Source organism: Helicobacter marmotae, assembly GCF_003364255.1.
GTDB lineage: Bacteria > Campylobacterota > Campylobacteria > Campylobacterales > Helicobacteraceae > Helicobacter_C > Helicobacter_C marmotae.
Map to the genome: position 1 here is coordinate 1 of NZ_NXLR01000008.1, position 57,671 is coordinate 57,671.

The window sequence follows — 57,671 nt, forward strand, 5'->3', positions numbered from 1 at the left end:
TAGCCCAACCGAAGAATCTCCCTTATCCGCTAAAGACTCTCTAACAGAAATACCAGAAAGGCAGCCAATTTGTCATTCTAAGCGAAGCGAAGAATCTCTAAACGAATCACTAGTCGCCCACAGAGATTCTTCGGTCATTACCACTCCCTCAGAATGACAATAGTGGCAGAGTCGCTAGTAATCCAAAAAACAATTCTTCACCCCCTGCGGCAGTAAAGACATGACAACAAGTCCAACCCACAAAATAAAATTACCTCACAAGGGAAATTAGCTTGTCATTCTGAGGGCGGGCGTAGCCCAACCGAAGAATCTCTCTTATATACTAGAGACTCTACCCCTCTTGTCATTCTGAGCCTCCTTTAGGAGGCGAAGAATCTCTTTTATCTACTAAGGACTCTCTTTCAAAAACACCAAAAAGCACGACTAGTGATTCCTTTAGGAGGCGAAGAATTGCTTTTATATACTAGAGACTCTACCCCTCTTGTCATGTCTTGCGGGCTTTATGCCCGAAGAATCTCTACAAGAATCACTAGTCGCCAAAAGAGATTCTTCGGTCGCTACGCTCTCTCAGAATGACAATAGTGGCAGAGTTTCTAGCAATTCTAACAGCAATTTTTCGCTTGATTCTCAAGCTCAGAATGACAAACTTTGTGTCCTTATAGGGAATAGACTTAACTACCCGCAAGGGAAACCCACACATAATAAACCCTATCGTCTAAAGCCCATGCTCTTTTCTCCATCAAAATTGCCACTTAGCTCTGCCTTGATATGCTTTAAAAAGTCTTCTTTATGAAAAATAGGCTGGGGCTTGGTGGCGACTTTATAGGCGGTGTTTTTAACCACAAGGGCGATTTGCCCTCCGCTTAAGTCATACTCACTCAAAGCCTTTGCTAGCTCCTCTTTAGAATCTTTCCCATACGGGGCGGCTTTAGGGAGGTGTTTCAGCCAGAGGGCTTCTCGCTGAGCAAGGTTTGGGCGTTTAAAGGCGATTTTATACTCAAAGCGCCTTGAAAAGGCACTATCAACATGCTCTAATAAATTTGTCGTAGCGATTAAAATACCTTCAAAACGTTCAATTTGCTCTAAAAAGATATTTTGCATTTGGTTGTGCATTTTATCCACACTGCTAGCACTTTGCCCCCGTGAGCTAAGAAATTGGTCTGCTTCATTTAAGAGGAGGATAGGCTGGGTTTTACTCGCTTGAGAAATGTCTTTATAGCTATCAAATATTTTGCGCACATTTTTTTCAGACTCTCCTACCCATTTAGAGAGAATCTTAGAGCAATCAAAGCTTAATATCTGCTTTTTTAGGCTTTTTGCTAGGGCTAGGGCGGTGATCGTTTTACCCGTGCCCGGAGGTCCATAAAGCAGCACTTTGGCACTTATGCCCCCTCTTTTTTCTCTAATGCCCCATAGTTTTAATAAATGTGCCACATTGGCATTGACTTGTGCGAGGAGATTATCAAGTATTTCTCTGGTGCTATCATCAAGGATAATCTCTTTTAAATCCTGTTTAGGCTCTAAAAGCTCGAAAATATCTTGCTCTTTGAGGAGGGTATCAAGGCTTGTTTTGGGGCGTTTTTTAGAGTGGATAATGCTTTGCAAAATCTGTTCAGGGATAAAAAAATGCCGCGATATACCGCCATAATAGCCCAAACTCTCCTCATAGTCGATTAAGCCCTTTTGCACAAGGGTGGAAGTCTCATCAAGGAGGGGGCGGTTTTTGATTTTGTCATATTCATCATGGCTTATAAGCTCCAAAAGCGCGTTCATATCCCGCAGGCTTTCATCACTGCTGGTGTATTCCTCCTTTAAAAGCGCGAAGAAAATAATTTGCTCTTTTTTATCAAGGTGATTGTCTTTGATGAGTTTTAGCACTCTTAGGTCTTTATGCGTAATCTTAAGACGTGCATTGATACGCTCTTCCATAAGCTTTAGGCGATGATTGGCATGGCTAAGGGATGGGGAATTTAGCTTTTGAGACCATTTAAGGGAGCTTGTTTTATGTAGTAAATCTATGTAAGCAAAGCAGTCTTTTAAATATTCTAAATGGTCTTCATACGCTGTAATCTCTGGTAAATCCGCAAAAAGCGCCCCATCTTCTAGGAGCTTTAAAAAGGCATGGGATAGGCAGATTGTCTCATTGTAGAGTTCAAGCAGGGCTATATCTGTGGGCTTATTTTGCAAAAATGTGCTTTGAGCAAGCCAACCTAGCTCGATGAGATTGCGGATATGATACAAATAATGCAAGTACTGCCCCGCGGGCTTATTAGCTGAATCTGTGAGGGAGAGATTTCTAGCACTCTGTGTGGAGCAAGCCTTAACAAGTAGCTCATGCACGACAAATTCATTCTCCCCAAGTATTAATTGCTTTGCCATATATTGGAGTATTTTGCCCTCTTCTTGCGTGCATTTGAGGAGATTAAAAATCTCATTGTCTAGGAGATTTTGAGATGAGATAAAGTCCAAATAATGCTTCATTTTACTCCTTTTGTTGGGGCTTTTTAGATGTTATGTGGCTGGGGAGTTCATTTGCTATGGGGCTAGGGGTGGGGGCTTTTATGGATAGTGGCTCTAGCTTAATTTTACGCTCGCAGCGCTCTATCGTGCTTAGGCGGTGGGCTATGATAAGCAAAGTTTTGTTCTCAGCTACATGATAGATTTGCTCCATAATGTCAGATTCTGTTTGATTATCAAGCGCAGATGTGGCTTCATCAAGCACTAAAATTTCTGGGTCATCATAAATCGCACGTGCTATGCCTATTCTTTGCTTTTGTCCTCCGCTAAGTAATATCCCGCCCTCTCCCACGCGGGTATGTATGCCCTGATGTTGCTCTAAAAAGTCTAAAATGCACGCCTTTTTGCAAGCAAGCTTGACTTTCTCTTCATCTAGCTCGCTCCCAAAGGCGACATTCTCTGCTACAGAGCCATCAAAGAGATAGATATGTTGAGGGATATAGCCTATCTTTTTACGCCATGAGCGGAGATTGGCATTAGTGATGGGTACATTATCTACAAGTAATTGCCCATTTTGGGGCTTATAAATACCTATGATAATATCTACCAATGTGCTCTTCCCGCTGCCGCTCTCACCGATAAAGGCAACTTGCTCTCCCTTTTTAATCTCTAAGGAGAAATCTTGCAAAATAGGCTTCTCTGGCACGTATGCAAAGTCAATATGCTTTAAAGTGATGGTGTGCTTAAACTCGCAAGGTTCGTTTTCTTCAGCCTCTGTGTGGAATATGAGGTTTTCATATATGCTTTTGAGTGCGGAGCTATAATAAGACATTGTGTTAAAGTTATAGAGGATACGGCTTAGGGCAGGGAGGATTCTATAAAGGGCTAGGGCGTACATAGAGATTATGGGGATTACCGCGCTGGCGTCTTGGTATTTAAAGAGAATATAGCCCACACACGCCACAAGCACGCAAAAGCCTATAGTCTCTAAAACAATGCGCGGTATAGGCAGGAGGGTTTGGGTGATGATAGTCGCATGAGTGCGCTCTTGTGAAATACGCCAAAAGGCACTAAGGACTTCCTTTTGATTCCCTTTAAGCTTGATAAATTTAAAATTCCCAAAAGTTTTAGTGATAATCTCGCCCACTTTGGCATTTAGCTCTACATTCAACTCACCTTTGTCTTTAATCTTTTTAGTTAAGGCTTTAAGGATAAGGGCTACTTGTGCGACTAGGAGGAGAGTAAGGACTAAAGTCATCTTCCAACTTACTATTAATAAAAGCGCATACATAAGGGCTATGGTGAAAAACTCAGCGCTTAACTGCAGGAGATTCTGCAGATAGAATGAGGCATTTTGCGCCTCTGTGATGATATTTGCCCTAAGTTTATCTGTCTTATACGTGGTAAAATCAAGGTAGCTTAGCTCTACATTTTTACAAAATAAGCGATACGCAAAAAAGTGAAATTTAGAGAAAGCAAAGCGCGCTAAGGCGTAGTTATAAAAGCTATTATAAAGTGCCCTAAAGAGATAGAAAAGAATTAAAGCTAAGCTAAAGAGATACATAAATTCTAGCGAACTAGAGAGGTTTAGGGCATTATAGAGCCATTGAGAGCTCCAATGTGAGAATATCATATCCGGATTACTCGCAAAGGTAATAAAAGGCATAATAATACTAATGCCTATAGTCTCAATGCAAGAGAGTAAAATGGTAGCTAAAAATAGCAAGGCTAAGATGACTTTATCTCGCCTTGTAGTGAGAGAACGCAAAATCATAATATCACTTGGACTGCCTGCCATAAAACTCCTTTATTGCCATAATGTTTGGGTGTGGATATTATAACTTGCCTCTGCTTTTTATAGGCTTATTTCTCCTTCCACCATAAATAAGGGTCTATCCCATAAGGCGGGGCGGAATCTGGCATAGCAATATGCCTATAATAGGCTATGCGAAAAGCAGGGAGATTGAAATGTGGTATCACATAAAAGCCCCAGAGGAGCACTCTATCAAGGGCTTTGCCTGTGGCGATTCTCTGCTCTTTACTCGGGGCGTTAATAAGGCGTGTAATAAGTGAATCTACCACTTCATCATGCACACCTGCGAAGTTCTTACTCCCCTTAGTGTTGGCTACTTTTGAGCTCCAGTAGTAGTTTTGCTCATTTCCGGGGAATAAACTCTGCCCTAAAACCTCAATAACCATATCATATTCAAAAGCCCTCACGCGGTTAATGTATTGGGAGTCATCTACTCTTTTAATGCTCGCTTGAATGCCAAGTTTATTGAGATTTTTCACAAAGGGCAGGCATATTCGCTCAAAGCCCTCATAAGAGATAAGTATTTCAAAGCTAAAGGGTACACCTTTAGGCGTATAGAGTATGCCATTATGGATATAAAAGCCCGCACTCTCTAGTAAGTCTCTAGCGTATTTGAGATTTTCTCTTAAATTTTCTCCGCGCACTTTAGCGCCATCTGTGCGCGGGATAGTGTAGATTTCATTAAAGATTCTTGAATCTAGCTTGTTTTTATATGTAAGGAGAATTTCGCGCTCTAAGCCTGTGGGGAGGAGGGAAGAGGCAAAGGGGGAGTTATTAAAAATATGCGTAGTGCGCGCATATTGATTGAAAAATAAGTTTTTATTACTCCATTCAAAGTCAAAAGCCTGCAAGATGGCTTCCCTCACGCGTATATCGCTAAAAAGCTCTTTGCGTGTATTAAAGAAAAACCCCTGTAGGGCGCTAGGCAAGGAGTGTGGGAAAGCTTTTAAAATAATCTTTCCTTCACTTCTTGCCCTCCCCTCATAGTCCTTTGCCCATACCTTTGCTGAGCTCTCTATGCGATAGTCGTATTCCCCCGCCATAAAGGCATTTTGAGCGACTTGCGCGTCTTTGTAGTATTGTATGGTGATTGTATCAAAGTTAAATCGCCCCTTTTGCGTGGGGTGGTCTTTTGCCCAGTAGTTGGGGTTACGTTCATAGGTGATACTCCGCCCTAAATCATAGGATTTAAGCCTATATGCCCCGCTGCCTATGGGCGTATGCAAAGGGTTGTCAAAAAATGTATTTTTCTCTCCTTGCATATAGATATGTTTAGGGAGTACAGGGAGCTGCCCAAGGATAAGGGGAAGCTCTTTATTAGAATCATTTTTAAAAGAAAATTTCACTTCATTAGGGTTTAGCACTTCTACACGCGCTACATCTGCATAATAACGTCTAAACTCAATCTTACCAAGCTGGGATAGGCATTCAAAGCTAAATTTAACATCTTCTGCGCTTATCTTCACTCCATCGCTAAATTTTGCCCTTGGATTGATATGAAAGATAATGTAATCTTTGCCTACTTGCATAGAATCTGCCACTAAGCCATATTCACTAAAAGGCTCATCAAGGCTTTGGTGCGTGAGTGTATCATATATAAGTGTTGAGAGTTCAGCGCCTGCATTGCCCTTTTGTGCAAAAGGATTAAGGCTATCAAACGTCCCTAGTGCGAATCCTCTAAGAGTGCCTCCTTTAGGGGCATTGGCATTAGCATAATCAAAATGCGTGAAAGTTTTAGGGTATTTGGGAGTGCCATCAATACTTAGGGCATAAGCACTCAAAGCCTCCTTAGGGCATAAGAGGCAGAGGGCATAGAGGCAGAGGCTAAAAAGCTTTTGCATATTTAGACTTAAAAGAGCGGGGCAATGCCTGCTATGAAAATAGCTAAAATCACAAAAGGCAGGCAAAATTTAATATACACATACCAAAGGCTTACGGCTTTAGGGGAGAGTGTGTAGTTATTACTTAGCTCCCTTTTTGCTTCATCTTTTAGCACCCAGCCAGCAAAAAGCAAACTCGCTAATGAAGTTAGCACAAAGAGGATATTCCCACTGATAAAATCAAAAATATCAAAAATATTTTTCCCCTGCCATGTGATATGCTCCCAAGGTCCATAAGCAAGGATACAAGGGAGATTCCCACAGATGAAGATAAAGCCTAATGTGTAATTTATCGCTTGTGTGCGTGAGATTTTGCATTTTTCATAAAGGGCAGTGATGATAACCTCATATATGGGCAGGGAGGTGGTAAGCGCAGCGGTAATGAGCAGTAAGAAAAAGATAATTGCAAAGACATTACCAAAATAAATATGTGAAAACACAATAGGGAGTGTCTGAAACACAAGGCTAGGACCCTTGTCTGGCTCTAAGCCGAAGCTAAAAAGCGATGGGAAAATCATAAATCCCGCTAAAAGCGCGATTAGGGTATTAAGCATACCTGTGGCAATGGCAGTTTTTATCATATTTTCTTCTTTTTGTAGATAGGAGCTTAAAGTAATCATCACCCCAAAGCCAAGCGATAGGGCAAAAAACACTTGCCCCAATACATCAATGAAGAGCTTTGGAGTGATTTTACTAAAATCAGGCGTGAGATAGAACTTCACACCCTCCATTGCTCCGGGCAACGTGAGATTACGCACTACCATAATCAACAAACACAGCAAAAGTAAGGGCATAAGGTATTTCATACTCCGCTCAATGCCATCAATCACGCCCTTTTTGAGAATCACCCAATTTAGTGCTACAAAGAGAGTGGTATATATGCCAATATTTAGGGGATTATGCTCGATATGCTCTTCATAGAAGCTAAGGGCGAGCTCTTTACTAATGGGAGAGGCAAGATTAAGCGTGCCATTAAGAATGCTCATAATATAGCTAATGACCCAGCCTCCAAGCACCATATAATATGCCATAATGCCAAATGCCCCAAGTAGGCTAAGATAGCCGATAATCTTATAAAATTTCGGTATGCTTTTACCCTTTATGCTGCCGCTAAAGGCGTCAATAGTGTTTTTATGCGCCCTCCTGCCAATGACATTTTCTACCAAAATCACAGGGATACCCACTAAAATCATAGCGATAATAAACACAAGCACATACGCGCCCCCGCCATTTTCTCCCACAAGGTAGGGGAATCTCCAAGTCGCCCCAAAGCCAATGGTAGCCCCTGCAAGCGTGAGAATGTAGGTTAAAGAAGAGCTCCAAGTCTGCCTTGATGTTTGACGCGATGTTTGAGGTGTTTGCATTATTTATCCTTTTTAGGAGTCCAGAGCACATAAACGAGCTTAATGATAATGCTAAAGATGATACCCTCTAAGATTGCACCAAGCAGAAATGACGCATAAAGCGTATCATTAAGCTCGCCAATGCCTTTACCTAAAGTAGCAGTGGCAATAAGGAATGTAAGAGGCATAGAATCGCTGAGTGCAAAAAGGAGAGTAGATTTAGCACTTTTGAAATATGAGCCAAAGACAATGCTCGCACTCACAAGGCGCAAAGTTAGCATTCCTAGTATCAAATATGAGGCATGCAAGAGGATTTGCGTATCTTTAAAAAGTGCGTTTAAATCAAGCGTAGAGCCCACATGGATAAAGAAAAATGGCACTAAAAAGCCAAAACCGAAGTGATTTAGCTGCTCGGGTAATGCTTGCTTATGCTTAAAAAATGTGCTTAAAATACAACCAGCAAGGAATGCCCCTAGCACAGCCTTAATGTCTAAAATCATCATTAAAAGCACAAAGCTAAAAAGTAAGAAAAATACAAAGCGCAAGTCTTGGGAGTTACTATCATCGCGCGGGAGGAATAAAAAGCGGAGTTTGGGCATCCACCAAAAGAGTACTTTAGCCACTCTAAAGCCACAAATCACAAAGACCAAAAAGAGCACTAAAATAAGCAGCTTCTGCCCTAACTGACTTCCTACACCATGACGTGAAGCTCCATCGATAATAACCAATGCCCCAATGCTCACTAGCTCACCTAAGATTCCAATTTTCAAGGCTAAATCAAGCCATGGCTGCTCCTTGCCATAGTCTTTAATAAGAGCTACAATCATACCTAAACTCATCACAGGAAACGCAGCAATATAGATATATGAAATCCCAAAGCTAAAGACCACGATACAGGTTAGGGCATAAAGTGTGCAAAAATATCCCAAAGCTCTTAGCAAAAAGCTATTGCCAAGTTTAAGAAAAGACTTAATATCTACCTCTAATCCGCATAAAAACATTAAAAATAAAAACCCTACTTCAGCGACAATGCTCACCTCCTCTATATCTTTAATGAAAGTAAAGAAATGCGCACTGAGCGCACCTAAAATCATCTCTACTACGACAATAGGGATACGCGTAAGGCTACTAATAGGAGAGGCAAACAAAATAAGCAAGGCAAAGATACTAAATGCACTTAATGTTTCTATGGGGCTATGCATATGTCTCCTTTATAGGGGTTTTCTGTGCGTATGCGGAGGGCTTTGAGATATGTTAGATTCGCTATATGTGGCGCTTTCCCTTGCAAGGTAATTTTGTCTTGCGGGTTGGATTCATTGTCATTCTGAGGGAGCGTAGGAGGCGAAGAATCTCTGTGGGCGACTAGTGATTCCTTTAGAGATTCTTCGCTTCGCTCAGAATGACAAAGTGGCTGCCTTTCTGGTGATTCTGTTGAAGAGTCTTTAGCGGACAAGAGAGATTCTTCGGTTGGGCTACGCCCGCCCTCAGAATGACAATGGGACTGGGATTGTCTAGCGGCTTTGCGAAGCGATTCTTCATAACGTTCAGAATGACAAACTTGGCTACCCGCAAGGGAAATTATTTTGTCATTCTGAGCCTGTGAAACAGGCGAAGAATCTCTGTGGGTGACTAGTGACTCGTTTAGAGATTCTTCGCTTCGCTCAGAATGACAAAGTGGCTGCCTTTCTGGTGATTCTGTTGAAGAGTCTTTAGCGGACAAGAGAGATTCTTCGGTTGGGCCACGCCCGCCCTCAGAATGACAATGGGACTGGGATTGTCTAGCGGCTTTGCGAAGCGATTCTTCATAACGTTCAGAATGACAAACTTGGCTACCCGCAAGGGAAATTATTTTGTCATTCTGAGCCTGTGAAACAGGCGAAGAATCTCTGTGGGTGACTAGTGACTCGTTTAGAGATTCTTCGGTCGCACCTTGTGCTCCCTCAGAATGACAAAATAACGGAGTCACTGGTGATTCGGGTGGAGTTTCTTCGCAATGCTTGGAATGACGAAATGGCTGCCTTTCTAGTGATTCCTTTAAATTTGCTTTACTTTCCTTAGAGGGCCTGGAATCACAAGGGGAGGATTTAGACGTAGTAGGGTGGGCAGTAGGAGTGTTGGAGTTGGGGGTAGGGGAGTTTGTGTGTGGGCAGGGGGTGAGGCGGAGGGCTTGTAAAATGGCACGAGGGTAGAGCGTATGCTCGCAAGCATGAATTCGCTCTTCAAAAGATTCTAGTGTGTCATGGGGGTATTTGGCTACTTTCTCTTGAGCGATAATCTCCCCGCTATCAAGCTCTTCATTCACCCAATGCACAGACACGCCCCCATAAGGCGAAGGAGAGTAAAAGCTATCTCTAATGCCATGTGCGCCCTTATGTTCTGGCAAAAGAGAGGGGTGGATATTAATGATAGAAAAGCTTTGGGTGAAAGCGGGAGTTAATATCCTCATAAAGCCCGCTAAAAAGATATGTGCGATATTATGTTTGGATAAAATCTCTGCCATTGCACCATCAAATGCAGTGCGTGTGGGGAAGTCGCTTTGAGGGAGGATAAAACAAGGGATTTGAAGCTTTTGTGCGCGTTTAATGCCATAAGCCTTGGGGTTATTAGTGAGTGTAAGGGCGATTTGTAGGGTGATTTGCTCTTTTTTAGGAGTGCAAAATGTGCGATTATGCAAATGCTCTATGAGATTTTGCATATTGCTTCCATTCCCGCTAAAGAGGATAGCACAGGGGAGAATCATTTTAGTTAAAAAACTCGGGGTAGTCTTTTTTGAGAGATTTGATAATCTCTACCATTTCATCTTGCCCATATGGTGCATCATCGGGTAAAAACTCATAGAATTTATCCATTTGCGTGGAGTAAAGCTCTGTAAGTTTAGCGACATGCTCCTTTTTAGCTCCCGCAAAGCGCAGAGCGACACCTAGCATATCAAGTACTTCTAAAGCCATTTCTTCAAGGCTCATCTCCAGGGCGACTTCTTGGTTGATATTCTCTTCTATACTCATGCATGCTCCTTGTGTTTATTGAGGATATATTCAATTTGCATTTTAATATCAATATAGGCAAAACTTTCCTTAAAGCCCTCGATTTTCCCGCCTGAGGCGTTTTTATGCCCGCCACCGCCAAAGAGCTCTCTACTCATCATACTGACATCGCAATTCCCATTTGCGCGTAAAGAGACATTCCCTCTAGGATTAACATCAATATAAAAGTCATATTCGGGGTTGGAACGTAAAAAGAGATTTGCTAAAACGCTAATTCCCCCCATAGAGTAGCTTAAAAAGCCTTTTTTGTCATTATAGACGATGCTGCAGAGCTGCTTTTTTTGACTTAAAAGTTTCACTTGGGCATGCGAGATAATATTATCCATAGTTTGGGTTTGTGGATTACCCCCGAGAATGGACTTTTTAATGCCATAAAGCGCATTATCAAATGCCACTTCCCCGCAAGGGAGCTCTATAAACTCCCTCATAGATTCTATAATGGCAAATTTATATGTCCTATGCTCTTCTTCAAACATAAATCGATTAAGCTCAAAGCTTGCACTAATCGCCCCCATAGCGACTTTACCAAAGTCAAATTTATATCCCTCTTCAATCCAAATATCCACAGAATTAATCATATCGCTTAAATGGCTTAGCCACTCTAAGCGCGTTTTATCAAGCAGGGTATAGTGGGAAGTGAGTGTTTCAAAGGTGATTTTGGAAGCGCAGCGAGTGCTATCAAGGTGATACCATGGGTATTTTTGGGCACATTCTTGCCCGCTGATGTGGTGGTCTAGGAGCAGGAGGTCTATATCATATCCTGTGATTTTTAGCTCTTCTATATGTTTTTGTAGATAATTTGCTTCATGTAGAGTGAGATTTAAGTCTGTAATAAGGATTAGGTATTTTATCGGCACGGCTTTAGGGGCTTTGCCAAATTTTGCATTCAAGAGACTTTTTGGGTCTTCTATAGGGAGATTGGCAATGCTATCAAGTATCGTATTTAAGCGCACAATCACTTCTTTGCCATAATTGGCATTATAAAATGTAATATCAGAGAAAAACTCTTTTGCGATAAATTGAGCACCATATCCGTCTAAATCAGTGTGAGAGAGATGAAAAACTTGCATATATTTCCTTAAAATTCTATATTGAGTGTGCCTACGATTTCAAATCGCACGCGTGGGTCGATTTCTGCATTACTAATAATACTCATTTTAATACCAAATGGCTCTAAAAGCTTCACTAATGGCTTGCGGATTCTATAATCTACGAGCATAATGGGGTTAATGTTTTTTTGTTTGAGCTTCATATCCTCCTCTTCTACAGCTTGCACAAGCTTTTGTACATCATTTGAATGCAGCACAAAGCTTTTGCCTTGGGGCTGTTCTTTAAGCCTATCTATGAGGTATTGCTCGCTTGTGAGGGTGAGGGTAAAAATCTTCAAACTCCCATCTTCGGCTTTAAAAATATCTGTAATGGTACGTGCTAGCCTTGCGCGGACTTGCTCAACGATACTTTGGGTGTCATTTTGCAATATGGGATAGGTATCAGTAATACTCTCTAAAATCGTGGGCAAGTCTTTAATGGGGATACGTTCATGGAGTAATTCACGTAATACATGTAAAATCGTGCTCATAGGGATTTTTTGCGATTCAGCGATAATGACAGGGTAGCTTTGGGCATGTCTATCCATAAGCATTTTCACTTCATCTCGGGTGATAAAGTCTTCAGCATAGGTTTTGATAAGCTCGGTTAAATGCGTGGTGATAATTGTAGATGGGTCTATGATGTTATAGCCTTGGATAATGGCATCTTCTTTGTCTTTAGGGTCTATCCATAAAGCGTCCATACCAAAGGCTGGCTCTTTAGTTTTAATACCTTCAATTTCTTGGGCTACCATACCCGTATCCATAGCAAGAAATTTATCAGGCATAACAGAGCCTTGAGCGATTTTGACACCCTTAAGCAAGATAGCATATTCATTGGGCTGGAGATTGAGATTGTCTTTAATACGAATCTGGGGGACTAAAAACCCATAATCTGAGGCGATATTTTTACGCATAGCTCGGATTCTCTCGAGCAAATCACCATTTTGCTTCACATCTGCTAGGCGGATAAGCCCATAGCCTAAATAAATCTCTAAAGTCTCCACTTTAAGGGCTTCATTAATAATATTTTCTTCTTCTTTTTTGATTTCTTCTTCGCTTTTTTGGACTTTTTGGGCTTTATGATGAGATATATCTAGCTCTTTGTCTTTTGGCTCTGCTTGCGTGGTATCTAGGGGAGTCTTTTTACGAAAGTACTTTTCTATAAATGCAAAAAAGCTCCCCTTATCTTCGCGGTTTGTTAAATAGGCTATAAATAAGAAAAACGCTCCCACAAAGCCTAAAGAGAGAGGGAGCCCGGGCACAAGGGCAAAAAGCATTAAAATAATGCCAACGGTTAAGAGAATCTTCGCATTATTAGTGATTTGTGTAATGATGTCTTGGGCAAAATTATTGCTTGCTTGGGAGCTTTTAGCCGCTCGTGTAGTGATGATACCTGTAGCAGTGGAGACAATAAGGGCGGGGATTTGCCCTACGAGTCCATCGCCAATGGTGAGGATAGTAAATGTCTCTGCACTTTGCTTTACACTCATGCCATGTGTGAAAACCCCTATAAGAAACCCACCTATGATATTTACAATAGTGATGATAATAGAGGCTATCGCATCACCTTTGACAAATTTACTCGCTCCATCCATTGTGCCATAAAAGTCTGCTTCTTGGGCTAGGGCTTCGCGTCTCTTTTGGGCTTCATCTTGCCCTATCAGCCCAGCATTGACATCTGCATCAATTGCCATTTGTTTTCCCGGCATAGCATCAAGTGTGAATCTCGCCCTCACTTCAGTAATACGTGTAGAGCCATTGGTGATAACAATGAGATTAACCACAACAAGAATGGTAAAGACAATAATGCCTATGACATAATTCCCCCCCACGACAAAATGCCCAAATGCGGCTACGATATTACTCACTGCATCTACGCCATTATGCCCCTCGCTTAAAATCATACGCGTAGTAGCGACATTGAGTGCTAAGCGATAGAGCGTTACAAGAAGTAAAATCGTGGGGAAAGTAGAAAAATCGGTTGCTTTATCAACTTGGAGGGCTATAAGGATAATAAGCAAAGAGAGCGCAATAGAAATACTTAGCAAAAAATCAAGTACATTGCTAGGGAGTGGCACGATGATAATACTCATAATGAGCATGATAAAACATACAACAACTATGCCTTTACCTTGAGAGATACTCTTTAAAAATGGCAAGCTTGAGTTGAGAATCTGTGCTGCATTAAGCGCCAAAGTGCTTCCTTTCTATGCTGTGGCTGGTGGCAATGAATGTGCTAAAGTGTGGCATTGTAGCAGGAATTATTAAATTATTGGGCTAGGCTCCTCTTGTGCTCTCTTGGCGAGTATAATTTAATATCTTGGGACGCAAAAAGTGAATTTTTGCGTCCCGCCTAAAGATTGACTTATAGCTAAGCCTTCGGCTTATCTATCAAGTCTTTTTCTAAGGGCTTTAAATTGTCGCCTAAAAGCGCCTGTGCTGGGGGGCATTTCTATTAATTTGATGTCTTGGTTTGCAAAAATAAATTTTGCAAACCGCCTAAAGCCCTGCGGGGGGCACTCTATATTAACTTTTTTACCCTTTTGGGTGGTTTGTGCAACTCAAGCGGTAGCAAAGTTTGTCATTCTGAGCCTGCATAGCAGGCGAAGAATCTCTTTTAGCGACTAGTGATTCCTTTAGAGATTCTTCGGTCAGGCTTTGCCTTCCCTCAGAATGACAAAGTAACGGAGTCGCTAGTAATTCGGGTGGAGTTTTTTTTTCATAATGCTCAGAATGACAAACTTTGCTACCCGCAAGGGAAATTACTTTGTCATTCTGAGCGAAGCGAAGAATCTCCCTTAGCATTACCAAAAAGTGCGTCGAGTGATTCCCACAGAGATACTTCGGTTGGGCTTGCGCCTGCCCGCAAGACATGACAATGGGATAAAATCTACTAGCATTCCAAAAAGCAATGATTCACAGAAAGCCCACAGCAATTTTCGCTACGTGCAAGAGCAAGTAGCAGATTCCCTTATCAATGCTTCACACTTGTGCTTTGAGATAACTTAGGGTTGTGCAATTATGCTATGTGTGTTATAAGAGTGTGCGATTTTAGAGCCTTAAAGGATAGAGTATGAATATGCTTATTTTGTATAACCCCTATTACCAAGCTGATGTGATAGAAGCACATTTAGCAATTTTAAAGCTTGAGAAGAAGGTAGCTTTTGGGAAGATTAAATCAGCTATGCGCCAAGGGGAGATAGGGCAAGATTCTCACCTTGATATACAAAAGATAGCAAAAGAAGTATCCCCCAATAAGCCTTTGCAATTATTTTTGAGCGATTATGCAAATTTATTTGTATGCAAGGTAGTGGCTATTGATAAAACACAAAATGCCAAAGCACCCGAGTATTACCAAGAGAAAGGTCTTTGCGTGGAATGGTGGTTTTGCATTGAAGATATGCGAGAGTTAGTGCGTAATGACTTTACACAAATACGCGATAAATTTTTATCAAATTGGAGGACACCTTATAATGGGAATCGCACTTATGCACTCTATGGTAATAACTACACGTATCCGCTTTTAATAGAGCTAAAGAATGAGAAGTCATATTTTTCTATCCCTGGAGAGAAGCACTATCATAGTGTGTTTAAAAGGGAAGAGCAAATACAAATGCGCAAAGTTTTGCTTGATTATGTCGTGGGGTTGGAATTAGAGAAAGTGATGTGTGTAGATACGATGGATAATCTTGTGAATGCCGAAGTGGAGTTTGCTCATAATAAAAAGAATCCTTTATATGACTGCACGGGGATTGTTATGCTCTATGCTAAAAGCGTAGAGCAAGAGCTTTTAGCGCTTATGCGTCCTTTAGTGCTCCTTTTATGTGGGTATGATAGATCGATACAAGAGCAGTGCTATGGAGGGAATAAGTATATATTAGGAGATTGGCTGCAAGGCAAGAGTACAGCTCCAAGTCTATCTGAATTACACAATGTTTTAAAGCATAGAGATGTGCAAGATGCGCTTGAATTATGGACAAGGCAGATTATGGATAAAAATAGGGGTTTATCCTATCAGCTAAAAAGTAATTTAAAATTTGATATTCCAAACTTTATATCTTTCTTAAAAAAAGCACGTAATCCCATAGCCCATGAGAAAAGGGCAGACATTAAAGATGCACTAGCCTTGCGTAATGAAATCTTAGGCGTGGGGAGGGAGAGTGTGCTTGTATTACTCTTGCGTGCTAAGCTGGCTTTAGAGCAATACAAGGATATATGATTTAAGCTTTTTCTTTATAATGTTTGTTGAATTTATAAAAGCGAGCAAATCATGGCAGAAGAATATAATCCCAAGCATATAGAATCTAAATGGCAAGATTATTGGCAGGAGCATAGGAGTTTTGAGCCCTTAGAGATAGACTCTAAAAAGGAGAAAAAGTATATTTTAAGTATGTTTCCCTACCCGAGTGGGGCGATACATATGGGGCATGTGAGGAATTATTGCATTGGCGATGCGCTTGCTAGGAATTATCGTAAAAATGGCTATAACGTCTTGCACCCTATGGGTTGGGACGCCTTTGGTATGCCGGCTGAAAATGCGGCTATTAAAAACAAAAGCCACCCCAAAACTTGGACATATAGTAATATAGAGGCGATGAAAAGAGAGCTAAATTCCTTAGGACTTAGCTTTTCTAGGGAGAGAGAGTTTGCTACTTGTGATAGCCTTTATACACGTTTTGAACAAGAATTTTTTATCAAAATGTGGGAAAAGGGGCTTATTTATCGTAAGGAAGCTTCTTTGAATTACTGCCCCAATGATAAGACTATCCTTGCTAATGAGCAAGTCATTGAGGGGAAATGCTGGCGATGTGATACCCCTGTGGTGCAAAAACAAATGTTTCAATACTATATTAAAATCACAGATTATGCTGAAGAGTTGCTTGCGTATTTAGACACATTAGAGGGGCATTGGCCCCCGCAAGTGCTGAGTATGCAAAGAAATTGGATTGGTAAATCAAAGGGTTTGAAGTTCTCCTTTGCCTTTAATGCTCCCTCTGTAAAAAAGCTAGGCATATCTGGGCTAGAGGTTTTTACCACACGTCCTGATACCATTTATGGCGTTACATATTGTGCGATTGCCCCAGAGCACCCTGTAGTAGAGGCATTATTAGCCAAAAATGCCCTTAAAGGAGAGCTAAAAGAAGCTATAGAATCGTTGCGTAATACCAATGCAAGAGAGAGAGCGCAAAAAGACAAAATCGGCTTTGATTTAGGTGTGCGCGTGATACACCCGCTCACGGGTGAAGAAATCCCTGTGTGGGTGGCAAATTTTGTGCTTATGGAGTATGGCACGGGGGCGATTATGAGCGTGCCAATGCATGATGAGCGCGATTATGAGTTTGCTAAGGTTTATAATCTCCCTCTTAAATGCGTGCTTACAAGGCAAAAAGATGAGCCTATCCCCACACAAGAGCAAATGTCTCAAGGAGTAATGGAGATAGAAGAGGGGTATTTGGTTAATAGTGAGACTTTTAATGCCCTGAGTTCCACGCAAGCAAAAGAGCAAATCATCGCCCTTTTTGAGCAAAGAGGTATGGGTGAGGGTGTGATTATGTATCGTTTGCGTGATTGGGGGGTTTCAAGGCAGCGATATTGGGGTGCGCCTATCCCTATGGTACATTGCCAATCGTGTGGGATTGTGCCTGAGAATATGGCTAATCTGCCTATTACCTTACCTGAAGATGTGGTGATTAATGGGGAGGGTAATCCGCTTGATAAACACCCCACTTGGAGGCATTGCTCCTGCCCAAAATGCGGTAAGGAAGCATTAAGAGAGAGTGATACTATGGATACCTTTGTGCAATCAAGCTGGTATTTTCTACGCTATAGCACACCACCGAGTATGTGGGAAGATAAGCCTTTTGACACAACGTGTTTGAAATATTGGCTTAATGTAGATGAATACATAGGCGGCATAGAGCATGCGATTTTGCATTTATTGTATGCGCGCTTTTTTACAAAAGTGCTGCGGGATTTAGGCTATGTGCAGATTGATGAGCCTTTTGCTAACTTACTCACTCAAGGTATGGTGCTTAAAAATGGTGCAAAAATGAGTAAAAGTAAGGGGAATATAGTCAATCCCAATGAGATTATTGCGCGCTTTGGGGCAGATAGTGCGCGGCTTTTTGTGCTTTTTGCCGCGCCTCCTATGCGCGAGTTAGAGTGGAATGATAGCGCATTAGAGGGGGCTTATAGGTTTTTAAGGCGATTATGGGATAGGGCGGTGCATATAGAATCTACAGAGACTTTGCCTAAAATTACTCATAAAGATTTAAAGAGTAATGAGCAGTATGCGCGCCAGAAAGTCTATGAGGCATTGCAAAAAAGCCATGATATTTTTAGCAAAAAGCAAGTTGGCTATCCCTTTAATACCCTTATAGCGGCGACTATGGAGGCATTTAATGCCCTAAGTGAGCAGGAAAATACTCAAGTGTGGAGTGAGGGGTATTTTATCCTTTTGCATATTTTAGAGCCTATAGCGCCTCATATTTGCTGGGAGTTAAGCCAGCGGTATTTTAAACTAGCTAATTTTGGGCATATAGAGGTTGATTATAATGCCTTAAAAAAAGAGAGGGTGAAATATGCCATCACGCTTAATGGCAAGAAACGATCAGAAATTGAACTTAGCTTAGAGCTAAGCCAAGAAGAGATTATTAATGAAGCAAAGCAGAGTGTGGAGAAATGGCTTAAAGATGCAACGATACTTAAGGAAATTGTCGTGCCAAATAAGCTTGTGAATTTTGTGGTGAAATGATGAAAAAGCTTTGCTTTTTTGTATTATGTGTGTTTTTCTCTATGGGCTGTGGGTATCAGCCGGTGAGCTATTATGCACAGAGTATTTTTAATGATGGAGTGTATGTGGATATTATAATGAATGCCTCCGTGCCAGAATCGGGAAGTATGGTCAAAGATACGGTCAATAATGCTATTATCAAACGTTTTGCAAGTAGCCTCAAAAGTAAAGATGAGGCGAAGAGCTTTTTAAAAATCAATGTCCAAAGTATCACCCAAACGCCTGTGGCTTATAATCAACAAGGCTTTGTGAGCTATTATCGCACCAATATTGTGCTTGGGATTCATTTTGAGAATATTAATGGAGCGAACTTTGATGTAATAAACTCTGGCTATTATGACTATAGTGCGGACTTTACTTCAACACTTGTGCTTGATCAATATCGTTTAGAATCTATCACTCAAGCTACCAATTCAGCCCTTGATAAATTTATCTCTCAAGTGGCGTATTATGGGGAGTTTTATGATGAAAATAGATGATATTTCTCGCAAAGCACTCCAGCGATTGTATTTTGCTAAGAAGCCTCCTACGCCTAAGGCGTATTTTGATATGTTTTATGAAATGGCTAAGCTTGATGGATGGGAGCAGATAGAAGAGCTAAATTGGCAAATGCAGTGGTTGAATAAATTTGATAAAACTGAACAAGAGCAGCTAAAAAAGGCAAGAAACCCTGATGAGTTTATAGAGATAGCCGCCCTGCTTTTAAGAGAATCAAAGCAAAATTGCTCCATTGAGCATTTGCAGAGTTTAAAGGCACTTATTCGTAAATTGCTAGGGACGATTTCTGATATGTTTTCTATCGGGGCGAAAAATCGCTATGCCTTTTTATTCCGCTTAAGTAGCATTAATCAATTAGAAGATACCCAAAAGCTAGTGAAGTATTGGGAGCAGTTTAGGGCGTCTAAAATGCACATAGAGACACTCAAAAGGCTAACAAATATCATCGCCCACACGTTGCGGGAGCTAGATTCTCAAGGGAAAGTGAGCAAAGAGGCTTTAGAGCTCTCATCTGTGCTAATGATGCACCCTGAAATGCTTGTAGAAAGCCGTATGCTTGATGGCATTGAAAAGCTTTTAGGCATAAAGTCTTCGAGTAAAGCGGAGGCATTGTATGAAGATAAAGAAATGCTACAAAGTGGCTGTGTGGCTGCATTTAAGGTAGTGAATTTAGATTTTTCAAATAAAGAGAGGGTGGATATTAAGGAAGTTAATCCCAAGGCTATGGAGATTCTAAAAAAGCTCTGCCTTAATGGGCTTAAAAATGGCTTTTTAGTAGGGGATTATAAAAATGGCTTTGCGCTTATGTTTAAGGGTATAGATACACAAAGTGCATTAGAGCAAATAAGCCCTATTGCCAAGCAGTTAGAGAAACAGAAGTTTTCCTATCAGGGGAGTACTTTTACCTTTAGCTTTGAATTAAAGGTGTTTGATTTAAAGACATTTACCTCTTTAAAAGATATGAATGAGAAGCTCTCGCATTTATTGAGTGAGGGCACATAAGAGGGGGTATGCGGATGTTAAGCCTTGAAGAAGTGCTTGCAAGCAAGGGCGCAGAATATGCACCATTTGATAGAGGACGTATGGGGAGAATCTATGCCCAAATTGCCCCTGTGTATGGCTTTAATGAATATTTAACCCATACATGCAAGGTGATACATATTATGGGCACAAATGGCAAGGGGAGCACGGGGCGGTTTGTGAGTATGGGATTGGCGCAGAATCACAAAAGTGTGCTTCATTTTAGCTCGCCACATTTACTTAGCTTCAACGAACGTTATTATATAAGTAGGGAAGATTATCAAGGTGATATTCATAGCGCAGAGCTTGAATCGGCTCATCAAAGGCTTTGGAGTATAGAATCTGTCCATGAGGCGAGTTATTTTGAATATGCTACTTTGCTTGCTTTTGTGCTTGCTAGGGATTATGAATATCTTGTGCTTGAGGCAGGGGTTGGGGGAGAGTATGATTCTACTTCTGTGATAGGTGCAAATGTAAGTGTTTATACCCCTATTGGCTTAGATCATCAAGATATGCTTGGGCAGAGTGTGCAAGAGATAGCGCTTACTAAACTTAGGGCGATGAGCGGATATACTTTGATAGCTAAACAAATACATAAAGAAGTCATACCACTTGCTCAAAGCATAGCACAAGAGAGGGGCATAGTGTGTGAAATGATTACAGATATTAGCCAAGATAGCGATTTTAGCGATGATATAGAGGCTTTTAGGGAGTATGTGCTAGCTTATCATCTCCCCTCATTCTTACGTGCTAATCTCTATAGCGCAATGCGCATTCTTCTCTATCTTGGAATGAAATTTGTTTTTCAAGGGCTTGGTGGGCTTTCACTTCGTGGGAGATGTGAGGCTTTAAATGCCCATATCATGCTTGATGTGGGGCATAATATTGACGGAGCTAGGGTATTAAGTGAGCATTTTGGCACAAAAAAGGTCTATCTAGTGTATAATAGCTATTTTCAAAAGGATATGGAGGCTATTTTATATGTGCTTTTGCCAATCATTAAGCAGGTTTTAATTATATCTGTGGAGAATCCTAGAATTTGTCCCAAACAAAGGCTAATAAACATACTTCAAAAGTTGGCAATTCCATATAAAGACTTTGATATAAACCAAATCAAAGCAGATAGAGATTACCTCGTTTTTGGTTCTTTTAGTGTCGTTGAGACATTTTTACAACAATACAAAGGAATAGAGTGCAAGATAAATTAATGATTTCTATTATTGATGATAATGGTTCTAGGCAGTTTAGTGTGCATCGTTTAGTGCAGAAAGTTGCACTTTTTTTAGGAGCGGGTATTGTTGTAGTGGTGATTTTATATTTTGTAATCGCACATTTTTTGATGAATGAGCTTGAAGTGATTTTGGCAAACAATACGCAGGTACGTGAAAACTTTCAAAGTATTTATGAGAAAAATAGCGAATTAGAACGTAATATTGACTACAAAACAAGCGAGCTTTTAAAGGTGAGTAGCAAGATTAATGAGCTTGAAAATATCGTTAATGTCCATAAGCGCAACCATGAAACGCATAATAACCAAAATATTGATCTTGAATCTCTCTCTTCGTTGCAAAAAGATATGATTTTAAAGATTATCCCTAATGGCGACCCTGTGAGTAGTTTTATTAATAAAGTGTTTCCCCATAAGAGTGCTTCGATTTATACACTGAGCCAAGATACGCCCGTGTATGCCACGGCAAATGGTATTATTGATTCTGTGCGGGTAGCGGGGAGTGAAAATCATCTTGTACAGATTCAGCATTCTTATGGATTTACCTCAAATTATGGGCATTTAGGTAAAGTCATAGTCCAAAAGGGGGATTTTGTAACTAAGGGGCAAGTGATAGGCTATAGTGGCTCAAGCGCAAGTTTGTATTATGATTTGCACTTTATTGATTCTGCCTTGCCTGTAGCAAATTACACAGATTGGAATAGTGATAATTTTGCCCAAGTTATTGGCGTAAATAGCGCCATTGATTGGAAAAGTTTAGTGTGGGCGCTTGATGATATTATTCAGCTTAAGAATTATCGTGTAAGCTATCAGAATGATGAATACGTCATGCCTTATTGATATTTAAGAGCACATGGATTCAAACAAATCATCTCGCCTTGTTCTTATGATTACCGACCAGAACGGGTCGCGTTATTTTAATGTTAGCTCTATTTTCAAGCAAGTTAGTCTTTATTTTGTAGTCTTTATTTTGACGCTTATGGCTTTTGGCGTTATATCTATTAAAACTTTCAGTGCAGAGATTCGCAAGATGTCTATACTCAATGAGACGATTGCCAAACGTTATGAAAAAATGCTTGCTAAAAATGAAACACTCAATATCCAAATCGGGCAGAGGATTGAAGAAATGACACGAGTGGATAATCGTGTCGGGGATTTGGAGAGCATTATCGGTGTGCCCTTACATACACCAGAGGAGATGGATAATAACCTTGAGCATCGCATTGATAGTGCCTCACTCACAGGCACGCAGAAAGCTTTTGTGATGAAGTTTGTCCCTAATGGCTACCCTATGGAATCCTATAGTCGCATTTCCGCACCTTATGGCTATAGAGTGCATCCTTTGTTTTTCACTCGGCATTTGCATACGGGAGTGGATTTTGCTACGCCTTTAAATACGCCCGTATATGCGACTGCCGATGGTGTTGTAAATGCGGCTGGCTTTTCAACTGGTGGTTATGGTTATCTTGTTAAAATAGACCATTCACTTGGGTTTATGACTTATTATGCTCATTTGAATAAAATAGTTGTGCAAAAAGGAATGTTTGTGAAACGTGGGCAGCTTATTGCCTATAGTGGCAACACAGGACAAAGCACGGGTCCGCATCTTCATTATGAGATACGATTTTTGGGTAAGGTTATTGACCCCAAAAATTTTATGGAATGGAAGATGAGCAATTTTGATTCAATTTTTGAAAAAGAAAGGAGTGTAGCATGGCAATCTTTGTTAGCGACAATAAACAACTTGATGGAGTGAGTTCATCAGGAGGGGCGACTATCATCGCACAAGGTACGAGAATCAAGGGGGAAATCAACACAGATTGTAGATTACATATTGATGGGGAATTTGAGGGGAATATTCACTCTAAAGATACTGTTATGGTGGGTAAAAGCGGTTTGGTGCATGGTGATGTCAAAGCAGCATCTTTAATTGTAAGCGGGCGCTTTATAGGAAGTGTCACTTCAAATGTGCTTGAGATTAAACCTCAAGGGCGCGTAGAGGGGACGGTTATCACATCTGAATTTGTCATTGAGCGCAAAGGGGTATTTATGGGGGAAAGCAAAACGAAAGAAAAAGCAAGTAAGACAGATATTGCCTCATTGGAATTACCTAAAAAAGACAAATAGTATCGGAGAGAGGTTTGATACAATCTTGTCTGTATAGACTTCTTAAAGCGGGGGATTTCTCTTATGAATTATTACTTGTAGAAGATTCTAAACAAGCCCAAGATGCCTATTGGGTCTTTGATTTTCTTCAAACACATAAGGCTTTTGTCCTCCCTGAGTTACCAGTGCATTTTGGTGATGATTTAAGCTCATTTCGCGAAGAATTTTTGCATACACTCAATGTTTTGCATGCGTTTTATGCTCAAAGTGCGCCTAAGGTGCTTATCTCGCCTATTGCAAGTGTGCTTTATGCACTCCCTAAAGAAAGCATATTGCAAAGCTTTACTTTGAATCTCGGCAAAGATTATGACTTCCTTGCATTAAAAGAGAAAATCATAGAGTATGGCTATGAATGTGTAGAGGTGGTGGAATTAGAGGGGGAAGTGAGCTTTAGAGGGGATATTATTGATATTTTTATCCCCCATAGTGAGAATCCTCATAGAATCGCCTTTTTTGATACACAAGTGGAGAGCATACGATCTTTTGATGTCCATACGCAAATGAGTAATCCCCTAGAGTTAAAAACCTTAGAGTTGCTCCCGGCACTTTTTTCTTTGAGCGCAGAGGAGAGTAGGGAGATACAATCTCAAGTAGAGCAGAGTGATTTTGAAGGCTTTAATAAAGATGTGGCTTCCTTTGGCTTTTGGTTTTTGGGTGATCGGGCGCAGTTTTTACCCCTTGTGTATAAGAGTCTGCTTACTCCTCAAGCACTCAATACTGCCAAAGAGATTTATAGCTTAGATTCGATGTATAAAGCCCTAGAGTGGCAGAGTATAGAATCTTTACCCCTATGCCAAGAGCTTCAAGGGTATAGCGATATACTCTTTAATCCGAGAAATTTGGGTTCGATGATAAAAGCACATGATAAAAAGCATATTATCTTACTTAGCTCCAATGACATTAAGCTCAAAGCCTTTGATGAAGTGGATTTGCAAGGAGTAGAGATAAAACACTCTAGCGCGATTGTCAATCTCATAACCCCAGATGAGCTAATACTCTCACTCAATATCCATACGCCTAAACATAGGGCTAAAAAGCCTACCTTAAAGCTTAATGAGATTTCTCAAGGTGAGTATGTCGTGCATAGCGATTATGGCATTGGGCTTTTTATGGGGCTTAAAAATATACAAATTGCTGGAGTGGAGCGGGATTTTATTGAAATTGCCTATGCGGGTGAAGATAAGCTTTTGCTACCAGTGGAAAATCTCAATATGATTGATAGATATGTGGCAGATTCTACACAGATACCTATACTTGATAGATTGGGTAAGGCGAGCTTTGCAAAATTAAAGCAAAAAGTGAGGGCAAAACTCTTAGAAATAGCCAATGGTATCATCGAGCTTGCTGCTAAACGCAATTTATTAAAGGGCGTGAAAATTGATACACAAGAGCCTAAGCTTATTGCCTTTCAAAATGCCTGTGGTTTCACCCTCACAGATGACCAGCTAAGAAGCATTGAAGAGATTTATGCGGATTTATCTTCAGGCAAGGTTATGGATCGACTATTAAGTGGCGATGTGGGCTTTGGCAAGACAGAAGTAGCCATGAATGCGATATATGCCATCTGCCTTGCTCACTATCAAGCGGCGATGATAGTACCTACGACTTTATTATGCACGCAGCATTATCATGCCCTAAAGGAGCGCTTAGAGCCCTTTGGCGTGCGTGTGGCAAGGTGTGATAGATTCTTAAAGTCTAAAGAGAAGCTTGCTTTATTTGAAGCGCTTAAAAATGGCGCAATAGATGTGGTTGTGGGCACACACGCGCTTTTGGGCGCGGAGTTTAGCAATCTTGGTTTGATTGTAATAGATGAGGAGCATAAATTTGGTGTGAAGCAAAAGGAGCGCATTAAGGCATTATCTGCAAACACTCATCTTTTAAGTATGAGTGCTACGCCCATACCTCGCACGCTCAATATGGCGCTCTCTCAAATTAAGTCTTTAAGCTCTCTGTATACTCCACCACGAGAGCGACTCCCTGTGCGTACTTTTGTGAAAACAGGCAAACCCCAGCTTTTAAAAGAAGTCATTTTGCGGGAGTTAAGACGTGGCGGTGCGGTATTTTATATCCATAACAATATCGCAAGTATTGACAAAAAGGCAAAAGAGCTCCAAGCCCTCCTGCCTCAAATTAAGCTTGCCACTTTACATTCTCAAATTGATAATGCCACAAGCGAGGTGATAATGTGTGATTTTGCGAGCAATACATATAATCTTTTGCTTTGCACAAGCATTATAGAATCTGGCATTCACCTCCCTAATGCTAATACTATTATCGTAGCGGGAGCAGATAGGTTTGGCATAGCAGATTTACATCAATTGCGTGGACGTGTGGGGAGAGGCAATAAAGAGGGATTTTGCTATTTTTTGGTTGATGATATGGAGCATATCACTCCAGAGGCAAAGAAGCGACTTATGGCATTAGAGAAAAACTCCTATCTTGGGAGCGGTGAGAATCTTGCGTATTATGATTTAGAAATACGTGGCGGAGGGAATCTACTAGGTGAGGCACAAAGCGGGCATATTAAAAATATCGGCTATGGGTTGTATTTGCGTATGTTAGAGGAGTGCATACATTATCTTAGTGGCAAGGGCAGTGTAGAGGAGAGTGAGTGTGATATAAAGCTTAATATTAATGCCTATTTGAATCCTGTATTGATTGCAAGTGATAAATTACGCTTAGAGCTCTATCGTAGGCTCTCATTTTGTGCGAGTTTGAGTGAAGTTAATGAGATAGAATCTGAAATTTTTGATAGATTTGGTGCGCTTGATGAGCTAAGCAAAGCATTTTTAGAGCTTATACGCATTAAGGTGCTTGCAAATATGTGCCATTTGAAACAAATATTGCATTATGGGCAGAATATCACACTTGTGTATAGGGATGGGAGTAAAAAAGGTATGGTATCGGCAAGTAAGGATTGGGATGATGTGCTTAAGTGTATTATGGTATTTTTACGCAATGAAGTAAAAAACAAGCAGGAGCAATGAAGTGAGATGTGGCTTTTGTGAGCGGATAAAAAAACTGCGCAAGATTGATGTAGCGCTTATGGTGGGCATTTGTGTGTTTATGTATATTGCTAATCAATTACAGCTTAGGGAGTATCGAGCCCAAAAGGTACAAGAGAGTGCAAAAATCCAGCAAAAAGAAGAAGCAGAGTTGAAGATTTATGAAGATTTGCAACGCAAATGTTATTTCAAGCAAGATAAAAATGCTTGCGATGAGCTAAAAGCATATTAGACGACCAAAGATGAATGCTAAAATTTCAGTGTTATACAAGATATGAAAAAGATTGTTTAAAGAAGTGGCTCCGGATGCAGGATTCGAACCTGCGACCAAGTGGTTAACAGCCACCTACTCTACCGCTGAGCTAATCCGGAATATAAAATGAAAGCAAATAAATAGGCGGAGATTATATAGAAAAACTTTTTTTTTGTCAAGAAATAGGCATTTGTACTGATTGGGGGATACTTCAAAGCAGGGGGAAGAATCGCTTTGGAATTACGAGTAAATGCTGTTATTTTGTCAGCTCTTAGGGGCACGAAGTGGAGGTAAAGAATCTCTACCCAAATCACCATTTATTCTTAAAATTTCTTTGCGCATAAAGCCCATAGCAAGTAGCGGAGGCTAGCACGATTCTATTATACCCCTTTTGCTAGGAGTTTTGCTATTTAGTTGTGTATATGCAATGGCTTATTAGATAAAATTTAGGCGTTATATGCTAATATATATAATCCAAAAAACAGGAGGGAAATATGAAAAAACAATTAATGTTGCTTGCTTTAAGTGTGCTTACTTTAAGCGCACAAGATGAGCTAAAAAGCTGGTTTGAGGGACTAGAATTTAAGGGGTTTGCGTTTGCAAGATATTCTGGCGTAAATGGGGCAGAGGGCTATGGGGATAGATGGCAGTATCGCTTTAAGCTTGATGCAAAAAGTGAGGAAATTAATGGTTGGAATTTGACTGCAGGGGTATATCTTAATCAAGGCTCCAGTGTGCCCAAACTTGGCTCTTCAACACATGGAGATGTGCAAGGGGATCAGGCTTTGTCTTTACATAATGGGAATTTTCCGGATAGATTTTCTATAGCCCAACTCTATGGAAGCAAGAAGTTTAATAGCGATAATGTTAAATTTGCTTTTGACGCGGGGAGAATGAATATCATCTCTACCTTTACTGATAAGAGTACAGATGTGGGTTTGGGGGCTCGCGGAAGCCTTAAGTTTAAGCCTTTAGAGTTGAGTGTTGCATTTTATGATAGCTGGGCTACAAATAACTTTGGCTATGCTTTCAATGCTATGAGCACAAAACCCATTACTGATAGTGCATGGGGGCTTGGGAATAATCTTACTATGCTTAGCCTAGCCACTCCAAAAGATAACAAAATTGCAGATATGCTAAGCTTTAAGGCGAGTGTGGCAAATGTTATAGGGCTTTTTGACTATCTTGGCTTTGTTGAGCTTAAGGCAGATATAGGTAAGTATTATGTTTTGGCTCAAGTAGCAGCAGCGGGGGTCAATTCTACGCCTTTTTATCAACTAAGCAAAGTTAATACGCTTCCATATGGAAATATTGCAACTTGGAGTAATACCAATACTTTCCCAACATACAATGGGCTTACTAATACTGATTTTGCAAAAAATCGAGGGATATATAATATCCAACTAGGTGCGAAGTTTGGGAGTTTGGGAGCAAAGCTAGGGTTTTTAGGGAGCTTTGGTGATGGCTATGGTGTGCTTCTTACTTCTACAGGGGGCATAAGCACTGCTGGTAAAATATGGAGTAATAATATCAATTCTTCAAGCGAGGGCTTTGGCATATTGGGTTCAGGCGGTAGAGATGGCACAAGTATTATCGTAGGCTATGGGGCTATAGATTTTAAGCTCACTGCGCCGCTTAAAATAGGGCTTGATATAAGCTACATTAGTGGAGATAATAACTATGCTTATGTGAATGTATCAAGGGCTCCAAATATGAAAGAAAATGCAAAGGGGATTGATTTTTTTGAAGTCGCTCCTTCACTTACCTACGCGTTAAGTGAGAAACTTAAATTTAATCTCTTCTATGCTCAATGGCTTGGTGATGTAACCTTTGGTAAGACAAGGGCAGAAATTCGCTTTGATTTTTAAGTGTATTAAAGATTCTAAAAATAAGGCTTCACACTTTTAGAGGTGTGTGCTTTATTATCCTAATATTTCTATTGTATTACTTTTAATCGCCTTTTTATTTCTTGCTCGCTTCTTCTGACCCCTTGCAGGGGTGGGTGGGAGAGAGTATTTGCTTTAGTGGATTGTTGGCGTATTCAATAATACGTTGAATGATACCATCAAGATTTAAGACCTCACTTACTGCTCCCATTTCAATGGCTTTTTTAGGCATACCAAATACTACACAATCACTCTCACTTTCTGCTAATGTTTGTGCGCCATTGGTATATAGTTCTTTCAACCCTATACAGCCATCATCTCCCATACCTGTGAGGATAATGCCAAGTGCTGATGCCCCTGCGGCATTGTTAGCACTGCGGAAGAGAATATCGACACTTGGCTTATGGCGAGAGATACGTTTTTCCTCATTAAGGGGATAGGCATAATATGAATCAAGGGCAAAATCAATTGCCATATGCTTATCACCCTCTGCGATATAGACATGATTAGCTTTGAGTGGGACTTTGGAAGTGACTTCACAGATATTAAGCTCTGAAATAGTGTTAAGCCGTTTCACAAAAGATGAGCCAAAGCTTTGAGGGATATGCTGCACCACTGCTATGGGAGGGAATTGCCCTTTAAGGGCGGAGAATATATATGAGAGGGCATTAACCCCACCAGTAGAAGCACCAATAACTATTAGTTTGCTACGAATAACTTTACAAGGATTGCTCTTTAGGGCTACATCGGGATGATATTTTATACTTTCTGTTTTTAACATTATTTATACCTTTAATTTTATATAAGTTTTATTACCAAGTTTGTCAAATTTTGCAGCCATATCATAGAGGATTTCAGAATGCCCTAGATAAAATGTCCCATTAATTTTTAGCGTGTCAATAAGCTTTGATAGAATTTGCTGCTGGTCTTCTGGCTTAAAATAAATAAGGACATTTCGACAAAAGATGATATCAAATTCCTCGCGTCTAAAAGGATAGTGCTTATCAAAGAGATTGAGTTGTTTAAAGGTAACCATTGATTTTACTTCATCTTTGATTTTGAGTTGGTGTATAGAAGAGTGCGTTTGGTTACCTCCAATCTCTTCAAAATATTCATCAATATTACACCAATGCGGGAATTTCTCATATCTAAAATCAATTTTATATACACCCCCTTTTGCTTCAGTTAAGGCATCAGTATCAATATCAGTGGCGATAATGCTCACAGGTATATGGCTATTGCAGAGCTTTTTCATATAGAGCACACTCATAGCGATAGAATATGGCTCTTGCCCCGTAGAGCTTGCAGCACAATAAATTTTTATGGGTTTATCGAGTTTAAAAAGTGCGGGGAGCGAGCGGTTAATCATATCTTCAAAATGAAAAACTTCACGGAAAAAGTTTGTTTTATTGGTGGTAAAGGCATTAATAAAATGCTGTTTTGTTTTCGTGTTATTATCAATACTATAAAGCAACTTGTCCATATCCTGTATGTGCATCTCATCCATAAGATAGCAGATTCTATTCTGCACCATTTGGAGCTTAGATTCATCAAGGTATATGCCACAATATTTATAGAGCTTTTCTTTAATGGTGATGAATTGCTTGTTGTCTAATGTAATCACTGAGTTTTCTTATTTAATCAGTATGGTTTTTGTGCCATTACCACTATAGATGAGAATTCTTTTATTTTTATCTTTTAAGCGTGCAAAAGCATTGTTTAAATCTGCTGGTTTTTTAATGGCGATATTTTCTACTTGCGCGATAATATCCCCCACTTCAAAGCCTGCATTTTTTGCCTTAGAGTTAGGCTCTACCTTTGAGACTACAACGCCATCAATATTACTTGGGATTCTATAACGTTGTCTAAGCACTGGGGTAAGCTCCTCTACGCTTAAACCCTCTAGCATGGAGCTATTGGGGGTATTTGAGCTATTTTGGGTATCATGCGTTTTAGAATCTTTGAGCTCTGCAAGCGTGATTTGTGCTACCCTCTCTTGTTTATCGCGGATAAATTTGACTACAACCTTATCATTAGGAGAGAGCATACCGATGAGGTTTTTTAGCTCTGCGGCACTGGATATTTTTTTACCATTGACATGTGTGATAAGGTCCCACACCATAAGCCCTGATTTTGCAGCGGGAGATTGAGGCTCAAGGCTAATGATTACAGCACCATTTTTATCCCCATAGCTTTCTTTGAGATCTTCACTTACATCTTGAATCCCCACTCCTAAAAAGCCTCTTTTTATACTGCCTTTTTCAATGAGCTCTTTGGCGATTTTTTTAGTCATATCTGATGGTATGGCAAAGCCTATGCCGTGATTCCCCCCTGTACGTGAGAGAATGGCAGTATTAATCCCAATAAGCGCCCCACGAGAATCCACCAAAGCCCCTCCAGAATTGCCCGGATTAATTGAGGCGTCAGTTTGGATAAAGTTTTCATAATCATTAATACCAATGCCGCTTTTATTGAGCGCAGATACAATCCCTTGCGTGATACTCTCCCCCACGCCAAAGGGATTACCTATCGCAAAAACTACATCGCCAATAAGCACTTGAGAGCTATCTGCAAAGCTAATAGGAGAGAGGTTGTTTGCCTCAATTTTAATCACAGCCAAATCGCTGCGAGCATCTGTGCCAATAACCTTGGCGGTATATTCTTTAGAGCTATCTGAGAGTGAAACAAGCACTTTATCCGCCTCATCAATGACATGGTTATTGGTAATAATATATCCATCACTTGAGATAATCACCCCACTCCCTAAGCTTCTTTCTATACGTTCTTTGGGAATTTGCCCATAAATATCGCCAAAAAATTGCTGAAAAAACGGGTCATTAAACATCGGGTGATTAGGAAGTTGGTTACTTACATTTTTTTGCGTGGAGATATTCACAACAGCCTTTTTGGCTTGCTCTATGGAGGAGTTAAAGGAGTAGAGTGTGTCATTACTTCCTTGAGGGGTAATGCGCTTTTGGACTTTAGGTGCTTCTATAAAGTCAATGGATAAGGCATGAGATAGGAAGATAAGAGACAAACATAAATATAAGTGCGCGTATTTCATACATACTCCTTGTGTCTTTGATATGTGGATTGTATAAACTTAAGATAAATACTTCTTAAGCCCTAGCCCTTTATTGCCCGATGATTTCACGCGTGCCTTTGCTGCTATCGGGTTTTGATAAGAATCCTTCTTTTTCAAGTTGTTCAATGATATTTGAAGCTTTATTAAAGCCAATGGAGAGCCTTCTTTGCAAATAGCTTGCTGAAGTTTTTCTATCTTGCAAGATGATATTTTTTGCCTCCGTAATGAGATCACTTCCATTATTGCTATCCCTCTCATAAGGGAAGTTTGGCTCATTTCTCTCTTCAAGCATAAAGTTTTTGTCATATTCTACTTCTTGTTGAGCCCTTAAAAAATCAGTGATTTTTTCAATTTCTTCTTCTGTGTTCCAAGGGGCGTGGAGCCGTATGATTCGACTATCTGAGAGTTTAAAAAGCATATCGCCTCTGCCAAGTAAAGATTCTGCACCAAAGCCATCAAGAATCACCTTAGAATCTATCTTGCTCCCTACTTTATAGCTAATGCGTGAGGGGAGGTTTGCTTTGATTAAGCCTGTGAGCACATCTACGCTTGGGCGCTGTGTGGCTACAATGATATGAATCCCCGAAGCACGACCCTTTTGGGCTATGCGCGCTAGGGCAAACTCTACTTCCTTGCCGCCTGTCATCATTAAATCTGCTAATTCATCAATGATAATCACCAGGTAAGGGAGCTTCTTGCCTCCCTCATCAAGCATTTTGCGGTTGTAAGTATCAATGTCCCTAGCAAAGGCTTCGCTCATTAATTCAAGCCGTTTTTCCATTTCTGCCACTGCGCTATTAAGGGCTATGATAGCCTTTTTAGGCTCGCTAATAATGGGCGTGATAAGATGAGGGATAGAGGCATAAATGCTAAACTCTACCTTTTTTGGGTCAATCATTAGAAGCTTAAGATTATCAGGCGTGTTTTTATAAAGCAGGGAGAGTATCATTGCATTTAGCCCCACACTTTTCCCACTCCCTGTAGTCCCGGCAATAAGTAAATGCGGAGCCTTTTTTAAGTCTGTGATAAAAGGATTGCCAATAATATCCTTACCCAGTGCGAGTGTGAGCGGTGAAGCAGAAGTTTTAAAAAGGGCAGATTCTAAGATTTCGCGTAGATAAATGGTTTGTGTGGTGTTATTTGGTATTTCAATACCTACGACATCTTTACCCGGTATTGGGGCTTGAATGCGGATAGCAGGCACACTTAGGGCTAGCTTAATATCATCTTCTAAGGCAAGAATCTTGCTTACTCTTATATTGGGAGCGGGGCGGAACTCAAAGGTGGTTACAATAGGACCAGAATAAGTGCGGACTATATCTCCCTCCACGCGGAACATTTTAAGCTTGGTAAGTAGCTCTTCTATCTTGCGGTCAATCTCAACCTCATCAATTTCTCCCTCTTTATGTTCTGGTTGATTAAGAAAGCTTGTGAGAGGGAGTTTAAAGTGTTTGGGCTTATCGATTTTACCATATTCAAGTTCATTAAGGAGCTCTTTATTTTCATCAAGTTCAGTGATATTTAAATGGTTATGACTTGGCACTTTAGGGGTTTGTGCGGGGATTTCTTGCACGATAGAATCTAGCCATTGTGTGGAAGTTTGGGGTGTAGGATTCTTGAGATTTTGTTGCAATGGGGCTTCTTGGCGTGAGTTTTCTTGTGCTGCAATGGGGCTTTGAGGTATGGCTTGTGGTGAGCTTTGTGTATTTTCTTGCATATTTTGTGAAGGCTGCTCTATTTTGGGTGCTGGTGTTTGAATGGGCGTTTGTGTATTTTGCGCTTGAGATATTTCATTTAAAGGAGCGTTCAAAGAAGCGCTATTTTCTACGCGATTGTCTATTAAGTTGTCATGTTTGGGAGGTTGATTATCTTCACTTTGTGCTTGGGTATCTACTTGTTGATTTATTTCATTATTTTGGTGATTCTCTTGGTGTTGTTGCGTATTGATTTGCTCTGGTGTTTGCTCATTAGGTGTATGGGGAGGTGTTTGTTTAGAATCTTCTGCTGCATTTGGTGCAAGTGAGGTGGCTATAGATTGGAGTGTATGCGATTGTGAAGCTTGTGTGTTTTCATTTTGGACTTGTGTTTGGATGGGCTTAAGAAATACATCAGGATTAAGCGGACGTGGCGGTGGCGTGGGGATTGTATGAACAGTATTTGCTTGCTCTAAAGATTGTTCTAGGGAGGCTTGTGTATCTTCTTTAATGCTATTTTTGCTTGTGTGAGATAATGTTGGTTGTGAGAGGTTGATAACAGGCTGAGTAAGGGCAATATGGCTTTTGAGATTTTTTAGCATATCTTGGTGGGCTGCAAGCTGGGTTTCAAAAAAGTCTTTTAGCTTTACTTCTTCTCCTGTAGCATTAATTAGCTCTAAATGCAGTGTTGGCTCAGATGTTTGAGACTTTGCAGGAATGGGCTGTTCTTTTTGTGAATGTTCATTATGAGGGGCGGCAGCATGGGTATGATGGTAAGATTGATGAGATTCATCAAAACTCTTCTCCACCACCACATCTTTAAAGTTATAACTTGCTTGCTTTGTTTCTTCTTGCAGGGCATTTTGTAAATCAATAATGCGTTGTTTTCTATTAAAAAGCCTTTGTAGTAATGGCGTAAGATATGCTTTGAGATGAATGCAAAATGCCTTAGTAGCCTGAAAATAGCGCAGAGATAGGTGTTTAGTTATATCAAGTATAACTAGGGTTTTGTGTTTTGTCTGTTTGAGGAGGAGGTCTATATTGCGTTGCGTGCAAATAAGCCATGAGAAGAGAAAGAAAAATATATCAAGTACCCATACGCCTAAATAGCCAATATAATCTTTGAGGAAGAACATTAAGCTATTGCCAAAAGAACCTTTTTCAAAGATGAGAGATTGCAAGAGCAAGATAGCAATAAACAATAGAGAAAATGATACACCAAGCTCTAAGCGCCTAAAGGTGAGATTAGCATTTTTATATAAAGCATAAAGCGGATAAAGCAAAAGAGGCAAATATATATAGGCTACATAGCCAAAAATATCAATATTAGCATGAGCAAACTTCACGCCAAAATCGCCCACAAGACCATTATCCCCAATAATGGTCGCAATGGAGAGAAAAATAACAATGATATTAAGAGCGATATAAAAATATAGTTTTTTAATAAGGTATCCTTTATACTTAATAGCCGCTATTTTGTGGCATTAAGTTTATTTAATATGCTTTTTATGAGTGCGTAAAGATTGGCGATACAAAAGCATTAATAAATGCAAAAATAAACAGATTCGCCTAAAATAAGAGCGGAGATTATAGCATAAAGATTTTGGGAATCTTATAAATATTTTTTTATTTTGGTTACAATAAAAACTTTTTAACAAATTTTAGTAGTTGCTGTGGAGGCGATGAGGCAAGTTAAGGAGTCAAAGAGTGCATGGTAAGATTTTAAGGTATTCTAGCCAAACAAAAAATGGTGTCATTATTAATGCGAACAAAAAGATTTACGAATTGCGTGAAAAACATTGGCATGACCAACGTATGATGCCTATTGCGGGTATGCTTGTGGAGTTTCGGCTTGATGATGATGGCAATGATAGGGTAACAAGCTGTAAGGCTTCAAAATACCAGAGTTTCCCAGAGGGTGGCTTGATACGAGAGATTGATTTTTGGCGCACAAATACAGATGATGAGCTTAAAAGCAAAGAAATAGACGCAAAAGCTGCGATTGCAAAGCAGATTTTCACAGAGACAAATTACCTTAAGCTTAATAGCATACAAATAAGCACACCTATCCCTGAAACGATTAAAAGCTATTTTCAAGATGAATTTAATGCCCTTAATTCTCTTAGCGGTATGGAAGATGGGAATGAAGACCCACAAAAAAAGATTAGTTATATTGTGATTAAGCCTTATTTGCAAAAGGCGATTGATTATCTTATCTTTAATGATAGGCATATTACGATTGATAATTTTACCGATGACTTGGCGGTATTAAAGAAGCTTGAATATTCCTATAGGCATTTTCAGGCAAATACAAATCTCACTCCAGATAAAATTTATTCAGAATGTTTCCTTGATGCGCAGTACCATTATAAAGGCGTGCTAAGAGCGATTGATACTTTTAATGAAAAGAAGCTCTCTTTGCAAAATAAAATCCGCGTGGGCTCTATGGAGCTACGTTCTATCCAGTCTAAGATTGATGCCAAAAAGGGCGACCCAAAGCTTTTAGAAGAACGTAAGGTAAAGACAAAGGCTATTATCGCCAAAGCAGAATCTGATATTAAAATCATTAATGCCACTATTGATAGGCTTAAGGCATTAGCAGATAATTTTAAGAAAGAAAATCTTGTGAAATTTGAAGGCGTGTTTAAAAAAAATGTATGAGCTTTTAATCAATAAAACAAAAGACGCTATGGATGTATGTGCTACACATATTGATAATAAGCTATGGAAGCTTGGTATGTCTTCTGTTGCGATTAAAAATGTATTTTTCAAACATAATATCAATAGCCCATTTTGTGCGATGACATTTTTAGGGAATCACACAAAAATGCTTGATAAAGGCAAATTGCGTGAAAATGAGTATGCTATATATCAATACTATCATCGCTATATTGCCAAAAACACAAAAGATTTTTTGATTTTTACAGATAATCCAACTTTTGGCTTGGAGCTTAAGATTAAAATTATGTCAGCAAGCAAGTTTTATAATGTAGTGATTTTCCATAAGGAAATTGAATATTTTAGTGCGGTTAATCGCCAGACTTTTGAGCTTATCTATATTGATTCAGAATTGCGCTTTAATACGCCCGCTTCAATCATCAAGGCAGGTAAGGAATCAAAACGGAATAAAAATACAAATTTTGCTATTTTGTCTTTGGCGCAAATTAAGACCTTTGAGTTTAAATGAAACTTTTATCCTTACAAGATGTAAGCAAGCAATATGACCATAAAGTGATTTTAAATCACATTTCCCTCCATATCTCTCAACAAGAGAGAATCGCCCTTATTGGTCAAAATGGCTCGGGCAAATCTACTCTTTTAGGCATTATGTTAGGGGAGTTACAAAGTGATAGCGGGCAACGTATAGGGGTGAGAAATTTAAAGATTCTCTCTCTTCCCCAAAAACCTCTTTTTAACCCCAATGCAAGTGTGAAAGACGTGCTTATAGAAAGTATGGGTGAAATTAGGATTGCGCATAATCGTTTAGAATCCTTGCATGAGGACATGGCTAAAGATTGTGTGAGTAAAGAAATTATTGAGGAATATGAACGTTTGAGTGCCTATCTCACCGCATATAAAGTTTGGGATTTGGAGGCATTGGTTGAAGAGATTTTAGTGCATTTTGAGCTTGGTGCATTTGAGCATAGATTGGTAAATTCCTTAAGTGGTGGGGAGCAGAAGCGAGTGGCTTTAGCAAGTCTGCTTTTGCAGCCTTGTGATATTTTATTACTTGATGAGCCTACCAATCACCTTGATGTGCAAATGGTGCAATTTTTAGAAAACTTTATTGTAAGGGCGAATGTTACTTTAGTGTTTATTAGCCATGATAGGTATTTTATTGATAATGTCGCAACGCGCATTGTAGAGCTAGATAATGGCTTATTAACTAGCTTTGATGGTGGCTATAAAGACTATCTGAGTAAAAAGGCGGAGATTCTAAGAAATATGGATAAAGCGCACCAAAAGCTTCTTAAGATTCTTAAAACAGAAGAAGAATGGCTAAGACGCGGTGTGAAAGCACGGACTAAGCGAAATGAAGGGCGGAAAAAGAGAATCTTAGCTATGCGTGAGGAGTCTAGGGCAAATCCAGCTTTAATACGCAAAATGCGCCTTGAGCTAGAGCGAGAGCAAAAAGCTTTTAATCAAACACAAAGTAGCAATAATCAAAAATGCCTTTTTGAGATTGAGCATTTATCTAAAAGCATAGGTGAGAAATGCCTAATAAGGGATTTTAGCTTAAGAATCTTATCGCGTGAGAAGATTGCTATTGTCGGGCACAATGGCTCAGGGAAAACGAGTTTGCTTAAAATGCTTTTAGGAGAGCAAAAGCCAGATTCGGGGGTGATTAAAGTGGGCGATATAAGCATAGGGTATTTTGACCAGCATACAACCATGCTTAAAGATGATAAAGACTTATTGCAAACTTTTTGCCCCAATGGGGGAGAGCATATCAATGTAAGGGGCAAACATTTGCATGTATATGGGTATTTGAAAAATTTTCTCTTCCCAAAAGCATTGCTTTTTCAAAAAGTGGGTTCTCTTAGTGGTGGAGAGAAAACTAGAGTAGCCTTGGCTTTGCTTTTCACAAAGGAAGTTGATGTGCTCCTCCTTGATGAGCCTACTAATGATTTGGATATACAAACAATTAATATTATTGAGGAGTATCTTTTAAGCCTTGGTTGTGCGGTGATTTTTGTAAGCCATGATCGATATTTTGTAGATAAAATCGCGCAAAAACTCCTTATTTTTGAAGGAAATGGCGTAATAAGCCAGAGCTATCTCTCTTATAGCGAATATTTAGATATTGCTAAAGATTTAGCATATATGAGTGATTTTGAAAACACACAAAAAAGAGAAGAACACCACAATATGGCAGCCCTAAGTGATATGCCTAAAAAAGCAAATAAAAAGCTAAGCTACCATGAGAGAAGAGCGCTAGATTCCCTCCCTTGCGAGATAGAAAGCTTAGAGCAGAGGCAAAAAGCCCTCCAAGCACTATTAAGTAATCCTAAAGAATATCAAAAGCAGGATATAAAAGCCCTAGCACAAGAATTGCAAAGTTTAGAATCTGAGCTAGAAGAGAAAATCACGCAGTATTTATTGCTTGAGGAGAAAAGTGAGGCTTTAAGCCATAAAGCGACATAAAGCAAAGGGTTTGTTATAAAACTTTTGTTACAATCAAAGGCTATTTTGAGAAACCACTATTTTACAATATGAATGGAGGGTATCCTAGAATGAAAGAATCAAAATATATTTGGAAAGATGGCAAGCTTGTGCCTTGGGCAGAGGCGACAACGCATATCCTTAGCCATACTTTGCACTATGGCAATGCCGTATTTGAGGGCACAAGAGCCTACATGACAAAAAAAGGCTTGGCTATTTTCCGCTTAAAAGACCATACAAGAAGACTTTTAGATTCTGCCAAGATTGTATGTATTAAATGCCCTTATACACAAGAAGAGTTAGAGTGCGCACAAGTAGAGCTTTTGAGGGCAAATAAAGATGAATATAAAAGTAATGTATATATTCGCCCTATTATTTATTTAGGCTATGGTGTTATGGGTGTAGCTCATATGGCTGCTCCTGTGAATGTAGCTATTGCCTCATGGGAATGGGGTGCGTATCTTGGTGAAGAGGGTATGAATAATGGCATTAAGGTAAAGATAAGCTCTTTTGTACGCAACCCCGTAAAAGCCACTATGGGTAAAGCAAAGGCAGCTGCAAATTACCTTAACTCACAAATGGCAAAGCATGAGGCAATCTCTTGTGGTTGCGATGAGGCATTATTACTTGATGATAATGGCTTTGTGGCTGAGGGCACGGGGGAGTGCTTTTTTATCGTTCGTAATGGCAAGCTTATTACACCATCTTATGATAATACTTTAGAATCTATCACGCAAGCCACGATTATGGAGCTTGCTAGAGATATGGGTATTCCCATAGAGCAGCGTCGCATTACGCGTGATGAGGTGTATATTGCTGATGAAGCGTTTTTCACAGGTACGGCAGCAGAAGTTACACCCGTGCGCGAGCTTGATTCTCGTATTATTGGCAATGGTAAGGCTGGAGAAATGACAAAGGCATTGCAGAGTGCATTTTTTAAGCTTGTGAATGGAGAAAATCCCAAATACGCACATTATTTAACTTATATTGATTAAGGAGATACAATGCCTATTGATTTAAATGAGCATTTAAAGAAAAAACGTGCCCAAATTGATGAAAAAGCTTCATTAGAGCAGAAAAACAACAATCAAGGGGGTGGCAATAATCGTCCCAATAACAATAGGAATAATAGAGGCAATAATGGCTTTAATATGGAATCTTTCCCAATGCCTTCTATGCCTAGCGGTAAGACCTTAGGCGTGCTTATTGTTATTATATTGTTTATTGTGATTTTTATTGCTGCGCGTCCTTTTGTGATTGTGAATGCTGGGGAAGTGGGTATTAAGGTAACTACAGGGAAATATGACCCTAAGCCGCTTGATCCGGGATTACATTTCTTTGTGCCTATTATTCAAGATGTGATTATTGTAGATACAAAGGTGAGGACTATTAACTTCTCACGCATTGAGGATATGGGTAATATCGGACGTGAGCAAAGCATTTTACGCAATGATGCTATTAATGTGATGGATACAAGCGGTATGACTATTTCTATAGAGCTTACCGTGCAATATCAGTTAGAGCGTGAGAAAGTTCCTGCTACGATTGCTGAATATGGCACAGCATGGGAGCAAAAAATCATTAATCCCGTTATTCGTGATGTCGTGCGGAGTGCGGTTGGGAATTACCCCACAGAGGAGCTACCCACTAAAAGAGACGAGGTAGCAAATCTTATTTATACAGGCTTTAAAAGCAAGCTTGATGCAACGCCCAATCAACCAGTAAAGCTTGTATCTATCCAATTGCGCGAGATTGTGTTGCCAGAGCAGGTAAAAACGCGTATTGAGGGTGTTGAGCTTGCCAAAAGAGATGCCCAAAAAGCAAAAGAAGAAGCAAATGCCTTGCGTGAGAGGGCAAAGGGTAAGGCTGATGCGCTAGAGATTGAGGCAAAAGGGCAAAGTGAAGCTAATCGCCTTGTGAATGAAAGCCTCTCACAACGTTTGCTTGAATTACGTCAGATTGAAACGCAAGGTAAATTTAATGAAGCCTTAAAAGAAAATGCGAATGCACAAATTTTCTTAACCCCCGGCGGGGCAGTGCCAAATATTTGGGTAGATTCTAAAAGCAAGCAAAAAAGTGCAGTCATAGGGCAATAATTTATGCAAGATGTGCTGAGTGCGATTGATTGGGCAAAGAATGGGCTTATCCCCACTATCGCCCAAGACCAAGAGAGTAAGCAGGTGCTAATGCTTGCCTACTCTTCAAAAGAATCACTTCAACTTAGCCTACAAACACATATAGCTCACTACTTTTCTCGCTCCAAACAGAGAATCTGGCAAAAAGGCGAGCAAAGCGGACATACACAGCATATTAAAGAAGTATTTTTAGATTGCGATAATGATAGTCTTGTGTTTATGGTGGAGCAAGTCGGCGTGGCGTGCCATACCGGAGAGAAAAGTTGCTTTTTTAAGCAAATTTCACTTACAGATAATACACTTACAGATAGTCCGCCATTAAAGCATGGCATATATCATATCCTTGATGAGCTTTATCATACTATACAATCTCGCAAGGGAGGGGATATTAGCCATAGCTATAGTGCCTTGCTTTTAGCAAAGGGAGTAAATACTATAGGGAAGAAAATTATCGAAGAAGCAGGAGAATTATGCTTTGCGCTTAAAGACAATGAGCAAAAAGCCATTATTTATGAATGTGCAGATTTGCTTTACCATATGCTTGTAGGCTTAGCTTTAGCAAATATCTCTCCTGAACTTATCTTGCAAGAATTGCAAAGACGCACTCATCAAAGCGGCATAGAAGAGAAAGCCTCCCGTACCTCACCTTAGGGCATATAAGATGATTGAGGATTTTAAAGCACTTCTTATACAAATGCTTTCATATATTTCTTTATATGAGCTTGCCCTGCTTTTAGCACTTTTTTTTGTGTTTATTATGATTTTTACACTTGGCTTACTTTTAAGGGGGAGGAGATTTATCGCTGAAATATTCTTTTTTCTCTCTGCTGGGGTGATTTGTGCTGCACCCTTTGTCTTGCATTTTGTTATGAAAAATGTTTTTTATACCACTGAGGTTAATATTACAAGTGCGCATGCTATGCAATACACAAAAGGATTTTTTGTATCAGGTGAGATTACCCATAAGGGTAAAATCCCTATTAGTCAATGCTATGTAGCGGTTAATGAGGTGCGCGATGAGAGCGGGAGTAAGATTATGAATGTGATAAACTCCATTTTCCCTAAAAGCTCTTCAGGGACATTTTTTAATGCCCAGATTGCCCCCGGAGGGCAGCATGAGTTTGCTATTATTGTGCCACATTTTGAGGGAAAAGAACCATTTTTATATAGAATCTACATTGATTGCTATTTATCAAATCAATTTGCACACAAAATACAAGATAAACATATTACCCACTAACTTTAGCCACTAACTTTAGCCACTAGCACTACGTTAGTCTATAAAAGATAGGCTCTATCTACTTGTGCTAAGATATTTTGAGATATTTTAATATCTTGTGATATTTGCTGTTTTAAGAGAGCTAAGTCATTAAATTTTTGATTATCGCGTATTTTGTGGATAAAGTATATACGTGCTTGTATAGATTGTATTTGAGGGATGGCTTTATTAAGGATATGGGTTTCAATACTAAAATGTCTATCTGTGCTTAGGCGATGCCCTATAAATGACACACTTGGCATAAGCTCTCCCTCAAGCTCTGTAAAGCTTGCATATACGCCATCTTGTGGGAGTACATAGCCTTGTGTTTGTATGTTGATGGTTGGATAGAGTGCTTTTGAGCCAAGATTCTGCCCTGTGATGATTGAACCTTGCACATGGTAGTATCGCCCGAGCATATCCTTTGCATTATCCATATCTCCATGATGTATAAATTCGCGAATTAAACTTGAATGAACGCCCATTCCATGAATGCAAAATTCTGGCATAATAATAATCTTTTTATCAAATAAATGTGCCAAATCGCTTGCATTAAAAGCCCTATCTTTACCAAAGGCAAAATCATATCCCACGACTAACACCTCTAATAATGGGAATTTTTCCTTAAGTATTTGCATAAAATACTCCCCACTCCATTGCATAATCTCTTGAAACGCAATAGAAATAATAGGAAATGGACTATAGGGTTCTTTGTTAGGAGTGAGGGCTGGGTTTTGGCTTTGTATGCATAAAAGCACACTTTGGTTTGGAAGATACTCAAATAACGCCTTATGCGCTAAGTGCATACCATCAAATTTGCCTAATGCTAAGCCTTGTATATGCTCATCGCTTGACATAGATAAAAAACTCTTCATTTCCTTCCTTTCCTAAAAGTGCGCTTTTTTGAGTGTGTATGATGTGAAAATCATTTTGCACATATTGGCAAAACTTCTCTAATGCCTTTAGTCCTAGATTCTTATCTTTAAGCACGCCTTTTTTGTCTCTTTTGGCATTTTTGCCCACTTCAAATTGTGGCTTAAAAAGCCAGATGTATTCCCTGCTTTGAAGTGCCTTAAAACTCTCTAATAATTTGTAGAGCGAGATAAAGCTTACATCACACACGACAAGATCAAAGATTCTATCATCTTTAAAGTCCCTTATATCGCACTCTTCAAATACTTCTACACGCTTATCATCGCGGATATGGGCATGAAGTTGGTTTTTGCCTACGTCAATACACACCACTTGCAATACATTGTGGCTTAAAAGCACTTGAGTGAATCCCCCAGTGCTTGAGCCAATATCACATACCCTTTTGTGAGTTAAATAGCCCTTTGCCCATATTTGCCTCTCTTCTAGTGTATCAATAAAGCTCCTAAGCTTATAACCCGCCCTCCCAAGGAGTAAGTGCTGTGTGTCAATTTGTATTGTATCATCATCTTTTAAGAGGGTGGCATTTTTATAAATCACTTTACCATTGAGCTTAACGCAACCTAGCGCGATAGCCTCTTGTGCCTTTGTGCGAGAAGAGAGGAGTGCAGTGCAGTATTGATCGAGTCGTTGCATTATTTTGTGAGATTGCTTTTTGCTTTTGCATAGCCAAAATCAAAGCTCATATCGCCTATACCTTTGATATGGGCTAGCAATTTTAAACTATCCCTACCCCTTGCTCCCATGTGAGCAAAACTCACTTTATAGACATCATTATAGATAATATCTGGTGCAAATTGTGCGAGCTCTTCTTTACTTAGCTTGATAATAGCATTTGCTTGAGTGCTTTTGTAGGTATTGCTTAATGTAAAGCTAAAGAGATTAGGGCTTAGTGTCTCATCTTTTGCATATACTTCTACTAAAAACACTTCTTCTTTGCCATTTTGCAATAATGTGCTATCAATTTCATTGACATAGCGTACAATCATCAGCACACGAGTATGCTCATCTTGTAAAATTTGTGATTTGCGCATAGCTTGTATTTCGCGCTCTTTTTGTGTGTTTTCTTCTTTTGTGCCTTGAGTGGCTGAAGCTATATGTATGAAGTCTTTTGCATAAAAATCGCTACATCCTTGAACACAAATAATAAGCATTATCAAAAAATATATGAGAATATGCACGTCTGTCCTTGTATCACTTGTCTTGTATGTCTTGCATAGTAGGCTAGCTTATGCAATTTTAGCACAAAGTTGCTACAATACTTTATCTCATCATCAAAGGATTTTCATGCACACCCCTCGCCATCTTCTCCGCACAAGCGATCTGAGTATTTCTCAAATACAATCTATCCTCCTGCAAGCTCAAACATATAAAGATATGCGCCATAGAGAGAATCTTAAAAATAAAACCATTATTACCATTTTTTTTGAAAATTCCACGCGCACGCTTTCTAGCTTTGAGATTGCTGCTAAACGTCTAAGCGCTGATGTAGTGCGACTTGATGTGAGTAGAAGCTCTACGACAAAGGGGGAGAGTATGTCTGATACAGCAGCCAATCTCAATGCAATGAAGCCCAATGCCATTATTATCCGCCATAAAAATGCAGGGGCAGGATATTATCTAAAATCACAGGTGAGTTGCCCTATTATTAATGCTGGTGATGGCGCACATGCACACCCTACGCAAGCTATGCTTGATTTGCTTACATTAAAAGAGCACTTTGGCGATAGTTTTAGTAATCTAAAAGGCAAAAAAATTGCCATTATTGGTGATATTAAAAACTCACGTGTAGCAAATAGCAATATAGAGCTACTTACGCGCTTTGGTTTAGAAGTCATTTTAGTCGCGCCTCCGCATTTTCTCCCACCTACGACATTGCCTACCACTACACATTTGCGCGATATAGCCAAAGAAGTTGATGTTTTTATGAGTTTGCGCACACAAACAGAGAGGCATGATAAGCAAATTTATGGCTCGCTCAAAGACTATGCTGCACAATATTGCATTACTGCTGATATTTTAGGAGATAGAGATGTGGTTGTTTTACACCCCGGACCTGTGCATCGCAATATTGATATTGATGATGAAGTGCTAAGAGATCCGCGATGCAAGGTTTTAGAGCAGGTAACAAATGGTGTATGTGTGCGTATGGCAGTGTTAGAATTTTGCATTTGTGCTTAAAATATGAAAAGAGTAGTGTATATTAAGAAAAGATTCCGTTAAGAGAAAAATAAGTTTATAAAATTTAAAATACATATTGTATTTTTAAAAATACGTAAATTTTTATCAGAAAGGAAGAAAAATGAAAAAGTTAATATATGCAAATATAGCTTTTTGGGGTTTAAGTATGAGCCAAGTTGCAGCATTTGACTTTTCAGTAAGTGGCTCGGCAGAGACTTTTACGAAATGGGGGTTTAATAATGCAAGTCTCAATAAGGAAACGGGGGCAGCTCCTACCGATAGCTTTACGACTTTGTTTTCTCAAGTTAATCTTAATGCGCATTTGGGGGCTGGGTTTAAACTAGGCTTAGGAGGGGCGATCGGTGGATTAGCTTTTGATTCTACTCATAATGTAACCGATGGCTCTTTGGGACTTAGCCCGGTTATTAACTCATATTTTGGCGTTTCTTGGGATAAGGAGAGGGTGCAAAACTACATGGTGCAAAATGCCTTTTTAGAATACACGTTTGAAGATGTGCTTTATTTGAAGCTTGGGAGGTATCAGAGTGGAAAGGTAGGAGAGTATTTTAGCGGCTATAATCAAGGTGCGGAGGGGTATTTGCAATTTGGTGTATTCAAACTCTGGGGGTTTTTATCAAATCGTCGTGCTTTTGCTTATGATCAATGGTTTAATGACTATTTTCGCGTGCATGGCACGTATGATGGAGGAGCTACTCGCAATACTCATGCCTTAGGGATAGACTTAAATTTTGGTTATTTTAGTGTTTCTGGGTTTTCCTACTATGTGCCTGGTAAATTGAGTGCCCCGGGGCTAAGCCTTACTTTTGATAGTAATCCAAAGTTTGAGAATCAGGGCTTGCGTTCTATAACAAAAATTCGCACCATTTTCCCTATAGCCGCAAGTGGCTGGTGGGGAGAAGATAAAAGTGTGCGCCAAAATCAATTTAGGGGTATTGAGCACAGAAGTGCTACCTTATATATTGAGCAAAAATTTGAGTTAAATAACTTTCATTTCGGGGCAGGGTATTATCAAAATTTTGGTAATGCAAATGCGCTTATTGGGACTTGGGGTAGTCCGCTTAATCTTGATATATGGACTGCAAACGCCTATGATATTGGACCATCTCTTTCAGATATTGTGAGTAAAGATGCTATTACTGGGTTTCTTTTCGTGGGGGCAGATTATGGCAAGCTCACTTGGGAGATTCTTGCTAGAGGTACAAATAGCTCTAGAAGCGATGAGCTTAGCGTAGCGATTTTTAGCAACTATAAAATCCGCGATGATATAAGCATAGGGGGTAAGCTAGAATGGCTTAGTGATGCCACTAAAGCGGGCTATTATCCCTTGGCAGGGTATTATGGAGCAGCCTATAGTTTAGATAAAAAGCGCACCGATGATAGAAGTCATCTCTTCTTTTATATCCGACATACTTTCTAATATTCGCGCTCTAGTATCACATTCTCATTTTGCACTCCTCTAAAAGGGGAGTGTTGAGTTAAGCCTTTAGTTTAATGCAATGCACTCTAGCAACTATAGGTAGTGAGAAATTCAAAAGGATGAGGTCGCCCCTCCCATGGCCAAATTTCTGTTTCAAACTTATAGGCTTTATAGGTTTGGATAAACTCTTCACTAAAGACTCCACCCTCTTTGAGATATGCTTTATCAACGAGCATTTCTTCAATGGCATGACGTAAGGTATGAGGGAGCTGTTTAATGCCCTTTTCACGGATTTCATCAAGCGTAAGCTCAAAGAGATTTATCTCCATAGGTGCCCCCGGATCAATCTTATGCTTAATGCCATCAAGTCCAGCAAGCAATAAACTTGCAAAGGCAAGATAAGGATTTGCCGAACTATCGGGGAATCTAAACTCCATACGTTTGGCTTTTTCTCCGCTGTTATAGGGGATTCTAATACTTGCACTTCTATTTTGCGCACTATAGGTTAGAATACTTGGTGCTTCAAAGCCCGGAATTAGACGTTTATAGGAGTTTGTGCTAGGATTGGTAAAGGCTGCGAGCGCACGCGCATGTTTAAGCACGCCGCCTAAGAAATGCAGAGCCATTTCGCTTAAACCTTGATAGGCATTGCCTGCAAAGAGATTTTTACCTCCCTTCCAAATACTAATATGCACATGCATACCGCTCCCATTATCCCCATAAAGTGGCTTTGGCATAAAAGTAGCACTCTTACCATTAAGGTGGGCTACCATTTTAACGACATATTTAAGCTTTTGCACATTATCTGCAGCTTCAAGCATATCCCCAAATTTTACACCGATTTCATTTTGTCCTTGTGCGACTTCATGGTGCAGCACAAAAGTCTCTAGCCCTACTTGATTAAGCACCTTTACCATTTCTGCGCGTAAATCAACCATAGAATCTACAGGAGGCACAGGGAAGTATCCACCCTTTGTGCCGGGGCGATGCCCCATATTCACGCCACCTTCAAATTCTCTAGCGCGATTCCATTCACCCTCTTCAGAATCTATCTCATAATATTGGCAATTCACAGAATCTTTAATCTTAATAGAATCAAAGACAAAAAATTCATTTTCTGGACCATAATATGCCACATCACCAATGCCGCTTTCTTTAAGATATTTCATAGCGCGTTTGATAATGCTTCGTGGGCATTTCTCATAAGGCTCATTTTTATAAATATCCCAAATATCACAAAATACCACAGCTGTAGTATCTGCACTAAAGGGGTCTATGAAGTATCGCACAGGCTCAGGGATAAGCATCATATCAGATTTATCGACAGGCTGCCATGCAGGGATAGAGCTACCATCAAATGGAATCCCCTCAAAGCTTTCTTCACTAATGGCACTTCTTGAGAAACTTACATGATGCCATATACCCTTAATATCGCTAAATCGAAAGTCGATAAATTCCACTTCATTCTCATCGCAAAATTTAAAAAACTCTGCCACAGCCTGCTTATCGATATGTATTTTACTCATCTCCACGCTCCACTTATTTATGTAAATGCTAGGATTATAACACAATGGCACTAAGCTTTATTAAATGCAAGGGCTTAGACCCCTTAATTGCTATATAAGCCCTATGAGTGTTTTTGTGCGCTCATAGGTAGCCTTGGCTATGGGCTTTAGTGTTTGTGCGCTTTGTGTAAGCACATCTTGGATATAGCCTTTATCGCTACTTAGTTTTGCATAAGTCTCGCGGATAGGGTGCAAAGATTCTATGATGACTTCGGCTAGAGCGTTTTTAAAATGCCCATACCCCTTGCCCTCAAAAGTTGCTTGTATATCTTGCCTGCTTTGCTGGGTGAGAATCTCATATATACAAAGAAGATTATAAATACCTGCACGACTTTGGTCAAAGACAATATCAGTTTGAGAATCTGTAACTGCTCTTTTGATTTTACGTATAATCACTTCAGGGCTATCAAGGAGAAAAATCGCATTATTTTCACTTTGGGCGGATTTGCTCATTTTCACTTGTGGGTTATCTAACCCCATAATGCGCGCCCCCACTTTGGGAATCATCGGCTCTGGGATGGTAAAGCACTCCCCATATTGCTTATTAAACCGCAAAGCCACATCTCGCGTAAGCTCTAAATGCTGCTTTTGGTCCTCCCCTACGGGCACATAATGGGCTTGATAGAGCAAAATATCTGCTGCCATAAGCGCGGGGTAGTTAAATAAACCTACATTAATGTTTTTTGGATTTTTGCTACTTTTGTCTTTAAATTGTGTCATGCGATTCATATCCCCCATAGGAATATGACAATCTAAAATCCAAGCTAATGCGGCATGCTCATCGATTTGACTTTGGATAAAGAGATGTGATTTATTGGTATCAATACCACATGCTATAAGGATAGTGGCAAGCTCATAAGTCTTTTCTCTTAGCTCTTTTGGGTCTTGGGGTGTGGTAATGGCATGAGAATTAACGACACAAAAGATATTTTCATACTCATCTTGAGAATCTACCCAATGCCGCACCGCCCCTAAGTAATTGCCTAAATGAATGTTACCGCTAGGCTGAATGCCCGAGAAGATACGTTTTTTTTGTGCTTGCATATTGTCCCTTTGAAGAGTTTTCTATATAAAGGTGCATTATATGATGTTTGCCTTAAGGATAAGGTTATATTAAACATAATTTGAATGCCTGATTGAATGCTTGTAAGAAGTGTGATAAGCCAGAGTAAAGGCTTTTGTGAATGTAGAGAAAGCAAATAGTAAAAAATTTTTTTACAAAATTGTGTAGATTCTACCTCTTTGGCAAAATAGAGTTATCAAAATTGTTTCAAAATGATACGAATATTAAGCAAAACTGCGTTAGAATCCCCCAAATCTATAAAGTAAGGGAGGAGATGCGATGCTTGAAATACGATGGCATTCTCGTGCTGGACAAGGTGCTGTAACAGGTGCAAAAGGTTTAGCTGATGTGATTGCAGGGACTGGCAAAGAGGTACAAGCTTTTGCCTTTTATGGTTCTGCAAAACGTGGCGCTTCAATGACTGCTTATAATCGAATAGATTCCCAACCTATTCTTAACCATGAGAAATTTATGAATCCTGATTATATTTTAGTGATTGACCCGGGGCTTGTGTTTATTACTAATATTTGCCTTTATGACAAGCCAGAGACGAAATATATTATTACCACGCGCTTAAGTAAAGAAGAGCTTATAGACAAAAAGCCTGAATTAGCCACTAAAGAAATTTACACACTTGATTGTATTCAGATTTCTATTGACGCATTAGGCAAGTCTATTCCCAATGCGCCTATGCTTGGGGCATTAATGAGAGTATCTGGCATGCTTAAGCTTGATTTCTTTTTAGAGGCTTTTTCAAAAGTATTGGGTAAAAAGCTCCCCCCACAAGTGATTGAAGCAAATAAAGTAGCCATTACTCGAGCGTATGAAGAAGTCAAATAGCACAAAATAAAGGAGAAAAGATGGATAAATTAAAAGATTGGGACGAATTTGAAATAGGCTCTGTGCTTTTTCCTTTTAAAAAGGGTGTAGATGGGGCTATGGAGCTTTATAAGAGTGAGAGGACATATAGTGGTGATAGCTCTTTTAGCGATAGCGTGGCGCATTGGCGTGTGGAAAAGCCCGTGCATAATAGCAATATCTGCATTAATTGCTTTAATTGCTGGGTTTTCTGCCCTGATGCGGCTATCCTTACAAGCGATGATAAGCTTGCGGGTGTGGATTATGTGCATTGCAAGGGTTGTGGGGTATGTGTAGATGTATGTCCCACTAATCCTAAGTCGTTACTTATGTTTAGCGACCATAAAGATAATGATGAAGCAATCAAAGAATGGCCTGCCAAAGAGCCCAAAAAATCGCAGAATAACCTATAGGAGGAGAGTATGGCTAAGGTAATGGAATTACGAGATGTTGAAGTATGGGATGGCAATACCGCAGCTTCGCAGGCACTTCGTCAAGCTCAAATAGATGTAGTGGCTGCCTATCCTATCACTCCCTCTACACCTATTGTGCAAAATTATGGGAGCTATGTGAGTAATGGCTATATTGATGGTGAGTTTGTAATGGTTGAATCTGAGCATGCAGCTATGAGTGCGTGTGTAGGGGCAGCAGCAGCGGGAGGACGGGTAGCAACTGCTACAAGTTCTCAAGGCTTTGCATTAATGGTGGAAGTGCTTTACCAAGCTTCTGGTATGCGTTTGCCTATTGTCTTAAATCTCGTTAATCGCGCACTTGCTGCACCTTTGAATGTAAATGGCGACCACTCTGATATGTATCTTAGTCGCGATACAGGCTGGGTGAATCTTTGCACTTATAATCCACAAGAGGCGTATGACTTTAATCTTATGGCGTTTAAAATTGCTGAAGATATGCGTGTAAGAGTGCCTGTGATTGTTAATCAAGATGGCTTTATCTGCTCTCACACAGCCCAATCTGTGCGCCCTTTTACCGATGAGGTCGCATATAAGTTCATTGGCGATTATATCCCGCATAATCCTATGCTGAATTTTTCTAACCCTGTAACCTATGGCGCACAAACAGAGGAAGACTGGCATTTTGAGCATAAGGCGCAATTGCATAAGGGGATTATGGATTCTGCAGTGGTGATAGAAGAAGTGTTTGAATTGTTTGCCAAATTGTCTGGTCGTAAGTATAAGCTTGTAGAAACTTATGATTTAGAAGATGCTAATGTAGCTATTGTAGCCCTTGGCACAAGTGTAGAATCTGCCCGCGTAGCGGCTAAAAAAGTGCGTAAAGAGCAGGGTATTAAGGCGGGGGTAATCTCCATACGTTCCTTGCGCCCTTTCCCCATTAAAGAGGTAGGTGAAGCCCTCAAAGGCTTGCAGGCTATCGCTTGCATTGATAGAAGTCTTCCTGCTGGGGCTATGGGTATGCTTTTTAATGAGTTTGCCGCTGCCGCCCTTGTCGCAAATGCCCATCCTATTATGTCAAACTACATTTATGGGCTTGGCGGACGGGATTTAACGCAAGCTCATTTAGAAGGCATTTTTATTGAACTTAATGCAAACGCGAAAGCAGGTAAGCTTACCCATCCACTTCAGCAAATGTTAGGACTTCGCGGACCTAAGATGAGCTTTTTTTAAGGAGAACACATGGTAAAGGAAGTTAAGAATCTTAAAGAATTTCAAAAATCATCAAAAAAATTTGAAGGTGCGCATTTGCTTTGCCCCGGGTGCGCTCATGGTATGATTGTACGTGAAGTGCTTAATGCTGTTGATGGACCCATTGTTTTGGGGAATTCCACCGGCTGCCTTGAAGTCTCAAGTGCGGTATATCCTCATACAAGTTGGGACGTGCCTTGGATTCACATTGGGTTTGAAAATGGCTCTACGGCTGTAGCTGGTGCAGAAGCTATGTATAAAGCCCTCTCACGTAAGGGCAGATATAAAGGCGAACGTCCTAAGTTTGTGGCATTTGGTGGCGATGGCGCGACTTATGATATTGGCTTTCAGTGGATTAGTGGGTGCTTTGAGAGAGGGCATGATATTACTTATATTTGCCTTGATAATGAAGTATATGCTAATACCGGTGGGCAGAGAAGTAGCTCCACGCCCTTTGGCTCTAGCACTTCAACGACTCCTGCTGGAAGTGCTAGCTATGGCAAAAAGGAGCGTAAGAAAGATTTAATTTTCATTATGGCAGCCCACCATTCTCCTTATGTCGCTCAAGTTGCCCCTAATAAATGGAAAGATATGAATAAAAAGATTAAGCGAGCCATTGATACAGAGGGTCCTACGTTTATTAATGCGATGAGTGCCTGCACGACAGAGTGGAGGTTTGAATCTTATAAAACTATTGAGGTTAGTGATTTGGCAGTTGATTCGCTTGTGTTTCCATTGTTTGAGATTATTAATGGCGTGGAGTTGCATATTACTTATCGTCCGCGCAATGTCGTGCCTGTGCGGGACTATTTGGGCGCACAAGGTCGCTTTAAGCATCTCTTCAAGCCTGAAAATGAACATATTATCGCGCAGTTTCAAAAAGATGTAGAAGCTCGCTGGGAATATCTCCAACGTATGGAAGAACTGAATTCAAAATAACTCCCCCTTTTTTCACACTCCCTTAGAAATAGCTTAAGGGAGTGATTAATCAAAATGTGTGCAATTTTAGATACAATCCCGCACTATCAATTCACTGCCAAGGATACATTATGCAAGAGAAATCCGACAAAGTTAATAAAAAGTCAAAAGAAGTGAATGTTGAATTAGAAAATCTTTTTAAAGAAGAAGATAGCGATTATATTACATACGAAAAGATCGCCCAAACTATCCTTAAAGCCCCCACACATGCACAAGTAAAAAAAGTCAGAGAATTAAGTAAAAAGTACAAAAAGCAGCTTTTAAGCTCTTCGGAGGTGGCAAAGATTCTAAATACTCAAGATAAAATCAAGCGACAAGCCGATAGAAAAAAAATGCTTGATGAAGAGCTTGAAGATGAATTTGACTTTATGAAAGATAAGGAATTGCTTGAGTGGAGCAGAAGTGATAGCCCTGTGCGTATGTATTTGCGCGAAATGGGGCAGATACCGCTTCTCACAAAAGAAGAGGAGATAAGCTTAAGTAAGCAAATTGAGCTTGGTGAAAATACCATTCTTGATGCGATTTGCTCTGTGCCTTATTTGATAGATTTTATTTATGATTATAAAGATGCGCTGATTAATCGCGAAAGGCGTGTAAAAGAGCTTTTTAAGAGCTTTGATGATGAAGAAGAGGAGAGTAATGATGAGGAAGAGGATTTTGATATAAATGAAGAGGAGGAGTCTGCACGCAAGGCAAATTCTAAAAAAGACCAAAAACGTATAGAGAAGGTTATGGAGAGTTTTAAGGCACTTGATAAGGCAAAAAGAGAGTGGCTTAAAGTGCTAGAAAACCCATCCAGCGATAGTGAAGATGAGCTAAGTTATATTTTACTTCTTTCTCATAAAAAGCATATCCTTAAGACAAAACTTTTAGATTTAGGACCTACGAGCAAGCTTATAAGTGAGCTTGTTAAAGCTATGGAAAATACGCTTAAAAGTGGCGATGGCTTTGAGCGTGAGCTTAAAAGGCTTGAGTATAAACTCCCTTTATTTAATGATAGCTTGGTGCAAAATCATCAGAAGATTCTCTCCAATATCACTAATATGACTCGCGATGAAATCGCTGCAATGGTGCCAGAAACCACTATGGTAAGCGTGTATGTAGAGCTTAAGAAGTTATTTCAAACCAAAGAGGCAAGCGAGGGAGGCTTTGATTTAGACCCCGAAAAGCTTAAAGAAATCTTAGAGCAAGTCAAACGTGGGAAATCCATTTCAGATAAGGCAAAGGCAAAAATGGCGAAGTCCAATCTCCGCCTTGTGGTGAGTATAGCTAAACGTTACACAAATCGTGGGTTGCCATTCCTTGATTTGATACAAGAGGGCAATATTGGGCTTATGAAAGCTGTGGATAAATTTGAGTACAAAAAGGGCTTTAAGTTCTCTACTTATGCGACTTGGTGGATTCGGCAGGCGATTTCTCGCGCTATCGCAGACCAAGCCCGCACGATTCGTATCCCTATCCATATGATAGAAACGATTAATAGAATCCACAAAATTATGCGCAAACATGTACAAGAAACAGGCAGAGAGGCGGATATGGAGTTTATCGCTAAGGAAGTGGGACTGCCCCTTGATAAGGTGAAAAATGTTATTAAAATCACAAAAGAGCCCGTGAGCCTTGATGCGCCTATAGGAAGTGATGATGATGGGAAATTTGGGGATTTTGTAGAGGATAAAAATTCAGTTGGTCCTATGGATTATATTTTAAAAGAAGATTTGAAAGTGCAAATTGATGAGGTACTAGAGCAGCTTAATGATCGAGAAAAGGCGGTGATACGTATGCGCTTTGGGCTTTTAGATGATGAGAGCGATAGGACATTAGAGGAAATTGGCAAAGAGCTTAATGTAACGCGCGAGAGAGTGCGACAGATAGAATCAAGTGCTATCAAAAAACTCAAACACCCAAAAGTAGGACGCAAGCTGAAAAACTACATTGAAGAGTAGATGAGCCACTTGTTTTAGAAATCGCATATTCTAGTGACTTGTACTGATAAGATGTGCAAAAACGTAAGATGTGTAAGAGCGTTGCTAGTTTTAGAGATTCTTAAGAGAGAGTTTAACTTAGCGGAGTGGGCTTGTAGAGAAGCTTTATTGAAGTTTTATAGCTTTGCATACAAGCATATTATTGTGTAATCTAGCCTAAGGATAGAATCTTAAATTTTATTTCCAGCCAAAGAGATATTTATAAGCTAATCCAAGAATGTAGGTTCTATCTTGTATTTTTAGAGTGCCTGTGGTGCCTGTTAGGTAGTTGTAGGCACTTTGAGAGTCAATAATAGTGGTTGGCAAGATGGGCATTTTTGCAAAAAGCTCTAAGCTGTGCTTATCATTAAACACTTTCCTTACCCCTAGGTTTATCCATGGATTCCAATCACCAGATGTGCTTTAAATCCTCTCTCTGCAAGTTTCCACATAAGCTCACCACTAAAGAAATTAAATCCAAGACCTAAGCCAGCAAATATATCAATTTGACTTGCGATGTTATATAGCAAATCGATATTTATTCCAAGAGTGATTGTATTTAATTCACCATCAGAGTACTCAACTGAAGTGCCACCGATACTCGTATCGGTACGTACAAGAACCTTATTACTTACTTGAAACTCTTCTCCAAAGTAAATGCCCCAGAAGCTTGCAGCCTTTGTGCTTTCTCCATAGTGATACCAAGTGTTTGTTGAATCAATACGGCTTACTCCATAGCCCACACCTACACCTATAAAATAACGTTTCCTATCTATATTCTGCTCTTTTTTAACCTCTTCTTTAATATCTTGTGTTTCTATAGAATCTGCTGCATATATGCACGCAAAACACAAAATACCTAAACACCATTTTTTCATATTAGCCCCTTAGAGATTGAATTTAGTTCGTATTGTGCCCCCCCCCTAGCTTATTTTTAGTTTAAAAGCTACTCTAAAGGTAAAGAAAATATTGTAAAGCTTGAGATGAGAGATTCTGTAAGATATGGTGATTTAGTTTGCTTTTAGCTTATTAGGATAGAATCCAAACTTTAAATTTATACCAATCAAGGAGGCTTACATGGCTTTAGATGTGGCGAAAAAGAAAGAGATTATTGCAAAGTTTGCAAGAGATGGGAAAGATACTGGTTCAAGCGAAGTGCAAATTGCATTGCTTTCACAGAGAATTGCAGATTTAACAGAGCATTTAAAAGCAAACCCAAAAGATCATGCGAGTCGTTTAGGGCTTTTGAAACTTGTAGGGCATAGGAAATCACTTCTTGCATATCTTAAAAAGACTCAATATGCACGTTATGCAAAACTCATAGCAGAGCTTAAGCTTAAAGATAGATAAGCTTTGCTCTTAGTAGCTCTGCTAGTAGAGGTTTCTTCATAAATCTACTAATGGTTCTCCACCTTGTCGCCTCTTGCGGGCGTGAGTGTTACTAGAGAATCCCCATTGGCTTTCTAGCGGTTTTATTTAGGGATTCTTACCCTAAAGGGCAAGGACATGGCAATAATTCCCTAACCTCCACTTATAAAAGAAAAAGAATCTAAGAAAATTTCTAGCGATTCCAAATATAACTTAATGCTTGTAAGTGCGCTTGCCAAAAATAAGCAAAATAAGCATACAGCCCATACCTATAAAAATTACTTCCCCAAATGATGAGAGTGCCTTAGTTTGTGAGAGGGTGAGCACACCAAATCCTATGCCCGTAGTGAGTGCAGAAAATAAAATCGCATGCGTCGTTTTAGGGTTATTCCCCTCCTTTAGGGCATATACCCCAAAATCCACGCTAATAACTACTAGAATTAGCAAGGCAAAAAGGTGCATAATATTAAGACTCCCCTTACTTGCTACAGCACAGAGTGCCATACTTAAAGGAAAAAGTACAAAACTTGCTGTATGGATAAAGGCTTTAGGCATATTGATTGCTAGCATAGCAAGCATACACAGAAGTGCCAAAATTAAAAGAGATGGCATGGGGGAGGCGTTTGCTAAGCCATTAATAATCTCTTCCAATGGGCGCATATCAAGCCAAATATCAGAAGCCTTTATAATTGCCAACTCCTCTGCACTCCACAAATGGCTTTGCCCATTTTGCGCTAAATGAAGCAAAGTAAGTACTTTATCTGCCCCAACTTTTGGCACAGAGGCGAGATAATATGATCTTTGCCCCTCCCAATCGCCCTGATATGTATAAAACCTTATATCATCTATTTCTGTTATAAGAGCGCGTGCAAAGAGCATAAGCCCTATAGCCTGCTTGGAGGATATTAATATGGATGACTTATCATCTTTTATTGAGTTAAGCAAGGCTTTTTCTGCAAGCATAGGTTTGTTTTGGTAATCAAGCTTGGATAGCTCAAAGTCTATTTTTAGCATATTGAATGCAAAAATAAAGCCCACAAAAGCCAAGGTGAGCAAAAGCACACTTGGTAAAAGGGGCTTATTGAGTGTAGAAATTGCTCTAAAAAGCCTTGGGGGTTTAAAGCCTATGTATGGATACACAAAGGCAAAAAGCACATAAGAAATACTCAAAGAAATCATCGCATAAAGTGAAAGCTGCTCTAAAAGAGGAAATGGTATAAACAAGCACACGCCAAAGCCTATCATCGTTGTGAAATATCCATAAAATACAGCGGCATTGAAGCGGGGCTTTTTCAAGGTATAAAGCCCGAAAAAATGATGATGTAGCATATAATCAAGGGCGATATTAGAGATACCCATACCAAAGCTTAAAGCCATAATCGTTACCTTAGGGTATATCCATAAAACAAGCACTATAGCAAGCATATTAGAAAACACAAGGCTTGCAATCGTGCTTAAAGTCAAAAATGGCATACGCAAAATAAGGAAATACAAAGCGAGAAAAACGCCTGCCCCAAAGCCTAAAAGGAGATTCACTTCTTTGAGGATAAGGCTGAGATTTTCCACGCGCATAAAATCAGCAGAAAAATAATGCAAGCTTGGGTAATCTTGTTTGAGAGATTTGAAATCCTCCAATGTAGCTTTTAGCACTTTATCATCTAGGCTTTCAATCTCTGCAAAAATCAGCAATCCCTTTGTATCTTTTGGCGCTTGAAGTGGGTGAATGGGGGTCCGGGTGTGCAAAAGTGGGGTAAAAATATCAGCCACACTCTCAGAAGTGAGCAAATACGCTTCATTATGGGCTAAAAAATCATAGATTCTAGCATCTTTACCTATCTCATCGCTTATCACAGAAG

The 57,671-nt window shown here is 39.8% G+C and carries 50 protein-coding genes and 1 tRNA gene (1 of these 51 running past the window's edge); 28 read left to right on the forward strand and 23 right to left on the reverse strand.

Annotation, left to right across the window (positions count from 1 at the left end):
• The first annotated feature begins 481 nt into the window (after window positions 1-481).
• Complete coding sequence (locus CQA63_RS09455) at window positions 482-793, forward strand: hypothetical protein (protein ID WP_147288730.1); 312 nt, start codon at window positions 482-484, stop codon at window positions 791-793.
• On the opposite strand, the gene CQA63_RS05090 is transcribed toward CQA63_RS09455, so the two are convergent.
• The 10 genes from CQA63_RS05090 to CQA63_RS09460 form a co-directional block, all read right to left on the reverse strand.
• Entirely contained in the window at window positions 709-2,481 is a 1,773-nt protein-coding gene (locus CQA63_RS05090; RefSeq protein ID WP_104700586.1) for an ATP-binding protein, read from the reverse strand. The genes CQA63_RS09455 and CQA63_RS05090 overlap by 85 nt on opposite strands.
• A 1-nt stretch (window position 2,482) precedes the next feature.
• Window positions 2,483-4,255 (reverse strand): ABC transporter ATP-binding protein/permease, encoded by a 1,773-nt coding sequence (locus CQA63_RS05095; protein WP_104700587.1) that lies wholly within the window; start codon window positions 4,253-4,255, stop codon window positions 2,483-2,485.
• Window positions 4,256-4,320: 65 nt separating this feature from the next.
• On the reverse strand, window positions 4,321-6,111 hold the full coding sequence (locus CQA63_RS05100) for an extracellular solute-binding protein (RefSeq protein WP_104700588.1): 1,791 nt from the start codon (window positions 6,109-6,111) through the stop codon (window positions 4,321-4,323).
• Between the two features lie 8 nt (window positions 6,112-6,119).
• The gene (locus tag CQA63_RS05105; RefSeq protein WP_104700589.1) at window positions 6,120-7,514 is read right to left on the reverse strand and encodes a sodium-dependent transporter; all 1,395 of its coding nucleotides are present in this window, start codon (window positions 7,512-7,514) and stop codon (window positions 6,120-6,122) included.
• Entirely contained in the window at window positions 7,514-8,695 is a 1,182-nt protein-coding gene (locus CQA63_RS05110) for a cation:proton antiporter (RefSeq protein ID WP_104700590.1), read from the reverse strand. Before CQA63_RS05110 ends, CQA63_RS05105 begins: the two co-directional genes overlap by 1 nt.
• Complete coding sequence (gene purN / locus CQA63_RS05115) at window positions 8,680-10,233, reverse strand: phosphoribosylglycinamide formyltransferase (protein WP_115511834.1); 1,554 nt, start codon at window positions 10,231-10,233, stop codon at window positions 8,680-8,682. The genes CQA63_RS05110 and purN overlap by 16 nt, the downstream gene beginning before the upstream one ends.
• 1 nt (window position 10,234) lies before the next feature.
• The gene (locus tag CQA63_RS05120; protein WP_104700112.1) at window positions 10,235-10,498 is read right to left on the reverse strand and encodes a hypothetical protein; all 264 of its coding nucleotides are present in this window, start codon (window positions 10,496-10,498) and stop codon (window positions 10,235-10,237) included.
• Entirely contained in the window at window positions 10,495-11,607 is a 1,113-nt protein-coding gene (locus tag CQA63_RS05125; protein WP_104700113.1) for a DHH family phosphoesterase, read from the reverse strand. Before CQA63_RS05125 ends, CQA63_RS05120 begins: the two co-directional genes overlap by 4 nt.
• 8 nt (window positions 11,608-11,615) lie before the next feature.
• On the reverse strand, window positions 11,616-13,823 hold the full coding sequence (flhA, locus tag CQA63_RS05130; RefSeq protein WP_104700114.1) for a flagellar biosynthesis protein FlhA: 2,208 nt from the start codon (window positions 13,821-13,823) through the stop codon (window positions 11,616-11,618).
• A 340-nt stretch (window positions 13,824-14,163) separates the two neighbouring features.
• The gene (locus tag CQA63_RS09460) at window positions 14,164-14,439 is read right to left on the reverse strand and encodes a hypothetical protein (protein WP_147288731.1); all 276 of its coding nucleotides are present in this window, start codon (window positions 14,437-14,439) and stop codon (window positions 14,164-14,166) included.
• A 3-nt stretch (window positions 14,440-14,442) separates the two neighbouring features.
• Between CQA63_RS09460 and CQA63_RS05135 the strand changes: the two genes are divergently transcribed.
• The 11 genes from CQA63_RS05135 (at window position 14,443) to CQA63_RS05185 (ending at window position 26,570) form a co-directional block, all read left to right on the forward strand.
• Complete coding sequence (locus CQA63_RS05135; protein WP_147288732.1) at window positions 14,443-14,637, forward strand: hypothetical protein; 195 nt, start codon at window positions 14,443-14,445, stop codon at window positions 14,635-14,637.
• Between the two features lie 64 nt (window positions 14,638-14,701).
• Window positions 14,702-15,847: an HP0729 family protein gene (locus CQA63_RS05140; protein ID WP_104700115.1), complete on the forward strand. Its 1,146-nt coding sequence runs from the start codon at window positions 14,702-14,704 to the stop codon at window positions 15,845-15,847.
• Between the two features lie 51 nt (window positions 15,848-15,898).
• Window positions 15,899-18,382: a leucine--tRNA ligase gene (gene leuS / locus CQA63_RS05145; protein ID WP_104700116.1), complete on the forward strand. Its 2,484-nt coding sequence runs from the start codon at window positions 15,899-15,901 to the stop codon at window positions 18,380-18,382.
• Window positions 18,379-18,900, forward strand: coding sequence for an LPS assembly lipoprotein LptE (gene lptE, locus CQA63_RS05150; protein WP_104700117.1), 522 nt, complete (start codon window positions 18,379-18,381; stop codon window positions 18,898-18,900). The genes leuS and lptE overlap by 4 nt, the downstream gene beginning before the upstream one ends.
• Entirely contained in the window at window positions 18,884-19,921 is a 1,038-nt protein-coding gene (locus tag CQA63_RS05155) for a hypothetical protein (protein WP_233706625.1), read from the forward strand. The genes lptE and CQA63_RS05155 overlap by 17 nt, the downstream gene beginning before the upstream one ends.
• Window positions 19,922-19,929: 8 nt before the next feature.
• Window positions 19,930-21,147 carry a folylpolyglutamate synthase/dihydrofolate synthase family protein gene (locus CQA63_RS05160; protein WP_233706626.1) on the forward strand — a complete coding sequence of 406 codons (1,218 nt, stop codon included), beginning with the start codon at window positions 19,930-19,932 and terminating at the stop codon, window positions 21,145-21,147.
• Window positions 21,132-22,007 (forward strand): M23 family metallopeptidase, encoded by an 876-nt coding sequence (locus CQA63_RS05165; protein ID WP_104700119.1) that lies wholly within the window; start codon window positions 21,132-21,134, stop codon window positions 22,005-22,007. Before CQA63_RS05160 ends, CQA63_RS05165 begins: the two co-directional genes overlap by 16 nt.
• Window positions 22,008-22,020: 13 nt before the next feature.
• A complete protein-coding gene (locus CQA63_RS05170) occupies window positions 22,021-22,923 on the forward strand; it encodes a M23 family metallopeptidase (protein ID WP_104700120.1) in 903 nt (300 codons plus the stop codon).
• Window positions 22,881-23,294 (forward strand): bactofilin family protein, encoded by a 414-nt coding sequence (locus CQA63_RS05175; protein ID WP_104700121.1) that lies wholly within the window; start codon window positions 22,881-22,883, stop codon window positions 23,292-23,294. The genes CQA63_RS05170 and CQA63_RS05175 overlap by 43 nt, the downstream gene beginning before the upstream one ends.
• A gap of 14 nt (window positions 23,295-23,308) precedes the next feature.
• Entirely contained in the window at window positions 23,309-26,320 is a 3,012-nt protein-coding gene (gene mfd / locus CQA63_RS05180; RefSeq protein WP_104700122.1) for a transcription-repair coupling factor, read from the forward strand.
• A gap of 1 nt (window position 26,321) precedes the next feature.
• On the forward strand, window positions 26,322-26,570 hold the full coding sequence (locus CQA63_RS05185) for a hypothetical protein (RefSeq protein ID WP_104700123.1): 249 nt from the start codon (window positions 26,322-26,324) through the stop codon (window positions 26,568-26,570).
• Window positions 26,571-26,635: 65 nt separating this feature from the next.
• Here the strand turns inward: CQA63_RS05185 and CQA63_RS05190 are convergent.
• Window positions 26,636-26,710 (reverse strand) — tRNA-Asn (locus tag CQA63_RS05190).
• A 375-nt stretch (window positions 26,711-27,085) separates the two neighbouring features.
• Here CQA63_RS05190 and CQA63_RS05195 point away from each other — a divergent pair.
• Complete coding sequence (locus CQA63_RS05195; RefSeq protein WP_104700124.1) at window positions 27,086-28,459, forward strand: hypothetical protein; 1,374 nt, start codon at window positions 27,086-27,088, stop codon at window positions 28,457-28,459.
• A 94-nt stretch (window positions 28,460-28,553) separates the two neighbouring features.
• On the opposite strand, the gene CQA63_RS05200 is transcribed toward CQA63_RS05195, so the two are convergent.
• The 4 genes from CQA63_RS05200 to CQA63_RS05215 form a co-directional block, all read right to left on the reverse strand.
• Window positions 28,554-29,258: a CheB methylesterase domain-containing protein gene (locus CQA63_RS05200; RefSeq protein ID WP_104700125.1), complete on the reverse strand. Its 705-nt coding sequence runs from the start codon at window positions 29,256-29,258 to the stop codon at window positions 28,554-28,556.
• A gap of 3 nt (window positions 29,259-29,261) precedes the next feature.
• Complete coding sequence (locus CQA63_RS05205) at window positions 29,262-30,101, reverse strand: CheR family methyltransferase (RefSeq protein WP_104700126.1); 840 nt, start codon at window positions 30,099-30,101, stop codon at window positions 29,262-29,264.
• 9 nt (window positions 30,102-30,110) lie between these two features.
• Window positions 30,111-31,541 carry a Do family serine endopeptidase gene (locus tag CQA63_RS05210; protein ID WP_104700127.1) on the reverse strand — a complete coding sequence of 477 codons (1,431 nt, stop codon included), beginning with the start codon at window positions 31,539-31,541 and terminating at the stop codon, window positions 30,111-30,113.
• A 70-nt stretch (window positions 31,542-31,611) separates the two neighbouring features.
• Window positions 31,612-34,602, reverse strand: a complete 2,991-nt coding sequence (locus CQA63_RS05215) for a DNA translocase FtsK (protein ID WP_233706627.1) — start codon at window positions 34,600-34,602, stop codon at window positions 31,612-31,614.
• Window positions 34,603-34,963: 361 nt separating this feature from the next.
• Between CQA63_RS05215 and CQA63_RS10220 the strand changes: the two genes are divergently transcribed.
• The 7 genes from CQA63_RS10220 to CQA63_RS05245 all read left to right on the forward strand — a co-directional run bounded on the left by CQA63_RS10220 (window position 34,964) and on the right by CQA63_RS05245 (window position 41,794).
• Window positions 34,964-35,917, forward strand: a complete 954-nt coding sequence (locus CQA63_RS10220; protein WP_233706628.1) for a hypothetical protein — start codon at window positions 34,964-34,966, stop codon at window positions 35,915-35,917.
• The gene (locus CQA63_RS10225; protein WP_233706629.1) at window positions 35,910-36,443 is read left to right on the forward strand and encodes a hypothetical protein; all 534 of its coding nucleotides are present in this window, start codon (window positions 35,910-35,912) and stop codon (window positions 36,441-36,443) included. The genes CQA63_RS10220 and CQA63_RS10225 overlap by 8 nt, the downstream gene beginning before the upstream one ends.
• Complete coding sequence (locus CQA63_RS05225; RefSeq protein ID WP_104700129.1) at window positions 36,440-38,401, forward strand: ABC-F family ATP-binding cassette domain-containing protein; 1,962 nt, start codon at window positions 36,440-36,442, stop codon at window positions 38,399-38,401. The genes CQA63_RS10225 and CQA63_RS05225 overlap by 4 nt, the downstream gene beginning before the upstream one ends.
• A gap of 89 nt (window positions 38,402-38,490) precedes the next feature.
• On the forward strand, window positions 38,491-39,414 hold the full coding sequence (locus CQA63_RS05230) for a branched-chain amino acid transaminase (protein ID WP_104700130.1): 924 nt from the start codon (window positions 38,491-38,493) through the stop codon (window positions 39,412-39,414).
• A gap of 9 nt (window positions 39,415-39,423) precedes the next feature.
• Window positions 39,424-40,515, forward strand: coding sequence for an SPFH domain-containing protein (locus tag CQA63_RS05235; protein ID WP_104700131.1), 1,092 nt, complete (start codon window positions 39,424-39,426; stop codon window positions 40,513-40,515).
• 3 nt (window positions 40,516-40,518) lie between these two features.
• Window positions 40,519-41,205: a bifunctional phosphoribosyl-AMP cyclohydrolase/phosphoribosyl-ATP diphosphatase HisIE gene (hisIE, locus tag CQA63_RS05240; protein ID WP_104700132.1), complete on the forward strand. Its 687-nt coding sequence runs from the start codon at window positions 40,519-40,521 to the stop codon at window positions 41,203-41,205.
• 10 nt (window positions 41,206-41,215) lie between these two features.
• Window positions 41,216-41,794 carry a DUF2393 domain-containing protein gene (locus CQA63_RS05245; protein ID WP_104700133.1) on the forward strand — a complete coding sequence of 193 codons (579 nt, stop codon included), beginning with the start codon at window positions 41,216-41,218 and terminating at the stop codon, window positions 41,792-41,794.
• A gap of 38 nt (window positions 41,795-41,832) precedes the next feature.
• Here the strand turns inward: CQA63_RS05245 and CQA63_RS05250 are convergent, their stop codons facing one another.
• From CQA63_RS05250 to CQA63_RS05260, 3 genes are read right to left on the reverse strand one after another with little or no spacing between them, the layout of a single operon-like run.
• Window positions 41,833-42,687 (reverse strand): bifunctional riboflavin kinase/FAD synthetase, encoded by an 855-nt coding sequence (locus CQA63_RS05250; protein WP_104700134.1) that lies wholly within the window; start codon window positions 42,685-42,687, stop codon window positions 41,833-41,835.
• Window positions 42,656-43,378 (reverse strand): 23S rRNA (cytidine-2'-O)-methyltransferase TlyA, encoded by a 723-nt coding sequence (tlyA, locus tag CQA63_RS05255; RefSeq protein WP_104700135.1) that lies wholly within the window; start codon window positions 43,376-43,378, stop codon window positions 42,656-42,658. Before tlyA ends, CQA63_RS05250 begins: the two co-directional genes overlap by 32 nt.
• Complete coding sequence (locus CQA63_RS05260; RefSeq protein WP_104700171.1) at window positions 43,378-43,896, reverse strand: hypothetical protein; 519 nt, start codon at window positions 43,894-43,896, stop codon at window positions 43,378-43,380. The genes tlyA and CQA63_RS05260 overlap by 1 nt, the downstream gene beginning before the upstream one ends.
• A 133-nt stretch (window positions 43,897-44,029) precedes the next feature.
• Here CQA63_RS05260 and CQA63_RS05265 point away from each other — a divergent pair, with 133 nt between their 5' ends.
• Together CQA63_RS05265 and CQA63_RS05270 are read left to right on the forward strand one after the other, a co-directional pair.
• Window positions 44,030-44,923, forward strand: coding sequence for an aspartate carbamoyltransferase catalytic subunit (locus CQA63_RS05265; RefSeq protein WP_104700136.1), 894 nt, complete (start codon window positions 44,030-44,032; stop codon window positions 44,921-44,923).
• Between the two features lie 121 nt (window positions 44,924-45,044).
• Window positions 45,045-46,361 (forward strand): outer membrane family protein, encoded by a 1,317-nt coding sequence (locus CQA63_RS05270; protein WP_104700137.1) that lies wholly within the window; start codon window positions 45,045-45,047, stop codon window positions 46,359-46,361.
• A gap of 86 nt (window positions 46,362-46,447) precedes the next feature.
• Here the strand turns inward: CQA63_RS05270 and glnA are convergent, their stop codons facing one another.
• Window positions 46,448-47,887 (reverse strand): type I glutamate--ammonia ligase, encoded by a 1,440-nt coding sequence (glnA, locus tag CQA63_RS05275; RefSeq protein WP_104700138.1) that lies wholly within the window; start codon window positions 47,885-47,887, stop codon window positions 46,448-46,450.
• 90 nt (window positions 47,888-47,977) lie between these two features.
• A complete protein-coding gene (gene trpS / locus CQA63_RS05280; protein WP_104700139.1) occupies window positions 47,978-48,970 on the reverse strand; it encodes a tryptophan--tRNA ligase in 993 nt (330 codons plus the stop codon).
• A 298-nt stretch (window positions 48,971-49,268) separates the two neighbouring features.
• On the opposite strand from trpS, the gene CQA63_RS05285 reads away from it, so the two are divergent.
• From CQA63_RS05285 to rpoD, 5 genes are all read left to right on the forward strand, one after another.
• Window positions 49,269-49,829, forward strand: a complete 561-nt coding sequence (locus CQA63_RS05285; RefSeq protein ID WP_104700140.1) for a pyruvate flavodoxin oxidoreductase subunit gamma — start codon at window positions 49,269-49,271, stop codon at window positions 49,827-49,829.
• A gap of 20 nt (window positions 49,830-49,849) precedes the next feature.
• On the forward strand, window positions 49,850-50,260 hold the full coding sequence (locus tag CQA63_RS05290) for a 4Fe-4S dicluster domain-containing protein (protein ID WP_104700141.1): 411 nt from the start codon (window positions 49,850-49,852) through the stop codon (window positions 50,258-50,260).
• 9 nt (window positions 50,261-50,269) lie between these two features.
• Entirely contained in the window at window positions 50,270-51,490 is a 1,221-nt protein-coding gene (locus CQA63_RS05295; protein ID WP_104700142.1) for a 2-oxoacid:ferredoxin oxidoreductase subunit alpha, read from the forward strand.
• A gap of 9 nt (window positions 51,491-51,499) precedes the next feature.
• Entirely contained in the window at window positions 51,500-52,447 is a 948-nt protein-coding gene (locus CQA63_RS05300; RefSeq protein WP_104700143.1) for a thiamine pyrophosphate-dependent enzyme, read from the forward strand.
• A 110-nt stretch (window positions 52,448-52,557) separates the two neighbouring features.
• Entirely contained in the window at window positions 52,558-54,429 is a 1,872-nt protein-coding gene (gene rpoD / locus CQA63_RS05305; RefSeq protein ID WP_104700144.1) for an RNA polymerase sigma factor RpoD, read from the forward strand.
• Between the two features lie 216 nt (window positions 54,430-54,645).
• On the opposite strand, the gene CQA63_RS09805 is transcribed toward rpoD, so the two are convergent.
• A complete protein-coding gene (locus tag CQA63_RS09805) occupies window positions 54,646-54,822 on the reverse strand; it encodes a hypothetical protein (RefSeq protein WP_158655480.1) in 177 nt (58 codons plus the stop codon).
• Window positions 54,823-54,839: 17 nt separating this feature from the next.
• Window positions 54,840-55,325, reverse strand: coding sequence for a hypothetical protein (locus CQA63_RS05310; RefSeq protein ID WP_104700145.1), 486 nt, complete (start codon window positions 55,323-55,325; stop codon window positions 54,840-54,842).
• 199 nt (window positions 55,326-55,524) lie between these two features.
• On the opposite strand from CQA63_RS05310, the gene rpsO reads away from it, so the two are divergent.
• Entirely contained in the window at window positions 55,525-55,797 is a 273-nt protein-coding gene (gene rpsO / locus CQA63_RS05315; RefSeq protein WP_104700146.1) for a 30S ribosomal protein S15, read from the forward strand.
• Between the two features lie 231 nt (window positions 55,798-56,028).
• Here rpsO and CQA63_RS05320 read toward each other — a convergent pair whose 3' ends face one another.
• Window positions 56,029-57,671, reverse strand: the 3' portion of a protein-coding gene (locus CQA63_RS05320) for an MMPL family transporter (protein ID WP_233706631.1). It continues 247 nt past the right edge of the window; 1,643 of the gene's 1,890 nt are visible here — the last part of the coding sequence; its start codon lies beyond the right edge, outside the window; it ends in the stop codon at window positions 56,029-56,031.

Coding starts and splice junctions, on each gene's coding strand:
- CQA63_RS05265 (WP_104700136.1), top strand. CDS start 44,030: ATGCACACCCCTCGCCATCTTCTCCGCACAAGCGATCTGAGTATTTCT.
- CQA63_RS05210 (WP_104700127.1), bottom strand. CDS start 31,541: ATGAAATACGCGCACTTATATTTATGTTTGTCTCTTATCTTCCTATCT.
- hisIE (WP_104700132.1), top strand. CDS start 40,519: ATGCAAGATGTGCTGAGTGCGATTGATTGGGCAAAGAATGGGCTTATC.
- CQA63_RS05290 (WP_104700141.1), top strand. CDS start 49,850: ATGGATAAATTAAAAGATTGGGACGAATTTGAAATAGGCTCTGTGCTT.
- rpsO (WP_104700146.1), top strand. CDS start 55,525: ATGGCTTTAGATGTGGCGAAAAAGAAAGAGATTATTGCAAAGTTTGCA.
- CQA63_RS05110 (WP_104700590.1), bottom strand. CDS start 8,695: ATGCATAGCCCCATAGAAACATTAAGTGCATTTAGTATCTTTGCCTTG.
- lptE (WP_104700117.1), top strand. CDS start 18,379: ATGATGAAAAAGCTTTGCTTTTTTGTATTATGTGTGTTTTTCTCTATG.
- leuS (WP_104700116.1), top strand. CDS start 15,899: ATGGCAGAAGAATATAATCCCAAGCATATAGAATCTAAATGGCAAGAT.
- glnA (WP_104700138.1), bottom strand. CDS start 47,887: ATGAGTAAAATACATATCGATAAGCAGGCTGTGGCAGAGTTTTTTAAA.
- CQA63_RS05160 (WP_233706626.1), top strand. CDS start 19,930: ATGCGGATGTTAAGCCTTGAAGAAGTGCTTGCAAGCAAGGGCGCAGAA.
- purN (WP_115511834.1), bottom strand. CDS start 10,233: ATGATTCTCCCCTGTGCTATCCTCTTTAGCGGGAATGGAAGCAATATG.
- tlyA (WP_104700135.1), bottom strand. CDS start 43,378: ATGCAACGACTCGATCAATACTGCACTGCACTCCTCTCTTCTCGCACA.
- CQA63_RS05245 (WP_104700133.1), top strand. CDS start 41,216: ATGATTGAGGATTTTAAAGCACTTCTTATACAAATGCTTTCATATATT.
- CQA63_RS05100 (WP_104700588.1), bottom strand. CDS start 6,111: ATGCAAAAGCTTTTTAGCCTCTGCCTCTATGCCCTCTGCCTCTTATGC.
- CQA63_RS05090 (WP_104700586.1), bottom strand. CDS start 2,481: ATGAAGCATTATTTGGACTTTATCTCATCTCAAAATCTCCTAGACAAT.
- CQA63_RS05285 (WP_104700140.1), top strand. CDS start 49,269: ATGCTTGAAATACGATGGCATTCTCGTGCTGGACAAGGTGCTGTAACA.
- CQA63_RS05235 (WP_104700131.1), top strand. CDS start 39,424: ATGCCTATTGATTTAAATGAGCATTTAAAGAAAAAACGTGCCCAAATT.
- CQA63_RS05250 (WP_104700134.1), bottom strand. CDS start 42,687: ATGAAGAGTTTTTTATCTATGTCAAGCGATGAGCATATACAAGGCTTA.
- CQA63_RS05175 (WP_104700121.1), top strand. CDS start 22,881: ATGGCAATCTTTGTTAGCGACAATAAACAACTTGATGGAGTGAGTTCA.
- CQA63_RS05260 (WP_104700171.1), bottom strand. CDS start 43,896: ATGCTTATTATTTGTGTTCAAGGATGTAGCGATTTTTATGCAAAAGAC.
- CQA63_RS05125 (WP_104700113.1), bottom strand. CDS start 11,607: ATGCAAGTTTTTCATCTCTCTCACACTGATTTAGACGGATATGGTGCT.
- CQA63_RS05310 (WP_104700145.1), bottom strand. CDS start 55,325: ATGAAAAAATGGTGTTTAGGTATTTTGTGTTTTGCGTGCATATATGCA.
- CQA63_RS05200 (WP_104700125.1), bottom strand. CDS start 29,258: ATGTTAAAAACAGAAAGTATAAAATATCATCCCGATGTAGCCCTAAAG.
- CQA63_RS05105 (WP_104700589.1), bottom strand. CDS start 7,514: ATGCAAACACCTCAAACATCGCGTCAAACATCAAGGCAGACTTGGAGC.
- CQA63_RS10225 (WP_233706629.1), top strand. CDS start 35,910: ATGTATGAGCTTTTAATCAATAAAACAAAAGACGCTATGGATGTATGT.
- CQA63_RS05270 (WP_104700137.1), top strand. CDS start 45,045: ATGAAAAAGTTAATATATGCAAATATAGCTTTTTGGGGTTTAAGTATG.
- CQA63_RS05230 (WP_104700130.1), top strand. CDS start 38,491: ATGAAAGAATCAAAATATATTTGGAAAGATGGCAAGCTTGTGCCTTGG.
- CQA63_RS05170 (WP_104700120.1), top strand. CDS start 22,021: ATGGATTCAAACAAATCATCTCGCCTTGTTCTTATGATTACCGACCAG.
- rpoD (WP_104700144.1), top strand. CDS start 52,558: ATGCAAGAGAAATCCGACAAAGTTAATAAAAAGTCAAAAGAAGTGAAT.
- CQA63_RS05195 (WP_104700124.1), top strand. CDS start 27,086: ATGAAAAAACAATTAATGTTGCTTGCTTTAAGTGTGCTTACTTTAAGC.
- CQA63_RS05095 (WP_104700587.1), bottom strand. CDS start 4,255: ATGGCAGGCAGTCCAAGTGATATTATGATTTTGCGTTCTCTCACTACA.
- CQA63_RS05155 (WP_233706625.1), top strand. CDS start 18,884: ATGATGAAAATAGATGATATTTCTCGCAAAGCACTCCAGCGATTGTAT.
- CQA63_RS05295 (WP_104700142.1), top strand. CDS start 50,270: ATGGCTAAGGTAATGGAATTACGAGATGTTGAAGTATGGGATGGCAAT.
- CQA63_RS05140 (WP_104700115.1), top strand. CDS start 14,702: ATGAATATGCTTATTTTGTATAACCCCTATTACCAAGCTGATGTGATA.
- trpS (WP_104700139.1), bottom strand. CDS start 48,970: ATGCAAGCACAAAAAAAACGTATCTTCTCGGGCATTCAGCCTAGCGGT.
- CQA63_RS05120 (WP_104700112.1), bottom strand. CDS start 10,498: ATGAGTATAGAAGAGAATATCAACCAAGAAGTCGCCCTGGAGATGAGC.
- CQA63_RS05225 (WP_104700129.1), top strand. CDS start 36,440: ATGAAACTTTTATCCTTACAAGATGTAAGCAAGCAATATGACCATAAA.
- CQA63_RS05300 (WP_104700143.1), top strand. CDS start 51,500: ATGGTAAAGGAAGTTAAGAATCTTAAAGAATTTCAAAAATCATCAAAA.